The sequence below is a fragment of the Amycolatopsis iheyensis genome, from assembly GCF_024703995.1.
GTDB lineage: Bacteria > Actinomycetota > Actinomycetes > Mycobacteriales > Pseudonocardiaceae > Amycolatopsis > Amycolatopsis iheyensis.
In genome coordinates this window covers 1-47,276 of the sequence record NZ_JAMXQV010000010.1, presented here as the reverse complement: position 1 = coordinate 47,276, position 47,276 = coordinate 1, and the positions used below count along the sequence as shown (strand labels likewise).

Genomic DNA, 47,276 nt, shown 5'->3' with positions numbered 1-47,276 from the left:
CGCTACACACTCGTACGGGGGTGGTGGTGGTTGGGGGGGTTATCACCCCCCCCAACCACTCACGACCCCCGAGCTGGGAGTCTTGATGGAACACGAGCACCCCGCGCCGACTGGGTCGTCCACTGTGGACGTTCTGGCGCTGGTTCTGCGGCTCGCGCTGTTGCTGTCCACGGCGTTCCTCGCCGGTGGCGGGCTGCTGCGGCCGCCGGGCGACCGGCCGCGGCGCACGCTGTTCGCCCTCGGCGGCGTTTCCGCGCTGCTCGCCGTGGTGTCGGCCTTCGCCGTCGACGTGAACGTGGTCGCGCTGGCGATCCACGTCGTGCTCGCGGTGGCGGTGCCGGTCTTCCCCAGGGCCACTCGGTGGACGTCGGCCGCGCTGCTGGTCCTGGTCGTCCTCGAGACCTCGCTGGGCGGGTCGGGCGTCGAGTTCGCGCTCGACTCGGTGTTCGTCGCCGGGGCCGCGGTCTGGTTCGGCTTCGCGCTCCACGGGCCGGTCCCGGCGGCGGCGATCCGGCCCGGGCCGCTGGCCCTCACCCTCGGCGGGCTCCTGGTCCTCGCCGGCGCGGTGCGGTTCGAGCTGTCCGGCCTCGGGTTCGACCGGCGGCTGTACACGACGCTCTTCGGGCTCGCGGTGGTCGCGGTCGTGCTGCTGCCGGTCGTGGTGAGCGGGCTCGCGGCGGTCCTGCGCGAGCGCGCCTACCGGTTCGGCGCGGCCGGCGTCGCGCTCGGGTTCCTCGCGTGGAGCGCGCTCGGCGCGATCCCCGCGCCACCGCCGCTGCCCGTGCCGGGCGTGCCGCTGCTCGCCGACGACGCCGGGTTCCCGGTGCTGGTCAGCCCGCAACGGCCGGGGCGCAACGTCGTCCACTTCCCGGCGAGCGCGGGCGGCGAACTGTCCGTCGGGGCCGGTGGCCTGGTCACGAAGGCGGTCGCGCGGCCCGGCGCCGAGGGCACCTGGGCCGACGTCGACCTGCCGCCCGGCCGCAGCGACCTGGAGATCCGCCGCGGCGACACGACGACGGTCGTCGAGGTCGACGCGGGGGAGCGGCCCGGCCCGTCGATCACCGAGGCCGACGCGCCGGAGTGCGCGTCGGCGGCCCTCGGTGGCCTGGTCGCCGGTCGTGCCGACGTGCTGACCGCGTGCCCGGCCGACGTGCTGACCCCGGAGGACAGCGGCGCGCTGGTCAAGCTCGTCGGGTTCCTGGCCGGGCGGAAGCCGTCGGCGCTCACGCTGGCCGAGGACGACTCGCCACGCGGGGTGGCGGCCGCGAAGCTGGTGCGCGAGACCGCGGCGCGGACCGGGCTGGCCGTGCGGCCGGACGCCGGGCCCGACACCGCGCTCCTCGTCGTCTCCGGCTGGGCGGGCGGGTACACCGCGCTGACGCGGGCCGCGGAGCTGCAGCGCCTCGAACCCACCCACCAGTACGGGCTCTACCTGGCGCCGTGGCTGCTGAACGGGCCGATCGTCAACGCCGTCGCGAGCGCGTCGCTGCCGTTGCGGTTCGACCCGCGGGACGCGACCGCGGTCGGGTACGCCGTCGCGGTCGGCAACCGCTTCGGCGGCGAAAGCCCGGCACTCGGCGGCTTCCGGACCTGGCTGGGTGCCGACCACTCGGCCGGCGACGTGCAGATCTTCGCCGCCGCCCAGGTCAACGCCATGCCGATGTACCCCACCGAACCCCACGCCACCGGAATGGTGATGGACCGCGACTACGCGGGTCAGTGGGTCCCCGACGGAACCATCGTGCCGATCACGTCGGTTCTGCGCTGAGAAACCCTTGTGTGGAAAGGAAAAGCATGAAGCGTCTTGCTGCCCGCGTGCTGCTGCCGCTCGTCGCGGCGACGGCGTTCACCGGCCTGGCCGCCGGTGTCGCGAGCGCCGACCCGACCGACGGCTCGGTCTGGCTGGTCCCCGGCGTCGACCTCGGCGGCGTCCTCGGGCCGCTCGGCCAGCCGGTCGACCTGCTCGCGCCCGTCTTCGACCTGATCACCGCAGTTTCCTGAAAGGCAGAGACTCATGAAGAAGACCCTCGCGGTAGCGATCCTCACCGGCGCGGCCCTGTTCGGCGCGGCGGCGCCGGCGCTGGCCGACACCCCGGGCGTCGTCGTGGTCGACGAGCCGGACACCAGCGGCCTGAACAACATCTGGACGTTCGCGCCGCTGGGCGTGCCGGTGCTCGGCCTGATCCAGTCGGTCAACGGCGTGCCGGGCAAGCTCCTGCCGTCCTTCTGACCCGCCGGCGGCCCCTCTCCTGGCGAGGGGCCGCCGTTTCCCTTGGGAGTCCCCATGAACCGGCAGCTGATCGGCAGGCTCGGCATCGCGGTGATCGCGATCGCGGCGGTCACCGCGGGCATCTTCATCCTGGGCGACAAGGGTTCGCCGCCTTCGCCGTCGGTCGCGGTGGCGGGGGAGCCATCGGTGTCGTCGGTCCCGCCACGCACGATCATGGCGACGGCGACGTACACCTCGACCCCGCCGGCGCCGTCCGGCTACCAGGTGACGTACGAGCTGGCCGGCACCGGCACGGCGACCGTCGTCTACGACTCGAACGGCCTCGGCCTGGTCCACCAGGAGCTGGCGGTGGCGTTGCCGTGGCGGAAGGAGCTTTCGTGGCCGTCGGCGGGGTCGATCCAGCTGCTGGGGCAGGGGAGCGGCGCGGTCGAATGCCGGGTCACGATCGGCGGCCGGGTGGTGAAGACCCAGAAGTCGGCGCCGGGCGAGGTCGCGGCCTGCGTCAGCTGAGGGCCTTCGCGAACCAGTGCTCGGCGAACTGCTCGTCGTTGAAGGGTTCGACCTCGGCGTAGCCGGTCTTCGCGTAGAGCGCGCGGGCCTCGACGAGGTCGTGCCGGGTGTCGAGCCGCATGAGGGTGGAGCCGAGCCGCCGCGCGGCGTCCTCGGCGGCCGCGACCAATCGTGGCCCGCCACCGGTGCCGCGGTGGGCGGGCTTGACGAACACCTTGGTCAGCTCGCTGACCCCGGGCGCGACAACGCGCGTCCCGGCACAGCCGGCGACCTGGCCACCCCGCCGTCCGATGAGGAAGGCGCCGGTGGGGGCGACGAGATCGGTCCCGGGCTCCTCGGCGACGTACTGCGTCAGCTCGGCTTCGCTGACCGGCCGCCCGAAGTAGCGCGAAGCGACTTCGTCCATGTACTCGCGCATGATCGCGACGGCGTCCGGGTGCTCGACGGCGGTCTCGGTGATGATCCAGTCCACGTCCTTCATCCTGGGGACGCTGTCCAGCGAATTGCCCGGCCCCCGGGCACCATGGGGACATGACGACTGTCACGAAGCGCCTGGCGGTGGTGGCCGTCCTGCTGATCACGGTGGGCGCGGTCCTGCTGTCGGTGGGCGCGATCGGTTTCCGGGCCACGTCCGACCAGCCCGACGCCAACATCGGCGCGGGGTTCGCCCTGCTGGCCGGGCCTTACGTCGTAGGCTTGGGCCTGGTGTTCGCGCTGTCGGCGGGCTTGACGCACCTCACGACGCGCCGTCGCTGACGCTCCACAACGCCGAAGGCAGCTGCGCGACAAGCCCGCCTCCGCGGCAATGTTCGTCCGGGCGGCGCACCCCCCGCGCCGACCTGTTCTCGGGCCGCGGATCCGCCGCCGAGGGTCCGCACGTCCTCGCGGCCGGGCCGCGACCGCGGGCCGCGAAGCCGGCCCGAGCCCTCAGCGCGGCGAGTGCTCCCACAACGCCGAAGGCAGCTGCGCGACAAGCTCGACGAGGTAGTCAGCCTCCGCGGCGATGTTCGCCCGGGTCGCGCACCCCTCACCCCAAGTCCGCGCCGAGCCGTTCTCCACGACCACCGGCCGCCGCCCGAATCGCGGGTTCTGAGACACCCACCTCGCCAGCTCGCCCTCCAGCCGGGAGTCCGGCGGCAGCGTCGGCATCGAGACCGCCTTGCCCGGGACGATCCGCAGCTCCGGGCACGGCGGCACCGCCACCTGCGTCACGTGGACATCGCGGAAGGCCGTGTGGTCGTCCGAGCGGCGGTACGGCTCCTGGCCGTCGATCGCGATCGTCGGGCGGTCGGCCGTGCGGTACTCCACCCACGTTTCGCGGGGGCGGTCCGCCAGTGGCCGGCCCGTCGGGTGGACCACGCCGAACGTCGGGGCCGGGCCCGGGCCCACGCCGCTGTGGAACGTGCCGGCCCGCTCCGCCGCGAACGCCTTGAACCAGTGCTCTTCCCTGCCCTCGACGAACTTCGAGTTCGAGCGCCACCAGATCGCGCCGGCCACCACCACGACCACCACGATCAACGCGACGAACAACACCGTCGCCATCAGAAGTCCAGGTCGGAGCGGGTCTCCTCGTCCGACTGGTCGGTGCCCGTCTCGCCGTAGCCGCTCGCCTTCTTGGCGTTCTTGAGGTGGCTGTTCGTCTTGCCGAGGAAGTCGTTGACGTTCTTCGCGTCGTTCTCGTTGGGGTTGGCCGGGTTGAACCCCATGACGCCCTTGATCGCCGCTTCGCCGCCCTTCTTCAGGGCCTCCGTCGCGCCCGTCTTGAGGATGCTCGGCTTGTACTGGATGTTGCCCGCCGCGTCCTTGACCGGGTTCTCCCACGCCTTCGCCCAGCGCTTGCCGAGCATGCCGTCCTCGCCCATCGTCTTCTCGAGCAGCGACTTGCCCGAGTTCTCCCCGGCGATCTTCTCCAGCTTCGTCGCGGTCTTGCCCTCGGTGAACACCTTGCCGAGCTTGGTCGCGGCCAGCTTGTCCTTGAGCTTCTTCAGCCAGTCGAGGACCTTCTGCAGCAGCTCGCGGAGCTTCGACACCTTCTTGGTGGTCGTCGCGGTCGTCTGGACCGCCTTGCCCTCGGTGGCCGTGCCCGCCGCCGCCGTCGACGCGCCGCACGTCGGCACCGCCGCCGCCAGCGCCGGCACCCACAGCATGATCAGCCAGGTGATGAACTCGGTGAGGATGGCCTTGATGAGCTCCTCGATGAAGCTCATCAGCATGCTGTTCAGCTGCAGCATCTGCGCGAGGTCGCCGGACTTGCCCGCGACGCCGTGCATCCCGTTCGCGAACTCGCCGAGCCGCTGACGCGCCGCGTTGCCCGCGTCGCCCTGCCAGCCCTCGAGGTTCTTGTCCGACACCTCGGCGAAGTTGGCCGCCAGCTGGTCCAGGCCGGTGGCGATGGCGCCGAAGTTCTCCGCCGCGACGCCGAGCGCCGGGCCGTCGCCGCTGACGAAGTGGATCGCGTCCTGCACCGGCTGGACCACGCTGACCAGGAAGTTCAGCCCCTGCCCGACCAGCCAGCCGAGCGGGTCGGTGGCGATGTCGGTGATCGTGCTGGAGCTGGACTGGATGAAGCTCGCCGTGTCGGTGGCGATCGTGGCCACGCCCAGCGTGATGTCGGCGCCGTCGGGGTGCTCGGCGGTCATCGCCTTCTTCACCGACACGAAGTCCTTGCCGACCGTCACCGCGCCGCCGACGAACGGGGTCGCCTTGATCGCGTTGTCCCCGACGTTCGGGTCGTCGGACTTGACGGTGATCCCGCTCGCGACGTCCGATACCTCTGCCATCGGTTTCCCCCTCAGTGCTTCGGCTTGGGCTTGCCCGGCCCGTCGAGCAGGACCTCGACCTGGCCGAAGAACGTCTTGTGGTCGTCTTCGACGCCCTGGTAGACGTTCGCCGCGTCGGTGAGCTTCTCCTGCGCGGACGTCAGGCCTTCGGCCATCGACCCGAGCAGCTCCCGCAGCTCGCGCAGCGTCTCGTCGTAGCCGCCCTTGGTGAAGATGCCGACCACGCCCCACGACTTGTCGCCGACGTCGGACTGGCTCACCTTCTCCGTGATCTTGGCGCCCTGGTCCTTGTACTTGCCGAGGTCGGCGACGTACTTGTGCAGGGCGTCCACCTGGACCTGGTAGCCGCCGGCTCCGTCGGGCATCAGTCCTCCTCGTCGAACAGGTTGCGCAGGAAGGTGTCACCCGCGGACCCGCCGGGCGCGGGCGGCGCCGGCGGGGGCGGGGTGTCGGCCTGGCGCAGCACCCGCTGTTCCGAGAAGTCCTCGGGGGCCGCGGCCGGCGCCTGCCGCGCCGTCTCTTCCTCGAGCTTCGACCGCATTTCCTCGACGCTGGTTCCGAACGCGACGGCCTGGGTCTCGATGACCTGGTCGACCAGCCCGAGGTTGTCGCCCATGTGCTCCTGGACGATCACCGCCTGCCGGCGCGCGGCCTCGCCGACGGCGTCGCGCAGGGTCGTCATCAACGCCGCCGACAGCGCCTGGGCGCCCTTGGCGAGCGCGGCGTCGGTGAACTTGACGTCGAGGACCGCGCCACCCGGCCCGGTGACCACGGTCACGCCGCCGTCGGGGGAGGTCGCGGTGGCCTGCAGCCCGGTCAGCTCCTGCTGCATCGCGCCGAGGCCGGCGAACCGGTCGTCGACGTCCCGGATGCTCGCCTGGAACCGCTCGAACTCGGTCACCAGCTGGTCGAACTCGGCCGACATGTGCTCGTTCCTCCCCGCTTCGCGCGTCGCTTGCCCACTCATCGTGGCCCTTCGGCGACAGTGTGACGCACGGAACGGACGATCCGATCCCACTGCATCACCCGACCGGGTAATGGGTAGGTTTCCGCCGCAAGGGGAAGCAGGGGCAGTAGCGCTAGGAGTGCGTGATGAGCAGCAGCGAAGGGGCCGAGCGGCCCGACGAAGAGAAGAAGTCGACCGGCAGCCACGCGGCGCCCGAGGGGGCGGGCGTGCACCCGCTCATCGACCTCTCGCGCGACCCGAACCCGGGCAAGCCGGACCACGCGAAGCCGGACGAGGACTGAGCGCGGCGCCCGGCCTCGGAACATTCCCGAGGCCGGGGGTGTTGTGCGGAGTGGTCGCGCGACCTCCGGGTCCAGCGCGCCACCCGGTGGAATGTGACGCGCCACGGGGGCGTTGAGAGGTAGGCTGGAGGTTCGCCGCCCTTCAGACCCCCCGCCGCGTTCCTCCCGGACCCGGGCGGGTATCTTTGGAGACCGTGCCCGGCAGGCGTCGGGCCGCTCCGCGTGCCGTGCGGCATGGGCGGGGTGCTCAGGCACCCGGTCACCGGCTTCGGCAGGTCGGGGTTCCGACGGAAAATCCCTCCGGGAAGTTACCGGTCGTCAGACCGTGACGCGGGCCGACACGCCCGACCGCGGGGGCCGGTGAAGACACGAAGAAGCAGATCACGACAGGAAGCTGGTCCATTGCCCACGATCCAGCAGCTGGTCCGCAAGGGCCGCCAGGACAAGGCTGCCAAGCAGAAGACCGCGGCCCTCAAGGGGAGCCCGCAGCGGCGTGGCGTGTGCACCCGCGTGTACACCACGACCCCCAAGAAGCCGAACTCGGCGCTGCGCAAGGTCGCGCGTGTGAAGCTGACCAGCGGCATCGAGGTCACCGCCTACATCCCCGGTGAGGGCCACAACCTGCAGGAGCACTCGATGGTGCTCGTGCGCGGTGGTCGTGTGAAGGACCTTCCGGGTGTCCGTTACAAGATCATTCGCGGTTCGCTCGACACGCAGGGTGTCAAGAACCGCAAGCAGGCGCGCAGCCGGTACGGCGCGAAGAAGGAGAAGAGCTAATGCCCCGCAAGGGTCCGGCCCCCAAGCGGCCGCTGATCTCCGACCCCGTCTACGCCTCCCCGCTGGTCACCCAGCTGGTGAACAAGGTGCTGAAGGACGGGAAGCGGTCCCTGGCCGAGCGCATCGTGTACGGCGCGCTCGAAGGCGCTCGCGAGAAGACGGGCACCGACCCGGTCGTCACGCTGAAGCGCGCCCTCGACAACGTGAAGCCCACCATCGAGGTGAAGAGCCGCCGCGTCGGTGGCGCCACCTACCAGGTGCCGATCGAGGTCAAGCCGGGCCGCTCCACCACCCTGGCGCTGCGCTGGCTGGTCTCCTTCTCGCAGGCTCGCCGCGAGAAGACGATGATCGAGCGCCTGCAGAACGAGCTCCTGGACGCTTCCAACGGCCTCGGTGCCTCCGTGAAGCGTCGCGAAGACACGCACAAGATGGCCGAGTCCAACCGGGCCTTCGCGCACTACCGCTGGTGATCACCGCCCGGCTGTCGACCAAGCCATGCCGGGCCCCAAGCTTGAGAACAGGGGAACACTCTCGTGGCACGTGAAGTGCTGACCGACCTCAACAAGGTCCGCAACATCGGCATCATGGCGCACATCGACGCCGGCAAGACCACCACCACCGAGCGGATCCTGTTCTACACCGGGGTCAACTACAAGATCGGTGAAGTCCACGACGGCGCCGCCACCATGGACTGGATGGAGGAGGAGCAGAAGCGGGGTATCACCATCACCTCGGCTGCCACCACCACCTTCTGGGCCGACCACCAGATCAACCTGATCGACACCCCCGGGCACGTCGACTTCACCGTCGAGGTGGAGCGCAACCTGCGGGTGCTCGACGGCGCGGTCGCCGTCTTCGACGGCAAGGAAGGCGTCGAGCCGCAGTCCGAGCAGGTCTGGCGGCAGGCGGACAAGTACGACGTCCCGCGCATCTGCTTCGTCAACAAGATGGACAAGCTGGGTGCGGACTTCTACTACACGCTGAAGACGATCACCGAGCGCCTCGGCGTCAAGCCGCTGGCGATCCAGCTGCCGATCGGCGCCGAGAACGACTTCGAAGGCGTCATCGACCTGGTCCGCATGAAGGCGCTGACCTGGCGCGGCGAGGTCCAGAAGGGCGAGGACTACTCGGTCGAGGACATCCCGGCCGACCTGGCCGACCGCGCCGCGGAGTACCGCGAGAAGCTGATCGAGGCCGTCGCCGAGACCGACGACTCGCTCATGGAGAAGTTTCTCGAGGGCGAGGAGCTGTCCGAGGCCGAGATCAAGGCCGGCATCCGCAAGCTGGTCATCACCCGCGAGGCGTTCCCGGTCCTGGCCGGCTCCGCCTTCAAGAACAAGGGCGTGCAGCCCATGCTCGACGCGGTGATCGACTACCTGCCGTCGCCGCTGGACGTCCCGGCCGTCGAGGGCCTGCTGCCCGACGGTGAGACCGTCGTGACCCGCACGGCCTCGGTGGACCAGCCGTTCTCCGCGCTCGCGTTCAAGATCGCCGCGCACCCGTTCTTCGGCAAGCTGACCTACATCCGGGTGTACTCGGGCAAGGTCGCCGCCGGCGCGCAGGTCATCAACGCGACCAAGGAGCGCAAGGAGCGCATCGGGAAGATCTTCCAGATGCACTCCAACAAGGAGAACCCGGTCGACGACGCCCAGGTCGGCCACATCTACGCGGTCATCGGGCTGAAGGACACCACCACGGGTGACACCCTGGCGGACCCGCAGAACCCGATCGTGCTGGAGTCGATGACGTTCCCCGAGCCGGTCATCCGGGTCGCGATCGAGCCGAAGACGAAGGCCGACCAGGAGAAGCTGTCCCTGGCGATCCAGAAGCTGGCCGAAGAGGACCCGACGTTCCAGGTCAAGCTGGACGAGGACACCGGCCAGACGATCATCGCGGGCATGGGCGAGCTGCACCTCGAGGTGCTGGTGAACCGGATGAAGTCCGACTACAAGGTCGAGGCGAACATCGGCAAGCCGCAGGTCGCCTACCGCGAGACGATCAAGAAGACGGTCGACAAGCTCGACTACGTCCACAAGAAGCAGACCGGTGGTTCCGGCCAGTTCGCGAAGGTCATCGTGAAGCTGGAGCCGCTCGAGCGCACCGACGGCGCGCTCTACGAGTTCGACAACAAGGTGACCGGTGGTCGCGTGCCGCGGGAGTACATCCCGTCGGTCGACGCGGGCGCGCAGGATGCGATGCAGTACGGCGTCCTGGCCGGCTACCCGCTCGTCGGGTTGAAGTTCACCCTGTTGGACGGTGCTTACCACGAGGTCGACTCTTCGGAGATGGCGTTCAAGATCGCCGGTTCCATGGCGATGAAGGAAGCCGCGAAGAAGGCCGGCCCGGTGATCCTGGAGCCGATGATGGCGGTCGAGGTGACCACGCCCGAGGACTACATGGGTGACGTCATCGGTGACCTCAACTCCCGCCGTGGTCAGATCCAGGCCATGGAGGAGCGGTCGGGCACCCGCGTCGTGAAGGCGCTGGTCCCGCTGTCGGAGATGTTCGGCTACGTCGGTGACCTCCGGTCCCGCACGCAGGGCCGGGCGAACTACTCCATGGTGTTCGACTCCTACGCCGAGGTTCCCGCGAACGTCGCGAAGGAAATCATCGCGAAGGCGACGGGGGAGTAAACACCCCCACCGCGCGCGGGCATTAAGGGACTCTCCTGAACGTCCGCTAGCACCGACGAAGGAACATTCGGGGGTCGGCAGCCACGCCGGCCCCCGAGCACAAAGCGAAATCAGTCCAGGAGGACATTCCAGTGGCGAAGGCGAAGTTCGAGCGGAGCAAGCCGCACGTCAACATCGGGACCATCGGTCACGTCGACCACGGCAAGACGACGCTCACCGCGGCGATCACCAAGGTTCTGCACGACAAGTGGCCGGAGCTGAACGAGTCCCGGGCGTTCGACCAGATCGACAACGCGCCGGAAGAGAAGCAGCGCGGCATCACGATCAACATCTCGCACGTCGAGTACCAGACCGAGAAGCGTCACTACGCCCACGTGGACGCCCCCGGTCACGCGGACTACATCAAGAACATGATCACCGGTGCCGCTCAGATGGACGGCGCGATCCTCGTGGTCGCGGCGACCGACGGCCCGATGCCGCAGACCCGTGAGCACGTGCTGCTCGCCCGCCAGGTCGGCGTGCCCTACATCGTGGTCGCGCTGAACAAGGCCGACATGGTCGACGACGAGGAGATCCTGGAGCTCGTCGAGCTCGAGGTCCGCGAGCTGCTGTCCTCGCAGGAGTTCCCCGGCGACGACGCCCCCGTCGTGCGCGTCTCGGGCCTCAAGGCCCTCGAGGGCGACGAGAAGTGGGCCGAGGCCGTTCTCGAGCTGATGACCGCCGTCGACGACAACGTGCCGGACCCGGTGCGTGAGCTCGACAAGCCGTTCCTCATGCCGATCGAGGACGTCTTCACCATCACCGGTCGCGGCACCGTCGTCACCGGCCGCGTCGAGCGTGGCGTGGTCAACGTGAACGAAGAGGTCGAGATCGTCGGCATCAAGGAGAAGTCGACCAAGACGACTGTCACCGGTGTCGAGATGTTCCGCAAGCTGCTCGACCAGGGCCAGGCGGGCGACAACGTCGGCCTCCTCGTCCGCGGCATCAAGCGCGAGGACGTCGAGCGCGGCCAGGTCGTCGTGAAGCCGGGCACCACCACCCCGCACACCGACTTCGAGGGCCGGGTCTACATCCTGTCGAAGGACGAGGGTGGCCGTCACACCCCGTTCTTCAACAACTACCGCCCGCAGTTCTACTTCCGCACCACCGACGTGACCGGCGTCGTGACCCTCCCCGAGGGCACCGAGATGGTCATGCCGGGCGACAACACCGACATCTCGGTCGCGCTGATCCAGCCGGTCGCGATGGACGTGAACCTGCGCTTCGCCATCCGCGAGGGTGGCCGCACCGTCGGTGCGGGTCAGGTCACCAAGATCATCAAGTGATTTCGGCGCCCCTCCCGGGGGCAATACACCCCCGGGTCAGGGGCGTCAAATCACGTGTGCGACACTATTCAGGTTGCTCGTCCTGGGGCGGCCGATCCCTTTCGGGTTTTTGACGACGGGGTCCGGCCGCCCTGGCGCGAGTGGCCACGGTCCGCGGAGCTCTTCCTTCGGGTAGGCGAGCGGGCAAAGGCAGTGAGACGGCAGATCTCGCGAGAGACGCCGCCGGCTCATCGCCTCCTCACGTTGAGGAAGACCAGGCAAGACGACGATCCCGCGGGATCCGTCTGTGCGTCGGGCGCGACACGCCCGACCGCGTGGACCGGGGACAGGGCCGTTGAACTGCGGAAACCAGGCCAGGGTGGCAACACCCGGGGCGGGTTCGTGAAGTAGCGGCACGAGACGACAAGGAACGAGCAGCCACCATGGCGGGACAGAAGATCCGCATCCGGCTCAAGGCCTACGACCACGAGGCGATCGACACCTCGGCGCGCAAGATCGTGGAGACGGTCACGCGCACCGGCGCCCGGGTTGTCGGGCCGGTGCCGCTGCCCACCGAGAAGAACGTTTACTGCGTCATCCGCTCGCCGCACAAGTACAAGGACTCGCGCGAGCACTTCGAGATGCGCACGCACAAGCGTCTGATCGACATCCTCGACCCGACGCCGAAGACGGTCGACGCGCTCATGCGCATCGACCTGCCGGCGAGCGTCGACGTCAACATCCAGTAAGCGTTGGGCGAGCGGCGGAGATAAGAGACTCATGTCTGACAGGCAGATGAAGGGCATCCTGGGCACCAAGCTCGGCATGACCCAGGTCTTCGACGAGCAGAACCGGGTTGTCCCGGTCACCGTCGTGAAGGCCGGCCCGAACGTGGTCACCCAGGTTCGGACCCAGGAGAAGGACGGCTACAAGGCCGTGCAGCTGGCGTTCGGCGCGGTCGACCCGCGCAAGGTGAACAAGCCGCGCACCGGCCACTACGACAAGGCGGGCGTGACCCCGCGGCGCTTCCTCGCGGAGCTGCGTACCACCGACGCCGAGACCTACGAGGTCGGCCAGGAGATCACCGCCGAGGTGTTCGCCGCCGGCGTCGAGGTCGACGTGACCGGTACCAGCAAGGGCAAGGGCTACGCCGGTGTCATGAAGCGCCACGGCTTCAAGGGCCAGGGCGCGAGCCACGGTGCCCAGGCCGTGCACCGCAAGCCGGGTTCGATCGGTGGCTGCGCCACCCCCGGCCGCGTCTTCAAGGGCCTGCGCATGGCGGGCCGGATGGGCAACGACCGGGTCACCACGCAGAACCTGACCGTGCACGCCGTGCGTGCCGAAGACGGCCTGCTGCTGATCAAGGGCGCCGTGCCCGGTCCCAAGGGCGGCTTGCTGTTCGTGCGCAGCGCCGCGAAGGGTGGTAACTCCGAATGACAAGCGTCGAGCTGAAGACCCCGGCCGGTAAAGCCGACGGCACCGTGGACCTCCCCGAGGAGATCTTCGACGTGCAGGCCAATGTCGCGCTGATGCACCAGGTGGTGGTGGCCCAGCTGGCCGCCGCGCGCCAGGGCACGCACGACACGAAGACCCGTGGTGAGGTCTCCGGTGGCGGCAAGAAGCCGTACCGGCAGAAGGGCACCGGCCGTGCCCGCCAGGGTTCGACCCGCGCGCCGCAGTTCGCCGGCGGTGGCGTCGTGCACGGCCCCACGCCGCGTGACTACTCCCAGCGCACCCCGAAGAAGATGAAGGCCGCCGCCCTGCGTGGCGCCCTCTCCGACCGGGCGCGCGCCGGCCAGCTCCACGTCGTCACCGAGCTGGTGACCGGCGAGAAGCCGTCGACCAAGGCCGCCAAGACCGTCCTCGCCGCGGTGACGCAGGCGAAGCGCGTGCTCGTGGTGCTGGACCGGGCCGACGAGCTCAGCTGGGTCTCCCTGCGGAACCTGCCCGAGGTGCACATCCTCTGGGCCGACCAGCTCAACACCTACGACGTGCTGGTCAACGACGACGTCGTGTTCACCAAGGCCGCGTACGACGCGTTCGTCGCCGGCCCCGCCCGTGGCAAGGCCGTCAAGGCTTCCGCGCGGTCGGGCGAGGTCACGGAAGGGAGTGACGAGAAGTGAGTTCGGTCGCCATTCCGGACCCCCGCGACATCCTGCTCGCGCCGGTCATCTCCGAGAAGTCCTACGGGCTGCTCGAGGACCACAAGTACACGTTCATCGTCCGCCCGGACGCCAACAAGACCCAGATCAAGATCGCGGTCGAGAAGGTGTTCGGCGTCAAGGTGGTCAGCGTCAACACGGCCAACCGCCAGGGCAAGCGGAAGCGGACTCGCGCCGGCTTCGGCAAGCGCAAGGACACCAAGCGCGCCATCGTGACTCTTTCGCCCGAGAGCAAGGCGATCGAGATCTTCGGCGGACCCACCGCGTAAAGGACTGAGCTGACAATGGGCATCCGCAAGTACAAGCCGACGACCCCGGGTCGTCGCGGTTCGAGCGTCTCGGACTTCGCCGAGATCACCCGCTCCACCCCGGAGAAGTCGCTGCTTCGTCCGCTGAGCGGTTCGGGCGGTCGCAACTCGTCCGGCAAGATCACCACCCGGCACAAGGGTGGCGGCCACAAGCGTGCTTACCGCGTCATCGACTTCCGTCGCAACGACAAGGACGGCATCCCGGCCAAGGTCGCGCACATCGAGTACGACCCCAACCGGTCCGCGCGCATCGCGCTGCTGCACTACGCCGACGGCGAGAAGCGCTACATCATCGCGCCGGAGAAGCTGAAGCAGGGCGACACCGTCGAGAACGGCCCCCGGGCCGACATCAAGCCGGGCAACAACCTGCCGCTGCGCAACATCCCGGTCGGCACCGTGATCCACGCGATCGAGCTCCGCCCCGGCGGCGGCGCGAAGATGGCGCGGTCCGCGGGCGCGAAGGTGCAGCTCGTCGCCAAGGACGGGCCGTACGCCCAGCTGCGTCTCCCCTCGGGCGAGATCCGCAACGTGGACGTGCGCAACCGCGCCACGGTCGGCGAGGTCGGCAACTCCGAGCACGCCAACATCAACTGGGGCAAGGCCGGCCGCAACCGCTGGCGCGGCAAGCGCCCCACGGTCCGTGGTGTCGTCATGAACCCGGTCGACCACCCGCACGGTGGTGGTGAGGGCAAGACCTCCGGTGGTCGCCACCCGGTCAACCCGAACGGTAAGCCCGAGGGCCGGACGCGTCGGCGCAAGCCGAGCGACGCCCTCATCGTCCGCCGCCGGCGTACCGGCAAGAAGCGCTGAGCAGGGAGGTAGAAGCACATGCCACGCAGCCTTAAGAAGGGCCCGTTCGTGGACGACCACCTGCTCAAGAAGGTGGACGCGCTGAACGAATCGGGCAAGAAGACGGTCATCAAGACCTGGTCGCGTCGCTCGACGATCATCCCGGACTTCCTGGGTCACACGATCGCCGTGCACGACGGCCGCAAGCACGTCCCGGTGTTCGTCACCGAGGCCATGGTGGGTCACAAGCTGGGCGAGTTCGCCCCGACGCGGACCTTCAAGGGCCACATCAAGGACGACCGCAAGTCGCGCCGCCGCTGAGCGGGCACGAAACAAGACAAGGGAAGTAGCGATGAACGCCCAGAACGACGCGACGGTCGAGGCCCTGCCTACGGCTTACGCGCGGGCTCGCTTCGTCCGGGACTCGCCGACCAAGGTGCGCCGGGTGATCGAGCTCATCAAGGGACGTAGCGCCGCCGACGCCTTGGCCGTGCTCCGGTTCGCCCCCCAGGCGGCCAGCGAGCCGGTCGCGAAGGTGCTCGCCAGCGCCGTGGCCAACGCCGAGAACAACCTTCAGCTGGACCCGGACACCCTCTGGGTCAAGAACGCGTACGCCGACGAGGGCCCGACCCTCAAGCGCATCCGCCCGCGTGCCCAGGGGCGCGCGTACCGGATCCGCAAGCGGACCAGCCACATCACCGTCGAGGTGGAGTCGCGTCCGGCCGTCGCGCAGAAGGCTCAGAGCAAGAAGAAGGCAGGTGGCCGGTAGTGGGCCAGAAGATCAACCCGCACGGTTTCCGCCTGGGTATCACCACGGACTGGAAGTCGCGCTGGTACGCCGACAAGCAGTACGCCGAGTACGTGGCCGAGGACGTCAAGATCCGCAAGCTGCTCTCCACGGGCATGGAGCGGGCCGGCATCTCCAAGGTCGAGATCGAGCGCACGCGTGACCGCGTCCGCGTCGACATCCACACCGCCCGGCCGGGCATCGTCATCGGCCGCCGCGGCGCGGAGGCCGACCGGATCCGCGGCGCGCTGGAGAAGCTGACCAAGAAGCAGGTCCAGCTGAACATCCTCGAGGTCAAGAACCCCGAGGCCGACGCCCAGCTGGTCGCCCAGGCGGTCGCGGAGCAGCTCTCCAACCGCGTGGCGTTCCGCCGCGCGATGCGGAAGGCGATCCAGACCTCCATGCGCTCGCCGCAGGTCAAGGGCATCCGCGTGCAGTGCGGCGGTCGTCTCGGCGGCGCCGAGATGTCCCGCTCCGAGCACTACCGCGACGGCCGGGTCCCGCTGCACACGCTGCGTGCCGACATCGACTACGGCTTCTTCGAGGCCAAGACGACGTTCGGGCGCATCGGCGTCAAGGTGTGGATCTACAAGGGTGAGCTCGTCGGTGGCCTGAAGGCCCGCGAGGCCCGTGACGCCGCCGAGCGCGCGCCGCGTCGCGAGCGCAGCGACCGGCCGTCCCGCCCGCGTCGTTCCGGCGCCTCGGGCACGACGGCCACCTCGACCGAAGCCGGTCGCGCGGCCGCCGCCGCCACGACCGAGGCCCCGGCGGCTCCGGCCACCGAGACCGCAGAAAAGACGGAGGGCTGAGACGTGCTCATCCCGCGCAGGGTCAAGCACCGGAAGCAGCACTCCCCGAAGCGCCACGGCGCCGCCAAGGGTGGCACGAAGGTCAGCTTCGGCGAGTACGGCATCCAGGCGCTTGAGCACAGCTACGTGACGAACCGGCAGATCGAGTCCGCTCGTATCGCCATGACCCGTCACATCAAGCGTGGCGGCAAGGTGTGGACGACCATCTACCCGGACCGCCCGCTGACCAAGAAGCCGGCCGAAACCCGCATGGGTTCCGGTAAGGGTTCGCCCGAGTGGTGGATCGCCAACGTGAAGCCGGGCCGCGTGATGTTCGAGATCTCGTTCCCGAACGAGGAGACCGCCCGCGAGGCGCTCCGCCGCGCGATCCACAAGCTTCCCATGAAGTGCCGCATCGTGACCCGTGAAGGTGGTGAGTTCTGATGGCGAGCGGAGCCGTTCAGGCATCGGAGCTGCGTGAGCTCACCGCGGAAGAGCTCGTTCTGCGTCTGAAGGAGTACAAGGAGGAGCTGTTCAACCTCCGCTTCCAGATGGCGACCGGGCAGCTGGACAACAACCGTCGGCTGCGCACCGTCCGCACGGACATCGCGCGGATCTACACGGTCATGCGTGAGCGCGAGCTCGGGCTTTCCGTGGCTCCCGACGCCGAGAGTGAAGGTGCCGCATGAGCGAGCCCACCACTGAGACGAAGGCCCGGAACTACCGCAAGGTTCGTGAAGGTCTGGTCGTCTCGGACAAGATGGACAAGACGATCGTGGTCGAGCTCGAGGACCGCAAGAAGCACCCGCGTTACTCGAAGGTCGTCCGCAGCACCACCAAGGTCAAGGTGCACGACGAGAACAACGAGGCGGGCGTGGGCGACCGGGTCACCTTGATGGAGACTCGCCCGCTTTCGGCATCGAAGCGGTGGCGCCTGGTCCAGATCGTGGAGAAGGCCAAGTAAGCAGGGCTCTTCAAGAGTCCTTAGTTCCGCAAGGCTCGCCACGGTGAATCCTCACCAGCGGGCGAGAACCGGCGCGACATACAGGAGTTGACGTGATCCAGCAGGAGTCGCGGCTTCGGGTAGCCGACAACACGGGTGCGAAGGAAATCCTCTGCATCCGGGTTCTCGGTGGTTCCGGGCGGCGCTACGCCGGCATCGGCGACATCATCGTCGCCACCGTGAAGGACGCCATCCCGGCTGCCGGGGTGAAGAAGGGCGACGTCGTCAAGGCCGTCATCGTCCGCACGGTCAAGGAGCGTCGTCGTCCGGACGGTTCCTACATCCGGTTCGACGAGAACGCCGCCGTGCTCATCAAGAACGACAACGAGCCCCGGGGCACCCGCATCTTCGGCCCGGTGGGCCGCGAGCTGCGCGACCGAAAGTTCATGAAGATCATTTCGCTCGCGCCGGAGGTGCTGTGATGAAGGTGAAGAAGGGCGACACGGTCGTCGTCATCGCCGGCAAGGACAAGGGCGCCAAGGGCAAGGTCATCCAGGCTTACCCCGAGCGCGACCGCGTGCTGGTCGAGGGCGTGAACCGGATCAAGAAGCACACGCGGATCACCCAGACCCAGCGCGGCGCGCAGTCCGGTGGCATCGTCACGCAGGAGGCGCCCATCCACGTCTCGAACGTGATGGTCGTCGACTCGGACGGCAAGCCGTCCCGGGTGGGTTACCGCATCGGCGAGGACGGCAAGAAGGTCCGGATCTCGCGCCGGAACGGTAAGGACATCTGATGACCACCGCAGAGAAGGTCGCGCCGCGCCTCAAGGTGCGCTACCGCGAAGAGATCAAGGGCCAGCTGCAGGCGGAGTTCTCCTTCGCCAACGTCCACCAGATCCCGGGCGTGGTGAAGGTCGTCGTCAACATGGGTGTCGGTGACGCCGCCCGTGACAGCAAGCTGATCGAGGGCGCGGTCAAGGACCTGTCCCTGATCACCGGTCAGAAGCCCGAGGTCCGCAAGGCCCGCAAGTCCATCGCGCAGTTCAAGCTGCGCGAGGGTCAGCCGATCGGCGCGCGCGTCACGCTGCGCGGCGACCGGATGTGGGAGTTCCTCGACCGGCTGCTGACCATCGCGCTGCCGCGTATCCGCGACTTCCGCGGGCTTTCGCCGAAGCAGTTCGACGGCCACGGCAACTACACGTTCGGTCTCAACGAGCAGTCGATGTTCCACGAGATCGACCCCGACGCCATCGACCGCCCCCGCGGCATGGACGTCACCGTCGTCACGACCGCTACGAACGACGACGAGGGCCGGGCGCTGCTGCGCAAGCTCGGCTTCCCGTTCAAGGAGAACTGAGCCGATGGCCAAGAAAGCACTGGTCCACAAGGCCGCGAAGAAGCCGAAGTTCGCCGTGCGCGCCTACACCCGCTGCCAGCGGTGCGGCCGTCCGCACGCCGTGTTCCGCAAGTTCGGGCTCTGCCGGATCTGCCTTCGCGAGATGGCGCACGCGGGCGAGCTGCCCGGCGTCCGCAAGTCCAGCTGGTAAGAGCTTCTTTTTAACTCCCACTTCGCCACAGGCCCTGCCGCCCGTGTACCGGGCGGCGGGGAACCAGGGCGAGAAAGGTTGACAGGTCACCATGACGATGACCGACCCCATCGCAGACTTCTTGACGCGTCTGCGCAACGCGAACTCGGCGTACCACGACGAGGTCAAGCTCCCGCACTCGAAGCTCAAGGCGAACATCGCCGAGATCCTCAAGCGCGAGGGCTACATCGCGGGTTACCACGACGAGCCGGGCGAGAAGCACAAGAACCTCGTCGTCGAGCTCAAGTACGGCCCCAACCGTGAGCGGAGCATCGCCGGCCTCCGGCGCGTCTCCAAGCCCGGTCTGCGGGTCTACGCAAAATCGACCGAACTGCCGTCCGTGCTCGGCGGCCTGGGCATCGCGATCATCTCGACGTCCGGTGGCCTGCAGACGGACCGTCAGGCCAAGCGAAACAGCGTGGGCGGCGAAGTCCTCGCCTACGTCTGGTAAGGGAAGGGGTACAGGCATGTCTCGCATCGGAAAGCTGCCGGTCGCCGTCCCTTCCGGGGTCGAGGTGACCATCGACGGTCAGCAGATCAAGGTCAAGGGGCCCAAGGGCACCCTTGAGCACACCATCGCCGAGCCGATCACCGTCGAGCGCGACGAAGACGGCACGCTGCTGGTGAAGCGTCCGGACGACGAGCGCACCTCGAAGGCGCTCCACGGGCTCACCCGCACGCTGGTGAACAACCTCGTCGTCGGCGTCACCGCCGGCTACGAGAAGAAGATGGAAATCCACGGCGTGGGTTACCGCGTGCAGGCGAAGGGCTCGGACCTCGAGTTCGCCCTCGGCTACTCGCACCCGGTCAAGATCGAGGCCCCGGAGGGCATCACCTTCAAGGTGGAGACCCCGACCCGGTTCTCGGTTTCGGGCATCGACAAGCAGAAGGTCGGCCAGATCTCGGCCGTCATCCGCAAGCTGCGGCGCCCGGACCCGTACAAGGGCAAGGGCCTGCGGTACGAGGGTGAGAAGATCCGCCGCAAGGTCGGAAAGACGGGTAAGTGATCATGAGCGACACGACTACGAAGCGCAAGCCGGTGGGCAAGGACATCTCGACCCGCCGCCGCGTCGCGAAGGCCCGTCGGCACTTCCGGCTCCGCAAGAAGGTTTCGGGCACCGAGCAGCGCCCGCGCCTGGTCGTCAAGCGGTCCTCGCGGCACATCGCCGTGCAGGTGATCGACGACCTGGCCGGCCACACGCTGGCTTCGGCGTCCACCCTCGAGGCGGACCTCCGGACGTTCGACGGCGACAAGAAGGCCAAGGCCGCGAAGGTCGGGGAGCTCGTCGCCGCGCGTGCCAAGGAAGCCGGGATCTCGGCCGTGGTGTTCGACCGTGGTGGCAACGCCTACCACGGCCGCATCGCCGCGCTCGCCGACGCCGCCCGCGAGGCGGGGTTGGAGTTCTGATGCAGATGCTCGTTAATGGAAGGAAAGCCTGATGCCGGGACGTACGCGGCAATTCGGCGGCGGCCAGGGCGGGCCGGGCGGTCAGGGCGGCAACGACCGCGGTGACCGTCGCGACCGCCGTGACCGGCGCGACAGCGGCCGTGGCGGGGCGGCCCAGGACAAGACCCCGCACCTCGAGAAGGTCGTGACGATCAACCGCGTCGCCAAGGTCGTCAAGGGTGGTCGTCGCTTCAGCTTCACCGCCCTGGTGGTCGTCGGCGACGGCGACGGTCAGGTCGGCGTCGGCTACGGCAAGGCCAAGGAAGTTCCCGCGGCCATCGCCAAGGGCGTCGAAGAGGCGAAGAAGAACTTCTTCCGCGTTCCGCGCGTCGCCGGCACCATCCCGCACCCGATCCGGGGCGAGGAAGCCGCCGGTGTCGTGCTGCTCCGTCCGGCCTCCGCCGGTACCGGCGTCATCGCCGGTGGCCCGGTGCGTGCCGTGCTGGAGTGCGCGGGTGTCCACGACGTGCTGTCGAAGTCGCTCGGCTCCGACAACGCGATCAACATCGTGCACGCGACCGTGGCGGCCCTGAAGGGCCTGCAGCGTCCCGAAGAGGTCGCGGCCCGCCGCGGTCTCCCGCTCGAGGACGTCGCGCCGGCCCGGATGCTGCGCCAGCGTGCGGGCCAGGGGGTCTGACATGGCTCAGGTCAAGGTCACCCAGGTCAAGAGCAAGATCGGCACGAAGCACGCGCACCGCGAGTCGCTGCGCACCCTCGGGCTGCGCAAGATCCGCCAGAGCGTCGTGCGTGAAGACACCCCCCAGGTGCGCGGCCTGATCCACACCGTCCGCCACCTGGTGGAGGTCGAGGAGGTCCAGGCATGACGGCCATCAAGATCCACCACCTGCGCCCGGCTCCGGGCGCCAAGACCGACAAGATCCGCGTCGGCCGTGGTGAGGGTTCGAAGGGCAAGACGGCCGGTCGCGGCACGAAGGGCACCAAGGCCCGCAAGAACGTGCCCGCCGGCTTCGAGGGTGGGCAGATGCCCATCCACATGCGGCTGCCGAAGCTTCGCGGCTTCAAGAACCGCTTCCGCACCGAGTACCAGCCGGTGAACGTGGGCGACATCGCCCGCGTCTTCCCGGACGGCGGCGCCATCGGCGCCGACGAGCTGGTCAAGGGCGGGCTCGTCCGCAAGGGCAAGCTCGTCAAGGTGCTCGGCAACGGCGACGTGAACGGCGTCAAGCTGAACGTCACCGCCGACGCGTTCTCCGGCTCCGCCAAGGAGAAGCTCGAAGCGGCCGGTGGCTCCGCCACCACCAACTGAGCAGTTCGACAGAGCGAAGGCCCGCCTGGTCCGCCAGGCGGGCCTTCGTCTTTTGCGTGGCGCCCCGGTCGGCCGGGAGGATGGCCGGGTGCTCCCCGAACCGCAGTCGGCGCCGATCAACCCGGCGTTCCGCGTCCTGGCCCTCATCGGCCTGGCGTTCTTCCTGACGGTGGCGGTCCACTTCCTGCCGCTGTTCACCACCGACCAGCCCGGTCCGGCGTGGACGGTGCACGGCGCCTGGGCCAGCGTGACCGTGCTCGACGACGAAGCCGGGGCGGCGGCCCCGTCGACGCCGTTCGGGATCGCGTTGCTCGCGGCGGGGGCGATCCTCCTGGCGGCGTTCGTCCTGGAGCTCCGCCACCGCGCGGCGGCGAAGCAGGCAACGCTCGCGGCCGCGGTGTTCCTCGTGGCCACGGTCGCCACGATCGGTTTCATCGCGGCCGGCACCGGCGAGGGCCCGGCGACCATGGCGTACGGGCTGTGGGCACTCGTGGTCGCGGTGGCGTTGGCCGTCTTGGCCGCGGTGCTGGTCCACCGCGAGCCCCGGCCCGGACGCGACTGAGCCGACCGGCCGCTTGTGGCGGCTCCGGGTCAGCGTGAAAGATCGACGGGATGGACCGCTTCACGCAGCCGGCCCGGTTCGCCGCGGCGCTCGCCGGGCTCGCCCTCGCGTTGACGATCGCCGGGACGTTCCTGCCGTTCTTCCGCATCGAACAGGCGATGGGCGCGGGCTCGGGGGAGAGCATGCACAACGTCCTGCGCGCCTGGCGGATCGACTACGCGTTCCCGGGCCAGCCGGAGCAGACGTCGCCGGGCCCGCCGCTCGGGCTCCCGCTGGTGCTGGCGAGCGTGCTGCTCCTGGCCGCGCTGGTCCTGACGGTCCGCCAGGCGGCGACCGGCCGGCCGCTCGCCGCCGCCCGCCGGACGACGCTGGTGGCCGCGGCCTTCCTGGCCGGCGCGGTCTGCACGATCGCGGTGCAGGGCGCCGGCAACCTCTTCGAAGACGGCGCACCCCTGACGGTGACCACCGTCCTGGCCGGCCTGTGGTTGCTGTTCGCCGCGGTGCTGGTGGCCGCGGGGGCGGCGGCGCTGACCCACCGCGCGGCAGCGGCGAGCCGCCCGGAGTGGGCGGACCCGACGGTCGCGTACGCGGACACGACGACCCCGCCGTCGGGAGTGGCGATCACGGTCCTCCCGCCCGAAGACGACTGACCGGACAGATTCCTTGCGGCGGCGCGTGCCCGGCCGGAGGATCGACAGGTGGACAGACCGTCGCAGGAGCCGCTCGAGCCGGAACCGCGGGATGATGCCGCGCCGTCGCCGCTGAGTTTCCCGGTCGAGGCGCCTCGCCCGGAGGGGGTCGAGCCCGGCGCCGGGACGCCGTTCGGCTTCCCGACCGCCGCGCCTGCCGATGCGCAGCCGCTGAGTTTCCCGGCCGAGGCGTCCACCGCGCCCGCCGATGCGCAGCCGTTGAGCTTCCCGGTCGAGGCGCCTCGCCCCGATGGGCTCGAGCCCGGTGCCGGGACGCCGGCCGACGCCTTCCCGGCCGCCCGGCCGCCATCGTTCCCCAACGCCCAGCCGCTGCCCTTCGCGGACGCCCGGCCACCCGCCGACGCCTTCCCCCAGCCGCCGGAGTTCCCCAACCCGCAGCCGCTGCCCTTCCCGGTCGCCCAGCTGCCCGGTGCCCCGGCCCAGCCCGAACCCGTGCCCGAACCACTCCCGGAGCCCCGCCCACCGGCGACCCGGCTGCCCGCGCTCCTCGCCTCCCTCGCGGCGCTGCTCACCGTCGGCGGCCTGTTCCTGCCGCTGTTCCGCCTGCAGCAGCAGATCGGCGTCCGGCAGCGCTTCCTCGACGCCCGGCTGACCGTCTCCCAGACCGCCTGGGGCATCCAGTTCGACTTCCCCGGGCAGGAAATCGACGACCGCCCGGCCGCGCCCGTCGGGATTCCGCTCGTCGTCGCCGTCCTCCTGCTGGCCGTGGCCGCCCTCACCGCCTTCTCGCGGCCCGACCGTGCCCTCAGCCGGTGGCTCGTCGGCGCCGGGGCCGTCTTCGCCACCGGGGTCGTCGCCACCGTCGGGATGATCGGGCTCGAGTTCGACGCCATCGCCGAACCCGACGCGGACACCGAGGTCGGCGTCGGCCTCGGCATGTGGCTGCTGGTCCTGGCCGTCTTGGCGGCCGTCGCCGCGGCCGTCGTGGCCTACCTGCCCCGGTGGCGAAGCGCCGAGTGGGCCGATCCCGAACTCGCCTACCGCGACACCCCGACGCCGCCCACCGGCGTCGCCATCACCGTGCTGCCGCCGGAAGAGCCCGAAAAACCCGAGTGACGCGCCGGCGGCGGCCGTTACGGTGGGGCCGGAGGTGGTGACCGTGCTGGTCTTCTTCGGGGCGTCCGTGCTCATCGCGCTTACGCCAGGGGCGAACAACCTCCTCGGCCTCCACCACGGGATGACGCACGGTGTTCGCCGCGGCCTCGCCGGGCTGGGTGGCCGGCTGGCCGCGTTCACGCTGTTGATCACGGCCGTCGCGGCCGGGCTGGGGCAGCTGCTCGCCGCCTCCGAGACCGCGCTGACGATCATCAAGTGGGCCGGCGCCGCCTACCTGTTCTACCTCGGTCTGCGCATCCTGTGGTCGACGACGCGGCACAAGGACGACGCCGCCGAAGCCGCCGAGCCACCCGCCGAACCGGCGTCCGCGTGGCGCGTCGCGCGCAAGGAATTCGGCGTCGCGATCACCAACCCGAAGGCCATCCTGATCTTCACCGCGTTCGTCCCGCAGTTCATCGACGCAGGTCACGGGTCTTTTCCGGGACAGATCGCGCTGCTGGGGGCGGTGTACCTGCTCGCCGAGTTCCTGGCCGGCTCGGTCTACGTCGGCGCCGGCGCCGCGGTGAAGACGATCAAGCTCACCCGGCGGGCCCGGCGCCGCGTGGACCGCGGCACCGGGGTCGTCCTCGTCGGCCTCGCCGGCGTCCTCGCGACGTCGAACGCGTGACCCGGATTCGCCCCCGCACCAGGCTGATGTGTCAAGGATTACGGCCAAGACCGCGGAGTGGATCAACCCGCCGGAGCAACCTTGGTACGGAAAACGCACACGGACTGCGGACACGCCCTGTGAAGCTGTTAGAGTCGGCGACACGCTTCGGGACGAGTGTGCCCCGAAGCGTTCCTGGCTTGCCTGCCAGTAGTGCTGTGTGTTCCCGCCGGCCACCGTGCCGGCCAAGCCGATCGTCGGTTGAGGACGGCCGACGACGCCGAGGAGGTCCCCCGCGTGTTCAGCGCCTTCCGCTCGGCTCTCGCGACGCCGGATCTACGCAAGAAGATCCTGTTCACGCTAGCCATCGTCGCGGTATACCGAATCGGTGCCACGATTCCGGCACCCGGGATCTCGTACGGAGCCGTTCAGGCCTGTAGCTCCCAGGGTCAGCAGGAAGGCGTCTACCAGCTGCTGAACCTGTTCAGCGGCGGTGCGCTGCTGCAGCTGTCGCTCTTCTCGACCGGCATCATGCCGTACATCACGGCGAGCATCATCATCCAGCTGCTCACCGTGGTCATCCCGCGGTTCGAGGAGCTGAAGAAGGAAGGGCAGTCCGGTCAGGGCAAGCTGACCCAGTACACCCGGTACCTGACGATCGCACTGGCGATCCTGCAGGCCACCGGCGTGGTCGCGCTGGCGGACCGCAAGCAGCTCTTCCCCGACTGCGACCAGTCGATCATCCCGGACAACAGCATCTACGCGCTGTCCCTCATCGTCGTCACGATGACCGCGGGCACCGCCGTCATGATGTGGCTGGGCGAGCTGATCACCGAGCGCGGCGTCGGCAACGGCATGTCCGTCCTGATCTTCCTGAACATCGCGGCGCGCATCCCGGCCGAGGGCGGCAACATCCTGTCCAACGGCGGCGGGCTCGCGCTGACGATGATCTGCGTGTTCGGCCTCGTGATCATCGCGAGCGTCATCTTCGTCGAGCAGGGCCAGCGCCGGATCCCGGTGCAGTACGCCAAGCGCATGATCGGCCGCCGGATGTACGGCGGCACGTCGACGTACCTGCCGATCAAGGTGAACCAGGCCGGTGTCATCCCGGTCATCTTCGCCTCTTCGCTGCTGTACCTGCCGGACCTGATCAGCAGGCTGATCGGGGACCAGAACAGCAACTCCTGGTGGAAGTCCTTCATCCAGAACTACGTGGTCAACCAGGGCAACTGGGTCCACATCCTGCTGTACTTCGCCTTGATCATCTTCTTCACGTACTTCTACATCACGATCACGTTCAACGTGGACGAGCGTGCGGAAGAGATGAAGAAGTTCGGCGGGTTCATCCCGGGCATCCGGCCGGGCCGCCCCACCGCGGAGTACCTCAGCTTCGTTCTCGGCCGCATCACCCTGCCGGGTTCGCTGTACCTGGGCATCGTGGCAATTCTTCCGAACTTCTTCCTGTCGCTCACCGGTAGCGGGAACAACCAGAACTTCCCGTTCGGTGGCACGTCCGTGCTGATCATGGTCGGCGTCGGGCTCGACACCGTGAAGCAGATCGAAAGCCAGCTGATGCAGCGAAACTACGAAGGGTTCTTGAAGTGACACGCCTGGTTCTCGTCGGCCCCCCAGGTGCGGGCAAAGGCACGCAGGCGGTGGCCCTGTCCGAGCAGCTGCGCATCCCGCACATCTCGACGGGTGACCTGTTCCGCGCGCACGTCGGCCAGGAGACCCCGCTCGGCCAGGAGGCCAAGCGCTACCTGGACTCGGGCGAGCTCGTGCCCGACTCGGTGACCAACGAGATGGTCCGCGAGCGGCTCGCCGAGCCGGACGCGAAGGCCGGCTTCCTGCTCGACGGCTTCCCCCGCAACACCAAGCAGGCCGAGGTCCTCGGCGAGATCCTGAGCGACACCGACGTCTCGCTCGACGCCGTGATCCAGCTGCAGGTGCCCGAGGACGTCGTCGTCGGCCGGCTCATGTCGCGCGGCCGCGCGGACGACACCGAAGAGGTCATCCGCCGGCGTCAGCAGATCTACGTGTCGGACACCGCGCCGCTGCTGGAGTACTACGCCGACATCCTCGTGACCGTCGACGGCGTCGGCAGCGTCGAGGAGATCTCCGGCCGGGTGCTGGAAGCGCTGCGCGACCGCACGTGAATCTCGGAGGGTTGCGTGTTCTGCAAGTGCTCCGGCGCGGGCGCATGATCGAGGTCAAGACCCCCGGCGAGCTCGAGGCGATGCGTGCCGCGGGCCTCGTCGTGGCCCGCACCCTGGCGGCCGTCCGGGCCGTCGCGAAACCGGGCGTCAGCACCGCCGAGCTCGACGAGCTGGCCGAGCAGACGATCCGGGACGCCGGCGCGGTGCCTTCGTTCCTGGGCTACCACGGCTTCCCGGCGTCGATCTGCGCGTCGGTGAACGAGCAGATCGTCCACGGCATCCCGGCGAAGACGCAGGTGCTGGCCGACGGCGACATCATCTCCGTCGACTGCGGCGCCATCCTCGAGGGCTGGCACGGCGACTCCGCCGTCACGCTGGCCATCGGCGCGGTCTCCGACGCCGACCTGGCGCTGTCCGCGGCGACCGAGGCGGCGATGTGGGCCGGCATCGAGGCGGTCAGCGCCGGCGGCCGGCTCACCGACATCTCCCACGCCGTCCAGTCGGCCGCCGAACGCGCGGGCCGCGACGACGGCGTCGAGTACGGGATGATCGTCGAGTACGGCGGCCACGGCATCGGCCGCCAGATGCACATGGACCCGTTCCTGCCGAACATCGGCAAGCCGGGCAAGGGCCCGCGGCTGAAGCCCGGCATGGCGCTGGCGATCGAGCCGATGCTCACCGGCGGTGGCGGCGAGACCCGCGAGCTGGACGACGGCTGGACGGTCGTCACGGCCGACGGCTCCCGCGCGGCGCACTGGGAGCACACCGTCGCGATCACCGAAGACGGTCCCTGGGTGCTCACGGCCCCGGAAGACGCCTGACCTGCACGTTCACCCACAAGCGGTGATCTGGATCACGTCCACCTGCACGTTCCTCTAGCACGGTCACCCCCGGTTTGGGGGTCGCGACACGGGATGCGTACACTGTCAAGTCGGCGCACTTATCGCGCCCGGATCCTGCGCGCTCGTGAACTCACGATCTTGGGACTCGGGCACCGGTGTGCCGATGTTCCACCCAGACAGGCACTCGTGCTCAGCTGATCACCAGGTGGGGCGGCTCACGCGCGGCCGCATCGTCTACCGCTACAAGTGATCGGATGAGCAGCTCAGAAGCAGGAGAGCAGAAGACGTGAAGGTCCAGCCGAGCGTCAAGAAGATCTGCGACAAGTGCAAGGTGATCCGCCGCCACGGCCGGATCATGGTGATCTGCGAGAACCTGCGGCACAAGCAGCGGCAGGGCTGATCACAGCACTCGACCAGAGTGGATTGACGGCTACACAACCTCCCCGCACCTGCCGGGCCACGCAAGCGGCCCGGTTCACCCCCGGACTTCAGGCCGGGGCTGGGACACCCGAGGCGCGAGCCGAGGGCACGACAGGCGAGTCGGTCCCGGAACCGGACGGGGAGCAGACCTGAAGACGAATTCAATGAAGGAGCATCAGCGCCAATGGCACGACTCGCTGGCGTAGACCTCCCCCGCGAGAAGCGGTTGGAGATCGCGCTTACGTACATCTACGGCATCGGCCGTACCCGCTCGAAGCAGCTCATCAAGGCTGCCGAGCTCAACGCGGACACCCGCGTGAAGGACCTCAGCGATGACGACCTCGCGAAGCTGCGTACGTACATCGAAGAGAACTTCAAGGTCGAGGGTGACCTTCGCCGTGAGGTGAACGCCGACATCCGTCGGAAGATCGAGATCGGGTGCTACGAGGGCCTTCGCTGGCGTCGCGGACTTCCCGTCCGCGGTCAGCGCACGAAGACCAACGCCCGTACCCGCAAGGGTCCGAAGAAGACGGTCGCCGGCAAGAAGAAGGCTGGCAAGAAGTGAGCGTCCAGGGCAAGAAGGTCGTGCAGATGGGCGGCGTCCAGCGCCGCGGCTCGGCTTGTGTCTCGCCCAAGGCGCTCTACGCCCGCCCGATGGCGCTCCGCAACCTGTACACCGACGCCGGTTCGATCATCCGGCGCGGCCAGGCCGAAGCGGTCGCCGCTCACCAAGAAAACGCGCGTTAACAGGAGAACCCTCAGAACATGCCACCGAAGTCTCGTACTGCGGCCGGGGCCAAGAAGGTCCGCCGCAAGGAAAAGAAGAACGTTGCGCACGGTCACGCGCACATCAAGAGCACCTTCAACAACACCATCGTCTCGATCACGGACCCGACCGGTGCCGTGATCGCGTGGGCGTCGAGTGGTCACGTGGGCTTCAAGGGCTCCCGCAAGTCCACCCCGTTCGCCGCGCAGATGGCCGCCGAGAACGCTGCCCGCAAGGCCGCCGAGCACGGCATGAAGAAGGTCGACGTCTTCGTGAAGGGCCCCGGTTCGGGCCGCGAGACGGCGATCCGCTCGCTGCAGGCGGCCGGCCTCGAGGTCGGCACCATCCAGGACGTGACCCCGCAGCCTCACAACGGCTGCCGCCCGCCCAAGCGGCGCCGGGTCTGAGGAACGGGGAGGAGTAAGAAGAAATGGCTCGTTACACCGGCCCCGCGACGCGTATCTCGCGTCGCCTCAAGGTTGACCTCATCGGCGGCGACCAGGCTTTCGAGCGTCGCCCCTACCCGCCGGGCCAGCACGGCCGCGGGCGCATCAAGGAGTCCGAGTACCTCCTGCAGTCGCAGGAGAAGCAGAAGGCTCGCTACACCTACGGCGTTCTCGAGCGTCAGTTCGTCCGGTACTACAAGGAAGCCGTCCGGCGTCCGGGCAAGACCGGTGAGAACCTGCTGCAGATCCTCGAGTCGCGGCTGGACAACGTGATCTACCGCGCCGGCATCGCCCGCACCCGCCGTCAGGCGCGGCAGCTGGTGAGCCACGGCCACTTCGTGGTCAACGGCAAGAAGGTCAACGTCCCGTCGTTCCAGGTCACCAAGTGGGACATCATCGACGTGCGGCCGAAGTCGATGGGCATGCTGCCGTTCGTGGCGGCGAAGGAGTCCTTCGGCGAGCGCCCGATCCCGGCGTGGCTGCAGGTCGTCCAGGCCAACCTCCGCGTGCTGGTCCACCAGCTGCCGGAGCGTGCGCAGATCGACGTTCCGGTTCAGGAACAGCTGATCGTCGAGCTTTACTCGAAGTAGTAGTCCGGCCTCGCTGGATTACGGGCGGCGGCGCAACAGGTGCGCCGCCGCCGCGCCATCCCTTCGACGTCATATGGCGGGCGTCGTCTGGAAAGGAACCAGGAAGAAATGCTGATTTCCCAGCGGCCGGCTCTCGGCGAAGAGACGGTCAACGAGACCCGCTCCCGGTTCACCATCGAACCGCTGGAGCCCGGCTTCGGCTACACGCTCGGCAACTCGCTGCGTCGCACGCTGCTGTCGTCCATCCCGGGCGCGGCCGTGACGAGCATCCGCATCGACGGCGTGCTGCACGAGTTCACCACCGTTCCCGGGGTGAAGGAAGACGTCACCGACATCATCCTGAACCTCAAGGAGCTCGTGGTGTCCTCGGAAGAGGACGAGCCGGTCACCATGTACCTGCGCAAGCAGGGCCCGGGTGAGGTCACGGCGGCCGACATCGTGCCGCCGGCGGGTGTCACCGTGCACAACCCGGATCTGCACATCGCGTCGCTGAACGGCAAGGGCAAGCTCGAGATCGAGCTCGTCGTCGAGCGCGGCCGCGGTTACGTTCCGGCCCTGCAGAACAAGCAGGCGGGCGCGGAGATCGGCCGGATCCCGGTCGACTCGATCTACTCGCCGGTGCTCAAGGTGACCTACAAGGTCGAGGCCACCCGTGTCGAGCAGCGCACCGACTTCGACAAGCTGATCCTGGACGTCGAGACCAAGCCGTCGATCACGCCGCGCGACGCGGTCGCGTCGGCCGGCAAGACGCTGGTGGAGCTGTTCGGTCTCGCCCGCGAGCTGAACGTCGACGCCGAGGGCATCGAGATCGGCCCGTCGCCGCAGGAGGCGGACACCATCGCCGCCTACGCGATGCCGATCGAGGACCTGGACCTCACCGTCCGGTCGTACAACTGCCTCAAGCGCGAGGGCATCCACACGGTGGGCGAGCTCGTCTCGCGCTCCGAGGCGGACCTGCTCGACATCCGCAACTTCGGCGCCAAGTCGATCGACGAGGTCAAGCTGAAGCTCGTCGGTCTCGGCCTCGCGCTGAAGGACAGCCCGCCCGGGTTCGACCCGACCGCCGCCGCCGCCAGCTACGACGGTGAGGGCTGGTCGGAGGGTGTCGGTGGGATCGCCGGCGGCATTTCGGACGATGGCCACGACGATGGCCAGGACTACGCAGAGACCGAGCAGCTCTAAGGCCGTCGGCCTGGACGCTGTGAGCTGAACTAGGAGAACCAATGCCCACCCCTACCAAGGGAGCCCGGCTCGGCGGGTCGGCCGCGCACGAGCGGCTGATCCTGGCCAACTTGGCCACGCAGCTGTTCGAGCACGGCAAGATCACGACCACCGAGGCGAAGGCGAAGCGGGTCCGTCCGCTGGCCGAGAAGCTGATCACGAAGGCGAAGCGGGGCGACCTGCACAACCGTCGTCAGGTGCAGCGGGTCGTCCGTGACAAGGACGTCGTGCACAAGCTGTTCGCCGAGATCGGCCCGCACTTCGCGGAGCGCGCGGGTGGCTACACCCGCATCACCAAGACGATGCCGCGCAAGGGCGACAACTCGCCCATGGCCGTCATCGAGCTGGTGGCCGAGAAGACGGTGACTTCGGAAGCCGAGCGCGCTCGGAAGACGAAGTTCGCGAAGGACGAGAAGCCGGCCGCCGCCGTCGAGGCGACCCCCGCTGCCGAGGAAGCCGCTTCGGAGGCTCCTTACGGCGAGGGCAGCCACGCCGCGCTCGAGGACGGGACGCAGCCCGAGGGCTTCCCGATCAAGGGCAACGACGAGTCGAAGTACTACCACACCGAGGACAGCCCGTACTACGAGCAGACCAAGGCCGAGGTGTGGTTCGCCTCCGCCGAGGCCGCCGAAGCCGCGGGCTTCTCGCTGCCGCCGTCGCAGCAGGACGACGAGTCCTGACGGCAGAGCCGACACCGGACGAGCCCGCCACCCCCGCTGGGGAGGGCGGGCTCGTTCGTCTGCGCCTGGACGTCTCCTACGACGGCACGGACTTCTCGGGCTGGGCGCGGCAGCCCTCGCGCCGCACGGTCCAGGGCCTGCTGGAGGAGGCGTTGCACCGGCAGCCGCCGGGGGCCGCGGTGCCCAAGTCCGTGGTCGTGGCGGGCCGCACGGACGCCGGCGTGCACGCGACCGGCCAGGTGGTGCACGTCGACGTCGTCCCGCTTTCGGAGTCCTCCGGGCGGATTCCCGTGTCCGCTCAGGGCATTCCCGACCTGACGCGCATGACCGGTCGCTGGAACCGCCTGCTGCCCGGTGACGTCCGGGTGCTGGGCGCCCGGGTGGCCGCGCCGGGCTTCGACGCGCGGTTCTCGGCGATCCGCCGGCACTACCGCTACCGGGTTTCCGACGCGCCCTGGGGCGTCGACCCGTTGCGCCGCAACGACACGCTGGCCTGGAACCGTCCACTGTCGACGGACGCGATGAACGCGGCCGCCGCGGAGCTGCTGGGCCTGCACGACTTCGCCGCGTACTGCAAGCAGCGCGACACGGGCACGACGATCCGTGAGCTGCAGCGCCTGGAGTGGGCGCGGGTCGACGAGCACCTGCTCGAGGTCCGGGTCTCGGCGGACGCGTTCTGCCACTCGATGGTCCGCAGCCTGGTCGGCGTCCTGCTGCTGGTGGGCGACGGCCGCCGGAGCGACGGCTGGCCGGCGAAGGTGCTGGAGAGCGGCATCCGCGACAGCGCGGTGGCCCCGGCCCACGGTCTGACGCTGCTGGGCGTGGACTACCCGCCGGACGACGAACTCGCGGCCCGCGCCGAGCAGACGCGCAACGTCCGCACCTCGCTCTGACGCACAAGGCGGGTGGCTCCCCGAGGGAACCACCCGCCTTCGTCGTGGAGAACGTCAGTCGCCGCGGCGGACCGGGCCCAGCAGCTGCTGCTCCTTGCCCGTCGTCACCAGGCGCAGCGGGCGCCACAGGTTGCGGCCCAGGGCCACCACCTGGTCGTCCTTGAGCATCGTGAGCTGGCGCATCATCTGCGGCGGCAGGTTCCAGATGCGGCCCGCCAGCTCGGCCTGACCGGCCGGGAGGCGCTGCATCAGCACCAGGTCCGCCGCGTTCGCCGTCACGCCCGCCTGCGGGTGCAGGTACGGCAGCACGTACACCGTCGTCTGCCAGGGCGAGCGGGGCGGGAACAGGTCCTGCGGGGTCGGGCCGCCGTCGGTGACCACCAGCAGCGGCGCGTCCTCCGACGGCCGCGGCAGCTCGACCGGCGACAGCCGCCGGATCTGCACCAGCGGCGACGGCCGGCCGTCGCGGCTGCCCGCCGCGCGGGAGAGCACCTGCCACTCGGTCGGGCGCCCGGTCGCGACCACGACCCACGCGCCGACGGCCATCGCGCGCATCGCCACCTGGCGGGCCAGGTACAGCCCACCCACCAGCACGATGCGGGTCGGCGTCGAGCGCAGCGCCGAGATCGTCAGCGGCTCGCCCTTCAGGCCCGAGCCCAGCACGATGCCCCCGCGGTCACCCGAAGGGCTGATCGCGTCGAGCATCGCGGGGTCGACGGTGAACTCCGGCGCCACACCGGCGTTCTGCCCGGCGTCACGGACGCGGGAACTCATGCGCACACCTCGCTAACGCTCGGCGCGGCATTCGCCGAAGACGCAGTGTTGAATGATTCGGTCGCAAGCTCCCTCATGCTGTGCCTCCGATCGGCAACGTCGCGGCGAAGGCGGAGACCTGCAGACCGCGCAGCGGCGTCAGGTCGACGCCCAGCCGCTCGGACAGGCCCTGCAGCCGCTGGTCGGCGGCGTCGAGCTCACGCGGGTTCCGCGCGCTCAGCCGGACCACGCCACGCAGGCCGATCTTGCCCTCGTCGGACGCCGGGGAAATCGACATGGCGACCGTGGCGGACAACGCCCGGACGCTCGTCAGCGCGTTGAGGCTGCCGGTGATCTTGCCCTTCGGCCAGCCGGTGATCGCGTAGCTCGCGTGGCCGATGCCGGCCGCGGTCACCCCGGACCAGCGCTCCTGCAACGTCACCTTGCTGGGCGAACCCGCGACCGAAGTCAGCTCGGCCGCGGAGATCCCGGCCCGCAGCAGCTCGTCCGGGTCGAGCGGGCGCGTCGGCACGCCCTGGGACTCCAGAGCGTTGCGCACCCGCGAAAGCGCGCCGATTAGCGCGCGGTGGGCGCCGACGACACCGCCGCCGCGCTCGCTGATCGCGGCCGGGCAGCGCCTCGGGTCCAGCCGGATCGCGATCCACGTCGTCCGCCGCGCCGCCGCGGGCAGCGGCCCGAGCACCTCCATGTAGGAGCTCAGCGCGGGGGAGTCGGACGGCAGCGCCGCGCTTCCCGGGTAGCAGTGGGAAATCATCTGGATCGAGTCGAGGACCACACCGCGGTCTTCGAGGCACGGCGCGAGCGCCGAAAGCGGCAAGCTCGCGCCGCCGCCGGCCTGGCTGATCAACGCCGGCGTCGGCTCGACGAGCAGCACCGCGGTCCACGTGCCGTCGTTCCAGGCGAGCCCGACCTGCTGGCGTTCGTGGTCGACGCCGTGCGCCACCACGAGGTCGGGCACGGCGATGCGGAGCAGGTTGACGCGGGCGTCGTCCGGGCCGGTGACCGTGGTCTCTTCGGCGGCCAGCTCCTCGACGGTGCTCGGCGGCAGCGGGTTCGCGACGCGGTCGTGGGAGCGGAACGAGTAGCGCATCGTCAGGCCGACCCACTGGGTGAACCAGCGGCCGCGCCAGCGCAGCAGCGCGACGATGAGGGCGAAGCCGAGGACGCCGACGCCGATCCACTTCAGCGACATGTCGATGGCGAGCAGCACGAGCCCGATCGCGAGGCCGACCTCGAGCACGACGAGGTTCGCCACCGGGAGCGGGCCGAGGGTCACGCCGGCGGAGCGGCGCCGCGCGGGCGGCGCCATGCGCACCGGGCCGGGCGGGGGAGCGGCCGGGCCGCCGTCGTCGGGTCCCTGCGGGCCACCGGGTCCACCCGGACCGCCGGGCCCTCCGGGGCCGCCACCACCGGGACCGCCAGGGCCACCGGGCCCACCGGGGCCGCCAGGACCACCCGGGCCGCCGGGTCCACCGGGGCCGCCCGGACGTCCACCCGGACCGGGACCGGGTCCGCCGGGACCACGCGGGGGCATGCTGGGACCACCGGGGCCGCCAGGGCCGCCGCCGGGACCGCCGGGTACGCCACCGGGTCCACCGGGACCGCCCGGGCCTCCGGGTCTCCCCGGCCGCGGCGGCGGGCCCGGCTGGCGGCCGGGCGGCGGGGGCCCAGGCGGGCCAGGCGGACGTGGAGGGTTGGTGACGGACATCCGCGCTTTCTCTTCCCCTCGTGCTTGCGTACCCCGGAAAGCCGGGTCCCGGGGTGCCTGACCCTAGCCGGAGTTGGTAGAAACCCCACACCAGACGGTCCCCGTACGGCTATCCTGCGGAACCGTACCGCGACGGGGAGAGCGATAGGTCGAGAATGCCATCAACACCCACGACTAAGTCTCAGGTCCAGGCGTATCAGTTCGTCCTGCGCCGGATGCAGTCGGCGCTGGTCCGGCGCGACGCCGTGATGTTGCACGACCCCATGCGCACCCACACGAGGGCCACGATCGTGGGGGTCGTGCTCGGGGCCCTCGGCATGATCGTCTTCATCGTCTGGGGGCTGCTCAGCCCGGCGCCTTCGGTGCCGGAGGCCGGGAACATCGTGATCGGCGAGCAGTCCGGCACGGTCTACGTCGTGATGGGGAACCCGAAGACCCTCGTCCCGACCTTCAACCTCGCGTCCGCGCGGCTGCTGCTGCTGGCCCAGTCGAAGCAGCAGGGCGCGGGGGCCGCCGGCGCGTCCGGTGCGGCGGCCGCCCCGGCTCCCGCCGCGTCGAGCGCCGCGAGTGTGAAGAATCCCACGGTCGTTTCCGACGATCAGTTGAAGGACATCCCGCGCGGAAAACTGACCGGCATTCCGGACGGGCCGCAGCTCATCCCGACCGATTCCCAGCGGATCACCCCCAACTGGGCCGTGTGCGACCAGGTCCTGCTCGACCCGTCGCAGCCGAACCCGGACATCGGCAAGACCGACACCTACGTCTTCGGCGGGGTCGCCCCGAGCGCCCTCGGCACCGAGCTGGGTGAGAAGGAGGCGTTGCTGGCCGCGGCGGACAACGGCAAGACCTACCTGATCTACCGCCTGCCGAGCACGCAGAACCGCCCCAACGCCAACACCGTGCGCGCCGAGATCGACACCAGTGACTCGCACAACTCGGTCTCCACGGCGCTGCAGCTGCTGAACCAGAAGCCGCGGAAGATCACGCAGGGCCTGCTGAACGCGATCCCCGAGGTCCCGCGCCTGACCCCGCCGCAGATCCCGGACGGCCCGCCGCCCGCCGACCTCGACGGGCTGGCCGCCGGCGACGTCTTCTCCACGCAGCCCACGGGTGAGCAGCCGCAGTACTGGGCCATCACCACGAACGGCATCCAGCAGGTGTCGCAGGCGGTCGCCGACGTCATGCGCGTCGCGAAGCACGGCAGCGCGAGCAAGCCGCGCACGCTCGGCCTCGACAAGCTGTCCGGCGTCCGGGTGCTGCGCTCCGGCGACCCCGACTACATCCAGGTCGACGACTTCCCGCGGTCGGTCCCGACGGTCCTCGACGCCACGAAGAACTCGGCGGTCGCCTGCCTCGGCTGGTCCGTGGTCGGCGACGGCGCCGACCGCGACGGCCACACGTCGGTGTACATCGACACCCAGCTGCCGGGCCAGAACAGCCACGGCGGCAAGTTCGCGACGACCAAGGTGACCACGCCGGGCCCGAACCGCGTGCCGATCAACGGTTTCTACCTCCAGCCGGGCTTCGGCGCGGTGGTGCAGTCCGCGACCGGCAAGGCCAGCTTCGGCAAGGGCGCGATCCAGCTGATCTCCGACCGCGGCGTGCGCTACAGCGTCCCGGACGCGGCGACGGCCGACGCGATCGGCTTGAACAACCGGCAGCCCGCGCCCGAGTCGATCATCGGCTTGCTGCCGACCGGCGCTTCGCTCAACACCCAGGACGTGCTCAAGCAGTTCGACTCGGTGCCGATCGACCCGAACGCCGGCTCGTTCCCGGTGCAGACCCAGCAGGCGGGCGGCTAGGCGGTGTCCTGTGAGTCTGCTCGATGGGCTTCGTGATCCAGGTGGTTCCTGGCGGTGCGGGCGGAGCACCCTCGTACTGGGCCGTACTCGGGTGATCCGCCCGTGCCGTCAGGGGCCGCCTGGGCGCGAAGACCGCGAGCTTGACTTGCAGGACACCGCCTAGGCGGAACCGGCGGGCCGCGGCGGACGTCACAGGCCCGAGGAGAGCTTCTGCTGAGCGGAGAGGTGCCATGGCCGGCTTGAGGATGGACGGCGTGGTCGTCGCCGCGTACGCCAAGACCGCTGAGGAGGCCGCTGACGACCTGCGCGCGGCGGCGGCCGACGTGGGGGGCGAAGGCGTTTCCGACGAGTCCTACGGCCCGCTGGGGGCGCGGATCGGGCTCGGTGCGTCGTACGGCCGCGCGGCCGGGGCGCTGCGGCGTCAGCTGACCGACGGCGCCGAAGCGCTGACGTCGGCGGCGGAAGCGCTGCGGCAGGTGACGGTCCGCCACGGCGGGCAGGACGCGGAAGCCGCGGAGCTGATCAAGCGGGCGGGGCGCGTGGAATGACCTTCGCCGAACCGGAAGCCTCCACGGACTCGATCCCGCACCCGCTGGCGAAGCAGGCCGCGCCGGTCGCCACGCCCCCGCCGGTCGTCCCCCAGGGCGACGACCTCACGTCGGCGGCCGAGCCGTACCTCGGCTACCTGTCGGAACTTTCCGGCCGGCTCGGCGTGCTCGACCCGGTCGAGACGTACTTCCGGCCCCTGCTCGGCCGCTGGAGCGACCTGAGCGCGGAAGCCGGCCGGCTGCGTCAGGCCGCCACCGCGGCGGCCGAGGTCTCCGACCGGCTCGAAGCCGAGCTCGGCCGGCTCGACGCCGGCTGGGAAGGCCGGGACGCCGACTCGTTCGTCGCCTACATCCGCGAAGTCGCCGCCGCGGGCGGTGATCTCCAGGAGGCGCTGAACGTCCTCGCGGGCGCGCTCGACGACATGGTCGAGACCCTGCGCCACGTCGTCGTCGACCTCATCGAAGTCCTGGTCGACGCGGCGGACCTGACGTCGGAGACGATGCTCCTGCCGAGCGGGGGCGCCAAGCGGGCCCGCGCGCAGCTGCACGAGACGCAGGACTCGGCGAAGGCGTTGTACGAGACCGCGCAGGACGTCCTGGAGGCGTTCGACCGCCTCTGCGACGGCGTCGACGACCCGGACGGCGCCTCGCGGACCATCGAGATCAAACACCGCTACCCGCAGGAGAAGTTCAAGCTCCACGACGGCGCGCTGAACGAAGCCGGCGCCGAAGAAGCGGCCGCGGCGGGCGGTGTGACGCCTTCTTCGGCCGGCGAGGCGACGACTCCGTCCTCGGCGGATCCGGCGGAGCCGAAGCACACGGCCGCGGGCACCCCGGACGCCCAGCCGGCCGCGGCCGCGCCGCCGGACCAGCCGGACACCGCGAACCACGCGACGACGTCCGGCATGCCGATGATGCCGATGATGGGCTTCGGCTCGTTCGGTGGCGGCGGCGGTGGCGGGCGGCGGCAGCCGAAGTCCCGGCAGCCGATCAAGTCCTCGGAACTGCTGGGTGAGCCCGAAATGGTCGCGCCGCCGGTGATCGGCGAGGACGAGAACGCGCCGCAGAAGAAGCAGCCGCCGCCGAAGAACCCGCCGGCGAAGTGAACCCCGGCCCGCGGCAGGCGGGCCGGGGGAGCGTCAACGCCGGGAGGCGGGTGCCGAGGGCTGGTTGCGGCGGATCGTGCGCATCACGAACAGCGTGATCAGCAGCGCCACCAGCCCGCCGCCGGTGCCGGCCAGCGCCACGATCATCGGGGTCGAGCTGTGGTCGTTGGCCGGCGGGAGCTGGGCCAGCTGCGGCGACGGGATCGGCGCCTGGTTCCCGACTTCCGACGGCAGGCTCTGCGTCAGCGCGGCCACCGGGTCGATGACGCCGTAGCCGACGAAGTTGTCGCGGCCGCCCGGCGCCGCCGGGTGCTGGGCGGTTTCCTTGATGCGGTTGATGATGCCCTTGGCGTCGAGGTTCTGGTACTTGGCCTTCACCAGGGCCGCGAGGCCCGCCACGTACGGCGCGGCGAAGCTCGTGCCCTGGATTTCGCTGGCCTTGTCGCCGCTTTCGAACGTCAGGTTCGCCAGGCCGTCCGAGTTCTCGGCCGGGTCCAGCGAGATGATCTTCGTGCCGGGCGCGGCGACGCCGACCCACGGGCCGTGCACGCTGAACGGCGCCACCCCGCCGGTCTCGTCGATCGCCCCCACCGACAGCACGTCGTCCGCGAACCACGGCGGCGTCACGATCGTCTTGGGCCGCTTCGCGTCGGGCTGGTCGTTCTGCGGGCAGGTGTCGGTCGCGTTGCCGGCGGCGGCGACGATCACGATGCCCGCGCTCGCCGCGTAGTGCACGGCCGCCTGGACCTGCTGCTCGCCTTCGGTGATGCTGCCGTTCGCCGGACGGCAGTTGTCGACCGACATGTTGATGACGTCGGCTTCCTTGCGGTCGGCGATGCCGCGGATGATCTCGGCGAGGGTCTTCAGCGTGCCGGCCGTGCCGGCCTTCTCCAGCTGACGGCCGCCGTTCGACTGCCCGGGGGAGGTCCCGTCGCCGTTGCCGTCACCGGAGCCCTGGCCGCCCCCGCCGCCGGAGCTCGGCGGCAGCGCCGTGTCGGACCCGGCCGGCGGGTTGGTGCTCGACGACGGCGTGCCCCCGGCGGTGTTGCTCGCCGGCGTCGACGTCGAGGTGTCGGGCTCGTAGTTCTCGCTCAGCTGGCGGTAGGAGACGATCGTCGCGTCGGGCGCGACGCCGATGAAGCCGACCTCCGGGTTGTCCGGCCGGGCCGCGATGATGCCGGCGACCTCGGTGCCGTGGCCGTCGCAGTCCTCGAGACCGGGCTGTTTCCCGTTCGGCGTCGCGACGTACTCGCCGCCGGACTTCAGGCGGTCCTGCAGCCAGGGGTGCTGCGTGACGCCCGTGTCGACCACGGCGACCTTGACGCCCGTGCCGGCGCCGCCGCCCGTGGCGGCCCGCACGATCTCCTGCGCCTTGTCGATCTGCAGGTAGTCCTGACCCCACGGCCGGGTCTTCAGGACGATGTTCTGGCCGAGCGTGCTGCGCTGGACGCAGCCCTTGGACTGCTTGTACTTCTTGTCCGGCTGGCGCGAGTCCGCGGGCAGCTTGCTCGAGTCCACCGGGGGCGGGGTCGCGTAGTAGCCGTCGGCCGGGGCCTGCTGGGCCCACACCGGCACGGCGACGGCAACCGAGGACAGGAAGCCGATCGTGCCGGTGAGCAACGCGGTCGTGGTGCGCCGGGTGACGCCGAAACGCCTTCCTGCTGACATCACTGCCATCCGAGATTCACCCGATCCGGTCACTTGAAGTTCAGGTGCCGCAGGGTGGTGTAGAGGTCCATCACACCCAGGGCGAGCGGGAGCACCGAGGCGATGCAGAGCGCCTCGATGATTTCCACGGTGCGCCGCAGCGGCGGCGAGAAGCGCTGGTTCGGGAAGATCACGCCGACCACCAGCGCGCCCGCGGCGAGGAGGATCAGCGCGCCGAAGACGTACAGCAGGCGGTATTCGGCGGACGCCGAGACCAGCCAGCCCGCCGCGATGCCGGTCGCCGAGACCAGGCCGGTGGTGAGCAGGGCGATCGCCTGGCTGCCGTTCGCGTACGCGCGGGCGCGCAGCAGCAGCACCAGCGAGGCGACGACACCCAGGATGATCCCGAACGCCCCGGGCGCAGTGGCGGCGATCACCGCGGCGATGGCGACGGTGGCGCCGCAGCCGATCATCAGGCCGGTCATGTAGTTGTGCGCGACCGCGGTGCGGCGCTCGATCGCGCGGTAGTCCGGGAAGCCGGAGTCTTCCTTGAGCTCTTCGGCGTTGCTCGGGACGTGCGGCAGCGGCAGCTTCGCGAGCCAGATCGTGGCGCGCGGCAGGATCGAGATGCAGGCGAGGGCGACCGCGACGGTGCCGGCCGCGATGCCGGCGCCCGGGTGCGCGACGAGCGTGCCGAAGAGGAAGGCCAGCGCGCCGAAGGTGCCCGCGGTGGCCGCGGCGATGAACGTCGTGATGCCGGCGCCGATCACCATGATGCAGACCGACGCGACGATGATCACCAGGACCGCGCCGAGGAGCAGGTTCGCCCGCAGGGACAACCCGGGCACGATGTAGAAGCCGCTGACGAACGCCAGTGGCAGCCCGCCGGCCGCGGCGATCAGCACACCGGTCGCTTCCGCGCTGTAGGCCTTGGCCAGCGTGGCGCCGACCGCGACGCACGCGATCGCGCCGATGCCGCCGGCGATGGCCGCGCCGAGGGCGCTGCCGCCGTAGAACGAGCCGCTCATGAACAGCGCGACGGCGGCGGCGATCAGCGCCAGCCCGCCCGCGACGTGCCCGAAGCGGTTCGCCGTCTCCTTGGTCCAGGGCCGGAAGCTGTCCGGCGACGACTCGGCGATGGCGTCGACGACGTCGTCGTACAGCGGCGGCGGCGGGTTCTCGTTGCGCTTGCGCAGCTGGAGCAGCTCGCCGTCGACGACGCCGAGCGAAGCGAGCGTCCGGCTCGGGTCGAGCGGGGCGTCGCCGAGCTTCGCCAGCGCCCAGCCACCGTGGCGGGCCCCGCCGTCCGGCGCGGTCTCCTTCGCCATGTCCAGCAGCATCGGCAGGAGATCGGCGACCGCGACATCGGCGGGCAGCGCCACGTCGATCCGGGTGGAGGGCGCGACGACCGTCACCCTGCTGAAAACTGTCGTGCCCGTGGCCACTGCACTGCCCCCGCTCGGTCGATACTGCTCCCGGGGGAACTTATACCGAACCCCCGCGTCGACATCATCGAACGTCCGAAAATCACCGGCAATCCCAGGTCAGGTCGGGCGAACCCCTCGTTACTGTCGGTGCCGGGCCCTACACTCGCCCACGAGGGCAGGTCAGTGTTCACGAAGGGTTCCGGCATCCGGCGGAATTCTCCCGGGGCGTTCGATAGGTTGTTCGCGCACCTTGCGCACCACGCGGTGGCCGCCATCGTCGAGTTTGAATGAGGGGTCCTTCGATGAGCACGCTGCAGTTCAAGAAGTCGCCGCGGCTGGCGGCGCCACGCCCGCCGGGCGGCGAGGTGCACCTCGAGCCGCCGCCCGAGGTGCCCCGGGTGATCCCCGGCAACATCGTGATGAAGGCGCTGCCGATCGTCATGATCTTCGCGTCGCTCGGGATGATGGTCTTCATGTTCACCGCCAGCGGGCGGAACCCGATGATGATGGCCATGGGCGGCATGATGGTCGTCGGGACGCTCGGGATGATGGCCGGCGGTGGCGGCAAGGGCGGCGGCGCCAAGCGCGCCGAGATGGACGAAGACCGCAAGGACTACCTGCGTTACCTCGGCCAGATGCGTGACCGCGCCCGCGAGGCGATGGTCGACCAGCGCGCCGCGCTGGAGTGGGTGCACCCGGACCCGCAGTCGCTGTGGTCGCTGGCGGCCAGCCGCCGCATGTGGGAGCGCCGGCAGAACGACCAGGACTTCCTGCACCTGCGCGTCGGGCGCAGCTCGCACCGCCTCGCGACGCGGCTGGTCCCGCCGCAGACCGGGCCGGTCGACGAGCTGGAGCCGATCGCCACCCTCGCGCTGCGCCGGTTCGTGCGCGCGCACTCGATCGTGCCGGACCTGCCGACCCAGATCACCCTGCGCGGGTTCGCCGCGGTGAGCATGCAGGGCGACCGCACGCTGACCCGCGGCCTGACCCGCGCGATGCTCGCGCAGCTCGTCGCCTTCCACAGCCCCGACGACGTGCTGATCGCGGTCGCCACCGCGGGTCGCGCGAAGGAGGAGTGGGAGTGGGCGAAGTGGCTGCCCCACGCGCAGCACCCCACGCTTTCGGACGGCATCGGCCAGCTCCGCATGATGGCCGGCTCGCTGGCCCAGATCGAGAACTGGCTCGACGAAGAGCTGCGTGACCGCCAGCGCTTCTCCCGCAACGCCACCCCGGCGCCGGACCAGCCGCACGTCGTGATCATCGTCGACGACGCCGAGGTGACCCGCGAAGAGCAGATCATCCTCGAAGAGGGTCTGGTCGGCGTCACGCTGATCGACCTGTCCGACTCGATCGGCAACCTGGCCGCCCGCCGCGGCCTGCGCCTGGTCGTGGAAGCCGACCGGCTCGGCGCGCGCAGCGCCGGCGGTGTCGAGTGGTTCGGCCGGCCGGACACCCTGTCCGTGGTCGAGACCGAGTCGCTGGCCCGCTTGATCTCGCCGTACCGCGTCGGTGGCGCGGCCGGCCAGGACGTCGGCGACGAAGAGCCGCTGCTGTCCAACCCGTCGCTGCTGGAGCTGCTCGGCATCCCGGGCGACCCGATGACGTTCGACGTCCAGCAGGCGTGGCGGCCCCGCCCGATCCGCGACCGCTACCGCGTCCCGTTCGGCGTCGGCGAGTACGGCCAGCCGGTCGAGCTGGACATCAAGGAAGCCGCCGCCGAGGGGATGGGCCCGCACGGCCTGTGCATCGGCGCGACCGGTTCCGGCAAGTCGGAGTTCCTGCGCACGCTGGTGCTCGGCATGCTCGCCACGCACTCGTCGTCCACGCTCAACTTCGTCCTGGTCGACTTCAAGGGTGGCGCGACGTTCCTGGGGCTGGACAAGGCCCCGCACGTCTCCGCGGTCATCACCAACCTCGCCGACGAGGTCACGCTGGTCGACCGCATGAAGGACGCGCTGGCCGGGGAGATGAACCGCCGGCAGGAAGCGCTGAAGAACGGCGGTAACTTCAAGAACGTCTGGGAGTACGAGAAAGCCCGCGAGAACGGCGCCGACCTCGACCCGCTGCCCGCGCTGTTCATCGTCTGCGACGAGTTTTCCGAGCTGCTGGCGGCGAAGCCGGACTTCATCGACCTGTTCGTCGCGATCGGCCGGCTGGGCCGGTCGCTGCAGATGCACATGCTGCTCGCTTCGCAGCGCCTGGAAGAGGGCAAGCTGCGCGGTCTCGACTCGCACCTGTCCTACCGCATCGGCCTCAAGACGTTCTCCGCGGCGGAGTCCCGCGCGGCGATCGGCGTCCCGGACGCGTTCGAGCTGCCCTCGGTCCCCGGTGGCGGTTACCTGAAGTTCGACACCTCGACGCTGGTGCGGTTCAAGGCTTCGTACGTTTCGGGGCCGTACCGGCCGGCCGGGATCAAGGCCGCCGGCCCGGCCGCGACGGTGGTGCGGGCGGACAAGCGCCCGCAGCTGTTCGTGCCGGACTTCGTGGAGCTGCCGAAGGAACCGGAGCCGCAGGAGATCGAGGCCCCGGTCGCGCAGGCGCCGCAGCAGTCGGAGGAAGCGGTCGAGCCGTCCGAGCTGGACGTGATCGTGTCGCGGCTGGTGGGCCAGGGCCCGCCCGCGCACGAGGTGTGGCTGCCCCCGTTGAAGGACCCCAACTCTCTCGACACCCTGCTGCCGAACCTCAACCCCACCGACGACCGCGGGCTGTCCCCGGTCGGCTTCTTCGGCAACGGCCGCCTGCAGATCCCGCTGGGGATCATCGACCGGCCGTACGAGCAGCGGCGTGACCCGCTCTGGGCGGACTTCTCCGGTGCGTCGGGCCACGGGATCATCGTGGGTGGTCCACAGACCGGCAAGTCGACGATGCTGCGCACGCTGATCATGTCGATGGCGCTCACCCACACGCCGGAAGAGGCGCAGTTCTACTGCCTCGACCTCGGTGGTGGCACCCTGGCCGGCCTCGCCGACCTCCCGCACGTCGGCGGCGTCGCCGTCGCGCGGCGGGAGCCGGACAAGGCGCGGCGGATCGTGGCCGAGCTGACCACCCTGCTCACCGAGCGGGAAGGCCGGTTCGGGGCGATGGGCATCGACTCGATGACCGAGTTCCGCAACCGCAAGCGCCGCGGGGAGATCCGGCCCGACCAGGACCCGTTCGGCGACGCGTTCCTCGTCGTCGACGGCTGGCGCGCCCTGCGCGACGACTTCGAAGAGCTGGAAACCACGATCACCAGGATCGCCACCCAGGGTCTGTCCTACGGCGTGCACGTGATCGTGGCGGCGAACCGGTGGGCCGACATCCGCCCGGCGATCAAGGACATGCTCGGCACCCGGTTCGAGCTGCGCCTCGGTGACCCGACGGAGTCGGACATCGACCGCCGCGTCGCGGTGAACATCCCGGCCGGCCGGCCGGGCCGTGGTCTGACCCGCGAGAAGCTGCACATGCTCGGCGGCCTGCCGCGGATCGACGGGTCGAGCGACCCGGAGACGATCGCGTCCGGTGTCGCGGACGCGGTGGCGAAGATCAAGGGCGCGTGGCGGGGCCGGGTGGCGCCGCAGGTGCGCCTGCTGCCGGAGATGATCACCTACGACGAGGTCCTCGCCCTCGACACGAAGCGGGATTCGAAGCTGATCCCGATCGGCGTCAACGAAGAAGACCTGCAGCCGATCTACCTGGACTTCAACGCGGAGCCGCACTTCTACGCGTTCGCCGACGGCGAGTCCGGCAAGACGAACCTGCTGCGCCAGATCGCCCGCGGGATCTCCGAGCGGTTCTCCGCCAAGGAGGCGCTGATCCTGCTGGTGGACTACCGGCGCACCATGCTCGGGTTCGTCCAGGGCGATTCGCTGCTCGGCTACGCCGTTTCGGCGGCGCAGCTGGAAAGCATGGTCTCCGACGTCTTCAACTCGATGACCCGGCGCCTGCCCGGCCCGGACGTCACGCAGGAGCAGCTGAAGACGCGGTCGTGGTGGAAGGGCCCGGAGCTGTTCATCCTGGTCGACGACTACGACCTGGTCGCGACCTCGACGAACAACCCGCTGCGCAAGATCTCCGACTTCCTGCCGCAGGCCAAGGACGTCGGCCTGCACCTGGTGGTCGTGCGCCGCACCGGTGGTGCGTCCAAGGCGATGTACGACCCGATCATCGGCAAGCTCAAGGAGATCGCGGCGCCGGGCATGGTCATGAACGGCTCCCGCGACGAAGGCGCGCTGGTCGGCAACATCAAGGCGTCGGCGATGCCGCCGGGCCGGGGCAACATGCTGACCCGCAAGTTCGGCAAGCAGCTGATCCAGGTCTCGTGGATCAACCCCGACTAGGGACGGCAGCGGGACGCGCGCCGGTGGAGGGTAGGTTCCTCCCCGAGGGTGCGTCCCGCTCGCCGGGCGCGGGGGAACGCTACGAAAACTGCGGGAGCTGCTGGTGACGGTCCGGGTTGCGGTGGACTTCGGGACGTCGAGCACCTGCGTCGTCGCCTCGGTCAACGGGCGCGAACCGCAGGTCGTGGTGATCGACGGCCAGCCGCTGATGTCCTCGGCCGTGTACGCGGCGGCGGACGGCACGTTGTTCGTCGGCCAGGAGGCCGAGCGGCAGGCGGCCGTCGACCCGTCGCGGTACGAACCCAACCCGAAGCGCCGGATCGACGAAGGCGAGCTGCTGCTCGGCGAGAGCGTCCTGCTGGTCACCGACGTCGTGCACGCGGTGCTGGGGCGCGCGGTTTCCGAAGCCCGCCGCCTGGCCGGCGACGCCGAGGTCGACCTGCTGGTGCTGACCCACCCTGCCGACTGGGGCGCCATCCGCACCCGCCTGCTGCGGCAGGCCGCCGGCGGGCTGGCGCGCGAGGTCGCGCTGGTGCCCGAGCCGGTCGCGGCGGCGGTCTACCACGCGGCGACGTTCGCGCCGCAGGAAGTGACGAACGACCGCACCGTCGAGTTCAGCGGCCGTCCCGGCGACGCGCTGGCGGTGCTGGACCTCGGCGGCGGCACGGTCGACGTCAGCGTTGTCCGGCGGCTGCCGCCGGACAACGCGCGAGACCGCGCCGGCCGGCCGCAGCGCGGCGGGTTTCAGGTCCTCGCCACCCGGGGCGACCCGGGGTTCGGCGGTGCGGACATCGATCAGGCGCTGCTGGAGCACGTCGGCTCGCTGGTGTCCGCGGTCGACCCCGACGCGTGGCGGCAGCTCGTCGAAGGGCGCGAGCTGGTCGACCGGCGCCGCCGCCGCGTGCTGCGCCAGGACGTCCGCGGCGCCAAGGAGACGTTGTCGCGGCACGCCTACACCGACGTGCCGATGCCGCCGCCGTTCGCGGACGCGCACGTCACCCGCGAAGACCTCGAGCGGCTGATCGCCGCGCCGCTGGGACGCGCGGTCGAGCTGACGGTCGCCGCGATCGGCGACGCCGGCCTGCGCCCGAAGCAGCTCACGGCGATCTTCCTCGTCGGCGGGTCGAGCCGGATCCCGATGATCTCGCGGCTGGTGCACGAACGCACCGGCGTCGTGCCGACGAGCCTCGACCAGCCCGAGACGGTGGTCGCGCGCGGCGCGCTGCGGGCCGTCCTGGTGGACCCGGACCGCACCGGCGCGCTCCCCGGCGAGGCGATGGCCCGCATGGGCGCGGTGCCCGGCGGCGCGCTCAACCCGGCCGCGCAGCGCACCGAGGTCGTCCGCCCCGGGGACGTCGCCCCGCGCCCGGTCCCGCCGCGCCCGCCCGGCGGCGGGTTC

General features: G+C 70.1%; 61 protein-coding genes. 51 read left to right on the top strand and 10 right to left on the bottom strand.

The annotated features are described in order from the left end of the window. Nucleotides 1-85: 85 nt before the first annotated feature. Genes M8542_RS20805 through M8542_RS20790 form a run of 4 tightly spaced genes read left to right on the top strand, consistent with a single transcriptional unit; the run spans nucleotide 86 to nucleotide 2,740 of the window. Nucleotides 86-1,768, top strand: coding sequence for a hypothetical protein (locus tag M8542_RS20805; protein WP_257921867.1), 1,683 nt, complete (start codon nucleotides 86-88; stop codon nucleotides 1,766-1,768). A 26-nt stretch (nucleotides 1,769-1,794) separates the two neighbouring features. Next, entirely contained in the window at nucleotides 1,795-2,001 is a 207-nt protein-coding gene (locus tag M8542_RS20800; RefSeq protein ID WP_086857720.1) for a hypothetical protein, read from the top strand. 13 nt (nucleotides 2,002-2,014) lie between these two features. Beyond that, nucleotides 2,015-2,230 carry a hypothetical protein gene (locus M8542_RS20795; RefSeq protein ID WP_257921866.1) on the top strand — a complete coding sequence of 72 codons (216 nt, stop codon included), beginning with the start codon at nucleotides 2,015-2,017 and terminating at the stop codon, nucleotides 2,228-2,230. A 54-nt stretch (nucleotides 2,231-2,284) separates the two neighbouring features. Beyond that, nucleotides 2,285-2,740 carry a hypothetical protein gene (locus M8542_RS20790; RefSeq protein ID WP_257921865.1) on the top strand — a complete coding sequence of 152 codons (456 nt, stop codon included), beginning with the start codon at nucleotides 2,285-2,287 and terminating at the stop codon, nucleotides 2,738-2,740. Here M8542_RS20790 and M8542_RS20785 read toward each other — a convergent pair. Further along, a complete protein-coding gene (locus M8542_RS20785) occupies nucleotides 2,733-3,221 on the bottom strand; it encodes a GNAT family N-acetyltransferase (RefSeq protein ID WP_257921864.1) in 489 nt (162 codons plus the stop codon). The two genes, M8542_RS20790 and M8542_RS20785, sit on opposite strands and share 8 nt — an antisense overlap. A 50-nt stretch (nucleotides 3,222-3,271) precedes the next feature. Between M8542_RS20785 and M8542_RS20780 the strand changes: the two genes are divergently transcribed. Next, nucleotides 3,272-3,496, top strand: coding sequence for a hypothetical protein (locus M8542_RS20780; protein WP_257921863.1), 225 nt, complete (start codon nucleotides 3,272-3,274; stop codon nucleotides 3,494-3,496). Between the two features lie 171 nt (nucleotides 3,497-3,667). On the opposite strand, the gene M8542_RS20775 is transcribed toward M8542_RS20780, so the two are convergent. The 4 genes from M8542_RS20775 to M8542_RS20760 are packed head-to-tail and all read right to left on the bottom strand — an operon-like array spanning nucleotide 3,668 to nucleotide 6,445. Further along, nucleotides 3,668-4,282, bottom strand: coding sequence for a hypothetical protein (locus M8542_RS20775; protein ID WP_257921862.1), 615 nt, complete (start codon nucleotides 4,280-4,282; stop codon nucleotides 3,668-3,670). Further along, on the bottom strand, nucleotides 4,282-5,520 hold the full coding sequence (locus tag M8542_RS20770; RefSeq protein ID WP_257921861.1) for a hypothetical protein: 1,239 nt from the start codon (nucleotides 5,518-5,520) through the stop codon (nucleotides 4,282-4,284). Before M8542_RS20770 ends, M8542_RS20775 begins: the two co-directional genes overlap by 1 nt. Nucleotides 5,521-5,531: 11 nt before the next feature. Further along, nucleotides 5,532-5,885: a hypothetical protein gene (locus M8542_RS20765; protein WP_257921860.1), complete on the bottom strand. Its 354-nt coding sequence runs from the start codon at nucleotides 5,883-5,885 to the stop codon at nucleotides 5,532-5,534. Next, nucleotides 5,885-6,445, bottom strand: coding sequence for a YbaB/EbfC family nucleoid-associated protein (locus M8542_RS20760; RefSeq protein ID WP_257921859.1), 561 nt, complete (start codon nucleotides 6,443-6,445; stop codon nucleotides 5,885-5,887). The genes M8542_RS20765 and M8542_RS20760 overlap by 1 nt, the downstream gene beginning before the upstream one ends. A gap of 167 nt (nucleotides 6,446-6,612) precedes the next feature. Between M8542_RS20760 and M8542_RS20755 the strand changes: the two genes are divergently transcribed. The 41 genes from M8542_RS20755 to truA all read left to right on the top strand — a co-directional run bounded on the left by M8542_RS20755 (nucleotide 6,613) and on the right by truA (nucleotide 32,549). Next, complete coding sequence (locus M8542_RS20755) at nucleotides 6,613-6,768, top strand: hypothetical protein (RefSeq protein WP_257921858.1); 156 nt, start codon at nucleotides 6,613-6,615, stop codon at nucleotides 6,766-6,768. A gap of 402 nt (nucleotides 6,769-7,170) precedes the next feature. Then, complete coding sequence (rpsL, locus tag M8542_RS20750) at nucleotides 7,171-7,545, top strand: 30S ribosomal protein S12 (protein WP_003102113.1); 375 nt, start codon at nucleotides 7,171-7,173, stop codon at nucleotides 7,543-7,545. Beyond that, nucleotides 7,545-8,015: a 30S ribosomal protein S7 gene (gene rpsG, locus M8542_RS20745; protein WP_003102106.1), complete on the top strand. Its 471-nt coding sequence runs from the start codon at nucleotides 7,545-7,547 to the stop codon at nucleotides 8,013-8,015. The genes rpsL and rpsG overlap by 1 nt, the downstream gene beginning before the upstream one ends. 63 nt (nucleotides 8,016-8,078) lie before the next feature. Beyond that, nucleotides 8,079-10,178 carry an elongation factor G gene (gene fusA, locus M8542_RS20740; protein WP_257921857.1) on the top strand — a complete coding sequence of 700 codons (2,100 nt, stop codon included), beginning with the start codon at nucleotides 8,079-8,081 and terminating at the stop codon, nucleotides 10,176-10,178. 131 nt (nucleotides 10,179-10,309) lie between these two features. Then, nucleotides 10,310-11,503, top strand: a complete 1,194-nt coding sequence (gene tuf, locus M8542_RS20735) for an elongation factor Tu (RefSeq protein ID WP_257921856.1) — start codon at nucleotides 10,310-10,312, stop codon at nucleotides 11,501-11,503. A gap of 422 nt (nucleotides 11,504-11,925) precedes the next feature. After that, nucleotides 11,926-12,231, top strand: coding sequence for a 30S ribosomal protein S10 (rpsJ, locus tag M8542_RS20730; protein WP_003102098.1), 306 nt, complete (start codon nucleotides 11,926-11,928; stop codon nucleotides 12,229-12,231). A gap of 31 nt (nucleotides 12,232-12,262) precedes the next feature. Further along, nucleotides 12,263-12,919, top strand: a complete 657-nt coding sequence (gene rplC, locus M8542_RS20725; protein ID WP_086675504.1) for a 50S ribosomal protein L3 — start codon at nucleotides 12,263-12,265, stop codon at nucleotides 12,917-12,919. Beyond that, nucleotides 12,916-13,605, top strand: a complete 690-nt coding sequence (gene rplD / locus M8542_RS20720; protein ID WP_257921855.1) for a 50S ribosomal protein L4 — start codon at nucleotides 12,916-12,918, stop codon at nucleotides 13,603-13,605. Before rplC ends, rplD begins: the two co-directional genes overlap by 4 nt. Next, on the top strand, nucleotides 13,602-13,913 hold the full coding sequence (gene rplW / locus M8542_RS20715) for a 50S ribosomal protein L23 (protein ID WP_003102087.1): 312 nt from the start codon (nucleotides 13,602-13,604) through the stop codon (nucleotides 13,911-13,913). The genes rplD and rplW overlap by 4 nt, the downstream gene beginning before the upstream one ends. Nucleotides 13,914-13,928: 15 nt before the next feature. After that, the gene (rplB, locus tag M8542_RS20710) at nucleotides 13,929-14,762 is read left to right on the top strand and encodes a 50S ribosomal protein L2 (protein WP_257921854.1); all 834 of its coding nucleotides are present in this window, start codon (nucleotides 13,929-13,931) and stop codon (nucleotides 14,760-14,762) included. Between the two features lie 18 nt (nucleotides 14,763-14,780). Beyond that, a complete protein-coding gene (rpsS, locus tag M8542_RS20705; protein WP_003102083.1) occupies nucleotides 14,781-15,062 on the top strand; it encodes a 30S ribosomal protein S19 in 282 nt (93 codons plus the stop codon). 31 nt (nucleotides 15,063-15,093) lie between these two features. Further along, a complete protein-coding gene (gene rplV, locus M8542_RS20700) occupies nucleotides 15,094-15,510 on the top strand; it encodes a 50S ribosomal protein L22 (RefSeq protein WP_086857325.1) in 417 nt (138 codons plus the stop codon). Continuing rightward, nucleotides 15,510-16,337: a 30S ribosomal protein S3 gene (gene rpsC, locus M8542_RS20695; protein WP_257921853.1), complete on the top strand. Its 828-nt coding sequence runs from the start codon at nucleotides 15,510-15,512 to the stop codon at nucleotides 16,335-16,337. The genes rplV and rpsC overlap by 1 nt, the downstream gene beginning before the upstream one ends. A gap of 3 nt (nucleotides 16,338-16,340) precedes the next feature. Continuing rightward, nucleotides 16,341-16,760 carry a 50S ribosomal protein L16 gene (rplP, locus tag M8542_RS20690; protein ID WP_004558864.1) on the top strand — a complete coding sequence of 140 codons (420 nt, stop codon included), beginning with the start codon at nucleotides 16,341-16,343 and terminating at the stop codon, nucleotides 16,758-16,760. Next, nucleotides 16,760-17,005, top strand: a complete 246-nt coding sequence (gene rpmC / locus M8542_RS20685; RefSeq protein WP_033291188.1) for a 50S ribosomal protein L29 — start codon at nucleotides 16,760-16,762, stop codon at nucleotides 17,003-17,005. The genes rplP and rpmC overlap by 1 nt, the downstream gene beginning before the upstream one ends. Then, nucleotides 17,002-17,280 carry a 30S ribosomal protein S17 gene (gene rpsQ / locus M8542_RS20680; protein ID WP_257921852.1) on the top strand — a complete coding sequence of 93 codons (279 nt, stop codon included), beginning with the start codon at nucleotides 17,002-17,004 and terminating at the stop codon, nucleotides 17,278-17,280. Before rpmC ends, rpsQ begins: the two co-directional genes overlap by 4 nt. Before the next feature lie 92 nt (nucleotides 17,281-17,372). Beyond that, on the top strand, nucleotides 17,373-17,741 hold the full coding sequence (rplN, locus tag M8542_RS20675; protein WP_004558867.1) for a 50S ribosomal protein L14: 369 nt from the start codon (nucleotides 17,373-17,375) through the stop codon (nucleotides 17,739-17,741). Further along, nucleotides 17,741-18,055, top strand: coding sequence for a 50S ribosomal protein L24 (gene rplX / locus M8542_RS20670; protein WP_086675498.1), 315 nt, complete (start codon nucleotides 17,741-17,743; stop codon nucleotides 18,053-18,055). Before rplN ends, rplX begins: the two co-directional genes overlap by 1 nt. After that, nucleotides 18,055-18,618 (top strand): 50S ribosomal protein L5, encoded by a 564-nt coding sequence (rplE, locus tag M8542_RS20665; protein WP_257921851.1) that lies wholly within the window; start codon nucleotides 18,055-18,057, stop codon nucleotides 18,616-18,618. Before rplX ends, rplE begins: the two co-directional genes overlap by 1 nt. 4 nt (nucleotides 18,619-18,622) lie before the next feature. Then, entirely contained in the window at nucleotides 18,623-18,808 is a 186-nt protein-coding gene (locus tag M8542_RS20660; RefSeq protein ID WP_004558870.1) for a type Z 30S ribosomal protein S14, read from the top strand. 91 nt (nucleotides 18,809-18,899) lie between these two features. Then, nucleotides 18,900-19,298, top strand: coding sequence for a 30S ribosomal protein S8 (gene rpsH / locus M8542_RS20655; protein ID WP_004558871.1), 399 nt, complete (start codon nucleotides 18,900-18,902; stop codon nucleotides 19,296-19,298). A gap of 16 nt (nucleotides 19,299-19,314) precedes the next feature. Continuing rightward, entirely contained in the window at nucleotides 19,315-19,854 is a 540-nt protein-coding gene (gene rplF, locus M8542_RS20650) for a 50S ribosomal protein L6 (protein ID WP_103350708.1), read from the top strand. A gap of 2 nt (nucleotides 19,855-19,856) precedes the next feature. Next, entirely contained in the window at nucleotides 19,857-20,255 is a 399-nt protein-coding gene (gene rplR, locus M8542_RS20645) for a 50S ribosomal protein L18 (RefSeq protein WP_257921850.1), read from the top strand. 31 nt (nucleotides 20,256-20,286) lie between these two features. Next, entirely contained in the window at nucleotides 20,287-20,931 is a 645-nt protein-coding gene (gene rpsE, locus M8542_RS20640) for a 30S ribosomal protein S5 (RefSeq protein WP_257921849.1), read from the top strand. A gap of 1 nt (nucleotide 20,932) precedes the next feature. Beyond that, nucleotides 20,933-21,118 (top strand): 50S ribosomal protein L30, encoded by a 186-nt coding sequence (gene rpmD / locus M8542_RS20635; protein WP_257921848.1) that lies wholly within the window; start codon nucleotides 20,933-20,935, stop codon nucleotides 21,116-21,118. Beyond that, nucleotides 21,115-21,561: a 50S ribosomal protein L15 gene (rplO, locus tag M8542_RS20630; protein WP_257921847.1), complete on the top strand. Its 447-nt coding sequence runs from the start codon at nucleotides 21,115-21,117 to the stop codon at nucleotides 21,559-21,561. Before rpmD ends, rplO begins: the two co-directional genes overlap by 4 nt. A gap of 88 nt (nucleotides 21,562-21,649) precedes the next feature. Then, nucleotides 21,650-22,123: a hypothetical protein gene (locus M8542_RS20625; protein WP_257921846.1), complete on the top strand. Its 474-nt coding sequence runs from the start codon at nucleotides 21,650-21,652 to the stop codon at nucleotides 22,121-22,123. 50 nt (nucleotides 22,124-22,173) lie between these two features. Next, a complete protein-coding gene (locus tag M8542_RS20620; protein ID WP_257921845.1) occupies nucleotides 22,174-22,773 on the top strand; it encodes a hypothetical protein in 600 nt (199 codons plus the stop codon). A 48-nt stretch (nucleotides 22,774-22,821) separates the two neighbouring features. Further along, complete coding sequence (locus M8542_RS20615; protein WP_257921844.1) at nucleotides 22,822-23,889, top strand: hypothetical protein; 1,068 nt, start codon at nucleotides 22,822-22,824, stop codon at nucleotides 23,887-23,889. A gap of 37 nt (nucleotides 23,890-23,926) precedes the next feature. Then, on the top strand, nucleotides 23,927-24,556 hold the full coding sequence (locus M8542_RS20610) for a LysE family translocator (RefSeq protein ID WP_257921843.1): 630 nt from the start codon (nucleotides 23,927-23,929) through the stop codon (nucleotides 24,554-24,556). A gap of 276 nt (nucleotides 24,557-24,832) precedes the next feature. Further along, a complete protein-coding gene (gene secY, locus M8542_RS20605) occupies nucleotides 24,833-26,140 on the top strand; it encodes a preprotein translocase subunit SecY (protein ID WP_257921871.1) in 1,308 nt (435 codons plus the stop codon). Then, nucleotides 26,137-26,691, top strand: coding sequence for an adenylate kinase (locus M8542_RS20600; protein ID WP_257921842.1), 555 nt, complete (start codon nucleotides 26,137-26,139; stop codon nucleotides 26,689-26,691). The genes secY and M8542_RS20600 overlap by 4 nt, the downstream gene beginning before the upstream one ends. Nucleotides 26,692-26,735: 44 nt before the next feature. Further along, nucleotides 26,736-27,512: a type I methionyl aminopeptidase gene (gene map / locus M8542_RS20595; protein ID WP_257921870.1), complete on the top strand. Its 777-nt coding sequence runs from the start codon at nucleotides 26,736-26,738 to the stop codon at nucleotides 27,510-27,512. A 307-nt stretch (nucleotides 27,513-27,819) separates the two neighbouring features. Further along, nucleotides 27,820-27,933 (top strand): 50S ribosomal protein L36, encoded by a 114-nt coding sequence (gene rpmJ, locus M8542_RS20590; RefSeq protein WP_004558882.1) that lies wholly within the window; start codon nucleotides 27,820-27,822, stop codon nucleotides 27,931-27,933. A 204-nt stretch (nucleotides 27,934-28,137) separates the two neighbouring features. Then, nucleotides 28,138-28,518 carry a 30S ribosomal protein S13 gene (gene rpsM, locus M8542_RS20585; RefSeq protein WP_004558883.1) on the top strand — a complete coding sequence of 127 codons (381 nt, stop codon included), beginning with the start codon at nucleotides 28,138-28,140 and terminating at the stop codon, nucleotides 28,516-28,518. Continuing rightward, nucleotides 28,515-28,700: a hypothetical protein gene (locus M8542_RS20580; RefSeq protein WP_013222623.1), complete on the top strand. Its 186-nt coding sequence runs from the start codon at nucleotides 28,515-28,517 to the stop codon at nucleotides 28,698-28,700. The genes rpsM and M8542_RS20580 overlap by 4 nt, the downstream gene beginning before the upstream one ends. Nucleotides 28,701-28,718: 18 nt before the next feature. After that, a complete protein-coding gene (gene rpsK / locus M8542_RS20575) occupies nucleotides 28,719-29,126 on the top strand; it encodes a 30S ribosomal protein S11 (protein ID WP_004558885.1) in 408 nt (135 codons plus the stop codon). 23 nt (nucleotides 29,127-29,149) lie between these two features. Beyond that, complete coding sequence (rpsD, locus tag M8542_RS20570) at nucleotides 29,150-29,755, top strand: 30S ribosomal protein S4 (RefSeq protein WP_257921841.1); 606 nt, start codon at nucleotides 29,150-29,152, stop codon at nucleotides 29,753-29,755. Nucleotides 29,756-29,842: 87 nt separating this feature from the next. Beyond that, nucleotides 29,843-30,937 (top strand): DNA-directed RNA polymerase subunit alpha, encoded by a 1,095-nt coding sequence (locus tag M8542_RS20565; protein WP_257921869.1) that lies wholly within the window; start codon nucleotides 29,843-29,845, stop codon nucleotides 30,935-30,937. Nucleotides 30,938-30,978: 41 nt separating this feature from the next. Further along, nucleotides 30,979-31,656 (top strand): 50S ribosomal protein L17, sunset domain variant, encoded by a 678-nt coding sequence (gene rplQ / locus M8542_RS20560; RefSeq protein ID WP_257921840.1) that lies wholly within the window; start codon nucleotides 30,979-30,981, stop codon nucleotides 31,654-31,656. A gap of 65 nt (nucleotides 31,657-31,721) precedes the next feature. Beyond that, nucleotides 31,722-32,549 carry a tRNA pseudouridine(38-40) synthase TruA gene (gene truA, locus M8542_RS20555; RefSeq protein WP_257921868.1) on the top strand — a complete coding sequence of 276 codons (828 nt, stop codon included), beginning with the start codon at nucleotides 31,722-31,724 and terminating at the stop codon, nucleotides 32,547-32,549. Nucleotides 32,550-32,603: 54 nt separating this feature from the next. Here the strand turns inward: truA and M8542_RS20550 are convergent, their stop codons facing one another. The 3 genes from M8542_RS20550 to M8542_RS20540 form a co-directional block, all read right to left on the bottom strand. Then, nucleotides 32,604-33,323, bottom strand: a complete 720-nt coding sequence (locus tag M8542_RS20550; protein WP_257921839.1) for a hypothetical protein — start codon at nucleotides 33,321-33,323, stop codon at nucleotides 32,604-32,606. Between the two features lie 73 nt (nucleotides 33,324-33,396). After that, the gene (eccE, locus tag M8542_RS20545; RefSeq protein ID WP_257921838.1) at nucleotides 33,397-34,632 is read right to left on the bottom strand and encodes a type VII secretion protein EccE; all 1,236 of its coding nucleotides are present in this window, start codon (nucleotides 34,630-34,632) and stop codon (nucleotides 33,397-33,399) included. After that, on the bottom strand, nucleotides 34,596-34,919 hold the full coding sequence (locus M8542_RS20540; protein WP_257921837.1) for a hypothetical protein: 324 nt from the start codon (nucleotides 34,917-34,919) through the stop codon (nucleotides 34,596-34,598). Before M8542_RS20540 ends, eccE begins: the two co-directional genes overlap by 37 nt. Nucleotides 34,920-35,186: 267 nt before the next feature. Between M8542_RS20540 and eccB the strand changes: the two genes are divergently transcribed. The 3 genes from eccB to M8542_RS20525 all read left to right on the top strand — a co-directional run bounded on the left by eccB (nucleotide 35,187) and on the right by M8542_RS20525 (nucleotide 38,487). Further along, nucleotides 35,187-36,833: a type VII secretion protein EccB gene (gene eccB, locus M8542_RS20535; protein ID WP_257921836.1), complete on the top strand. Its 1,647-nt coding sequence runs from the start codon at nucleotides 35,187-35,189 to the stop codon at nucleotides 36,831-36,833. A gap of 230 nt (nucleotides 36,834-37,063) precedes the next feature. Beyond that, on the top strand, nucleotides 37,064-37,381 hold the full coding sequence (locus tag M8542_RS20530) for a hypothetical protein (protein ID WP_257921835.1): 318 nt from the start codon (nucleotides 37,064-37,066) through the stop codon (nucleotides 37,379-37,381). Continuing rightward, nucleotides 37,378-38,487, top strand: a complete 1,110-nt coding sequence (locus tag M8542_RS20525) for a WXG100 family type VII secretion target (protein ID WP_257921834.1) — start codon at nucleotides 37,378-37,380, stop codon at nucleotides 38,485-38,487. The genes M8542_RS20530 and M8542_RS20525 overlap by 4 nt, the downstream gene beginning before the upstream one ends. Before the next feature lie 33 nt (nucleotides 38,488-38,520). On the opposite strand, the gene M8542_RS20520 is transcribed toward M8542_RS20525, so the two are convergent. Both M8542_RS20520 and eccD read right to left on the bottom strand, forming a co-directional pair. Next, nucleotides 38,521-40,155 (bottom strand): S8 family serine peptidase, encoded by a 1,635-nt coding sequence (locus M8542_RS20520; RefSeq protein WP_257921833.1) that lies wholly within the window; start codon nucleotides 40,153-40,155, stop codon nucleotides 38,521-38,523. 29 nt (nucleotides 40,156-40,184) lie between these two features. Then, the gene (gene eccD / locus M8542_RS20515; protein WP_257921832.1) at nucleotides 40,185-41,549 is read right to left on the bottom strand and encodes a type VII secretion integral membrane protein EccD; all 1,365 of its coding nucleotides are present in this window, start codon (nucleotides 41,547-41,549) and stop codon (nucleotides 40,185-40,187) included. Nucleotides 41,550-41,863: 314 nt separating this feature from the next. On the opposite strand from eccD, the gene eccCa reads away from it, so the two are divergent. Next, entirely contained in the window at nucleotides 41,864-45,877 is a 4,014-nt protein-coding gene (gene eccCa / locus M8542_RS20510; RefSeq protein ID WP_257921831.1) for a type VII secretion protein EccCa, read from the top strand. Between the two features lie 103 nt (nucleotides 45,878-45,980). After that, nucleotides 45,981-47,276: Hsp70 family protein (locus M8542_RS20505; RefSeq protein WP_257921830.1), on the top strand; the 1,296-nt coding region annotated here is incomplete at its 3' end.

Excerpts from the sequence above, each read along its gene's own strand:
- M8542_RS20620 (WP_257921845.1), top strand. The coding sequence starts at position 22,174 with ATGGACCGCTTCACGCAGCCGGCCCGGTTCGCCGCGGCGCTCGCCGGG.
- rpsK (WP_004558885.1), top strand. The coding sequence starts at position 28,719 with ATGCCACCGAAGTCTCGTACTGCGGCCGGGGCCAAGAAGGTCCGCCGC.
- rpmD (WP_257921848.1), top strand. The coding sequence starts at position 20,933 with ATGGCTCAGGTCAAGGTCACCCAGGTCAAGAGCAAGATCGGCACGAAG.
- M8542_RS20800 (WP_086857720.1), top strand. The coding sequence starts at position 1,795 with ATGAAGCGTCTTGCTGCCCGCGTGCTGCTGCCGCTCGTCGCGGCGACG.
- rpsE (WP_257921849.1), top strand. The coding sequence starts at position 20,287 with ATGCCGGGACGTACGCGGCAATTCGGCGGCGGCCAGGGCGGGCCGGGC.
- rplB (WP_257921854.1), top strand. The coding sequence starts at position 13,929 with ATGGGCATCCGCAAGTACAAGCCGACGACCCCGGGTCGTCGCGGTTCG.
- M8542_RS20795 (WP_257921866.1), top strand. The coding sequence starts at position 2,015 with ATGAAGAAGACCCTCGCGGTAGCGATCCTCACCGGCGCGGCCCTGTTC.
- M8542_RS20790 (WP_257921865.1), top strand. The coding sequence starts at position 2,285 with ATGAACCGGCAGCTGATCGGCAGGCTCGGCATCGCGGTGATCGCGATC.
- rpsM (WP_004558883.1), top strand. The coding sequence starts at position 28,138 with ATGGCACGACTCGCTGGCGTAGACCTCCCCCGCGAGAAGCGGTTGGAG.
- rpmC (WP_033291188.1), top strand. The coding sequence starts at position 16,760 with ATGGCGAGCGGAGCCGTTCAGGCATCGGAGCTGCGTGAGCTCACCGCG.
- rpsJ (WP_003102098.1), top strand. The coding sequence starts at position 11,926 with ATGGCGGGACAGAAGATCCGCATCCGGCTCAAGGCCTACGACCACGAG.
- rplC (WP_086675504.1), top strand. The coding sequence starts at position 12,263 with ATGTCTGACAGGCAGATGAAGGGCATCCTGGGCACCAAGCTCGGCATG.
- M8542_RS20550 (WP_257921839.1), bottom strand. The coding sequence starts at position 33,323 with ATGAGTTCCCGCGTCCGTGACGCCGGGCAGAACGCCGGTGTGGCGCCG.
- eccE (WP_257921838.1), bottom strand. The coding sequence starts at position 34,632 with ATGGCGCCGCCCGCGCGGCGCCGCTCCGCCGGCGTGACCCTCGGCCCG.
- M8542_RS20765 (WP_257921860.1), bottom strand. The coding sequence starts at position 5,885 with ATGCCCGACGGAGCCGGCGGCTACCAGGTCCAGGTGGACGCCCTGCAC.
- M8542_RS20520 (WP_257921833.1), bottom strand. The coding sequence starts at position 40,155 with ATGTCAGCAGGAAGGCGTTTCGGCGTCACCCGGCGCACCACGACCGCG.
- M8542_RS20785 (WP_257921864.1), bottom strand. The coding sequence starts at position 3,221 with ATGAAGGACGTGGACTGGATCATCACCGAGACCGCCGTCGAGCACCCG.
- eccB (WP_257921836.1), top strand. The coding sequence starts at position 35,187 with ATGCCATCAACACCCACGACTAAGTCTCAGGTCCAGGCGTATCAGTTC.
- M8542_RS20780 (WP_257921863.1), top strand. The coding sequence starts at position 3,272 with ATGACGACTGTCACGAAGCGCCTGGCGGTGGTGGCCGTCCTGCTGATC.
- rpsG (WP_003102106.1), top strand. The coding sequence starts at position 7,545 with ATGCCCCGCAAGGGTCCGGCCCCCAAGCGGCCGCTGATCTCCGACCCC.
- map (WP_257921870.1), top strand. The coding sequence starts at position 26,736 with ATGATCGAGGTCAAGACCCCCGGCGAGCTCGAGGCGATGCGTGCCGCG.
- rplR (WP_257921850.1), top strand. The coding sequence starts at position 19,857 with ATGAGCGACACGACTACGAAGCGCAAGCCGGTGGGCAAGGACATCTCG.
- M8542_RS20660 (WP_004558870.1), top strand. The coding sequence starts at position 18,623 with ATGGCCAAGAAAGCACTGGTCCACAAGGCCGCGAAGAAGCCGAAGTTC.
- M8542_RS20805 (WP_257921867.1), top strand. The coding sequence starts at position 86 with ATGGAACACGAGCACCCCGCGCCGACTGGGTCGTCCACTGTGGACGTT.
- rpsH (WP_004558871.1), top strand. The coding sequence starts at position 18,900 with ATGACGATGACCGACCCCATCGCAGACTTCTTGACGCGTCTGCGCAAC.
- rplQ (WP_257921840.1), top strand. The coding sequence starts at position 30,979 with ATGCCCACCCCTACCAAGGGAGCCCGGCTCGGCGGGTCGGCCGCGCAC.
- M8542_RS20525 (WP_257921834.1), top strand. The coding sequence starts at position 37,378 with ATGACCTTCGCCGAACCGGAAGCCTCCACGGACTCGATCCCGCACCCG.
- rplX (WP_086675498.1), top strand. The coding sequence starts at position 17,741 with ATGAAGGTGAAGAAGGGCGACACGGTCGTCGTCATCGCCGGCAAGGAC.
- rplO (WP_257921847.1), top strand. The coding sequence starts at position 21,115 with ATGACGGCCATCAAGATCCACCACCTGCGCCCGGCTCCGGGCGCCAAG.
- rplE (WP_257921851.1), top strand. The coding sequence starts at position 18,055 with ATGACCACCGCAGAGAAGGTCGCGCCGCGCCTCAAGGTGCGCTACCGC.
- M8542_RS20770 (WP_257921861.1), bottom strand. The coding sequence starts at position 5,520 with ATGGCAGAGGTATCGGACGTCGCGAGCGGGATCACCGTCAAGTCCGAC.
- eccCa (WP_257921831.1), top strand. The coding sequence starts at position 41,864 with ATGAGCACGCTGCAGTTCAAGAAGTCGCCGCGGCTGGCGGCGCCACGC.
- rpsD (WP_257921841.1), top strand. The coding sequence starts at position 29,150 with ATGGCTCGTTACACCGGCCCCGCGACGCGTATCTCGCGTCGCCTCAAG.
- rplV (WP_086857325.1), top strand. The coding sequence starts at position 15,094 with ATGAACGCCCAGAACGACGCGACGGTCGAGGCCCTGCCTACGGCTTAC.
- rpsQ (WP_257921852.1), top strand. The coding sequence starts at position 17,002 with ATGAGCGAGCCCACCACTGAGACGAAGGCCCGGAACTACCGCAAGGTT.
- M8542_RS20530 (WP_257921835.1), top strand. The coding sequence starts at position 37,064 with ATGGCCGGCTTGAGGATGGACGGCGTGGTCGTCGCCGCGTACGCCAAG.
- rplD (WP_257921855.1), top strand. The coding sequence starts at position 12,916 with ATGACAAGCGTCGAGCTGAAGACCCCGGCCGGTAAAGCCGACGGCACC.
- rplF (WP_103350708.1), top strand. The coding sequence starts at position 19,315 with ATGTCTCGCATCGGAAAGCTGCCGGTCGCCGTCCCTTCCGGGGTCGAG.
- rpsS (WP_003102083.1), top strand. The coding sequence starts at position 14,781 with ATGCCACGCAGCCTTAAGAAGGGCCCGTTCGTGGACGACCACCTGCTC.
- M8542_RS20760 (WP_257921859.1), bottom strand. The coding sequence starts at position 6,445 with ATGTCGGCCGAGTTCGACCAGCTGGTGACCGAGTTCGAGCGGTTCCAG.
- M8542_RS20775 (WP_257921862.1), bottom strand. The coding sequence starts at position 4,282 with ATGGCGACGGTGTTGTTCGTCGCGTTGATCGTGGTGGTCGTGGTGGTG.
- M8542_RS20755 (WP_257921858.1), top strand. The coding sequence starts at position 6,613 with ATGAGCAGCAGCGAAGGGGCCGAGCGGCCCGACGAAGAGAAGAAGTCG.